At 69.9% G+C, this 45,794-nt stretch carries 40 protein-coding genes and 1 riboswitch; of the genes, 11 read left to right on the top strand and 29 right to left on the bottom strand.

Annotation, left to right across the window (positions count from 1 at the left end; genetic code table 11):
* Positions 1 to 137: 137 nt before the first annotated feature.
* From ilvC to ACIA03_RS29740, 3 genes are read right to left on the bottom strand one after another with little or no spacing between them, the layout of a single operon-like run.
* The gene (gene ilvC, locus ACIA03_RS29750; protein WP_141792541.1) at positions 138 to 1,163 is read right to left on the bottom strand and encodes a ketol-acid reductoisomerase; all 1,026 of its coding nucleotides are present in this window, start codon (positions 1,161 to 1,163) and stop codon (positions 138 to 140) included.
* Between the two features lie 34 nt (positions 1,164 to 1,197).
* Positions 1,198 to 1,761: an acetolactate synthase small subunit gene (gene ilvN, locus ACIA03_RS29745; RefSeq protein ID WP_141792540.1), complete on the bottom strand. Its 564-nt coding sequence runs from the start codon at positions 1,759 to 1,761 to the stop codon at positions 1,198 to 1,200.
* Positions 1,761 to 3,512 (bottom strand): acetolactate synthase large subunit, encoded by a 1,752-nt coding sequence (locus tag ACIA03_RS29740; protein WP_141792539.1) that lies wholly within the window; start codon positions 3,510 to 3,512, stop codon positions 1,761 to 1,763. Before ACIA03_RS29740 ends, ilvN begins: the two co-directional genes overlap by 1 nt.
* 365 nt (positions 3,513 to 3,877) lie before the next feature.
* On the opposite strand from ACIA03_RS29740, the gene ACIA03_RS29735 reads away from it, so the two are divergent.
* Positions 3,878 to 4,402 (top strand): nitroreductase/quinone reductase family protein, encoded by a 525-nt coding sequence (locus tag ACIA03_RS29735; RefSeq protein ID WP_396989114.1) that lies wholly within the window; start codon positions 3,878 to 3,880, stop codon positions 4,400 to 4,402.
* Here the strand turns inward: ACIA03_RS29735 and ACIA03_RS29730 are convergent.
* A complete protein-coding gene (locus ACIA03_RS29730; protein ID WP_396989113.1) occupies positions 4,343 to 6,463 on the bottom strand; it encodes a prolyl oligopeptidase family protein in 2,121 nt (706 codons plus the stop codon). The two genes, ACIA03_RS29735 and ACIA03_RS29730, sit on opposite strands and share 60 nt — an antisense overlap.
* A 54-nt stretch (positions 6,464 to 6,517) precedes the next feature.
* Here ACIA03_RS29730 and ACIA03_RS29725 point away from each other — a divergent pair, with 54 nt between their 5' ends.
* Positions 6,518 to 7,855, top strand: a complete 1,338-nt coding sequence (locus ACIA03_RS29725; protein WP_396989112.1) for an ABC1 kinase family protein — start codon at positions 6,518 to 6,520, stop codon at positions 7,853 to 7,855.
* Between the two features lie 4 nt (positions 7,856 to 7,859).
* Here the strand turns inward: ACIA03_RS29725 and ACIA03_RS29720 are convergent, their stop codons facing one another.
* The 7 genes from ACIA03_RS29720 to ACIA03_RS29690 form a co-directional block, all read right to left on the bottom strand.
* Positions 7,860 to 8,270, bottom strand: a complete 411-nt coding sequence (locus ACIA03_RS29720) for a VOC family protein (protein WP_396989111.1) — start codon at positions 8,268 to 8,270, stop codon at positions 7,860 to 7,862.
* Between the two features lie 46 nt (positions 8,271 to 8,316).
* Positions 8,317 to 8,631 (bottom strand): SHOCT domain-containing protein, encoded by a 315-nt coding sequence (locus ACIA03_RS29715; RefSeq protein ID WP_396989110.1) that lies wholly within the window; start codon positions 8,629 to 8,631, stop codon positions 8,317 to 8,319.
* A gap of 113 nt (positions 8,632 to 8,744) precedes the next feature.
* Positions 8,745 to 9,440 carry a GNAT family N-acetyltransferase gene (locus tag ACIA03_RS29710; RefSeq protein ID WP_396989109.1) on the bottom strand — a complete coding sequence of 232 codons (696 nt, stop codon included), beginning with the start codon at positions 9,438 to 9,440 and terminating at the stop codon, positions 8,745 to 8,747.
* Positions 9,441 to 9,486: 46 nt separating this feature from the next.
* Positions 9,487 to 10,728 (bottom strand): MFS transporter, encoded by a 1,242-nt coding sequence (locus ACIA03_RS29705; RefSeq protein ID WP_396989108.1) that lies wholly within the window; start codon positions 10,726 to 10,728, stop codon positions 9,487 to 9,489.
* A gap of 85 nt (positions 10,729 to 10,813) precedes the next feature.
* Positions 10,814 to 11,365 carry a pyridoxamine 5'-phosphate oxidase family protein gene (locus tag ACIA03_RS29700; protein WP_396989107.1) on the bottom strand — a complete coding sequence of 184 codons (552 nt, stop codon included), beginning with the start codon at positions 11,363 to 11,365 and terminating at the stop codon, positions 10,814 to 10,816.
* A gap of 7 nt (positions 11,366 to 11,372) precedes the next feature.
* Positions 11,373 to 13,220 (bottom strand): dihydroxy-acid dehydratase, encoded by a 1,848-nt coding sequence (gene ilvD, locus ACIA03_RS29695; protein WP_396989106.1) that lies wholly within the window; start codon positions 13,218 to 13,220, stop codon positions 11,373 to 11,375.
* A 69-nt stretch (positions 13,221 to 13,289) separates the two neighbouring features.
* Entirely contained in the window at positions 13,290 to 14,345 is a 1,056-nt protein-coding gene (locus ACIA03_RS29690) for a hypothetical protein (protein ID WP_396989105.1), read from the bottom strand.
* Between the two features lie 83 nt (positions 14,346 to 14,428).
* Here ACIA03_RS29690 and ACIA03_RS29685 point away from each other — a divergent pair, with 83 nt between their 5' ends.
* Positions 14,429 to 14,572, top strand: a complete 144-nt coding sequence (locus ACIA03_RS29685; RefSeq protein WP_396989104.1) for a DUF433 domain-containing protein — start codon at positions 14,429 to 14,431, stop codon at positions 14,570 to 14,572.
* A gap of 186 nt (positions 14,573 to 14,758) precedes the next feature.
* Here ACIA03_RS29685 and ACIA03_RS29680 read toward each other — a convergent pair whose 3' ends face one another.
* A complete protein-coding gene (locus ACIA03_RS29680; RefSeq protein ID WP_396989103.1) occupies positions 14,759 to 15,826 on the bottom strand; it encodes a WD40/YVTN/BNR-like repeat-containing protein in 1,068 nt (355 codons plus the stop codon).
* Between the two features lie 138 nt (positions 15,827 to 15,964).
* Between ACIA03_RS29680 and ACIA03_RS29675 the strand changes: the two genes are divergently transcribed.
* From ACIA03_RS29675 to ACIA03_RS29655, 5 genes are all read left to right on the top strand, one after another.
* The gene (locus ACIA03_RS29675; protein WP_396989102.1) at positions 15,965 to 16,717 is read left to right on the top strand and encodes an HAD family hydrolase; all 753 of its coding nucleotides are present in this window, start codon (positions 15,965 to 15,967) and stop codon (positions 16,715 to 16,717) included.
* Between the two features lie 23 nt (positions 16,718 to 16,740).
* Positions 16,741 to 19,359, top strand: coding sequence for a glycoside hydrolase family 65 protein (locus tag ACIA03_RS29670; protein WP_396989115.1), 2,619 nt, complete (start codon positions 16,741 to 16,743; stop codon positions 19,357 to 19,359).
* Positions 19,360 to 19,389: 30 nt separating this feature from the next.
* A complete protein-coding gene (locus tag ACIA03_RS29665) occupies positions 19,390 to 20,289 on the top strand; it encodes an EamA family transporter (protein ID WP_396989101.1) in 900 nt (299 codons plus the stop codon).
* Between the two features lie 123 nt (positions 20,290 to 20,412).
* Positions 20,413 to 20,670: a hypothetical protein gene (locus ACIA03_RS29660; RefSeq protein WP_396989100.1), complete on the top strand. Its 258-nt coding sequence runs from the start codon at positions 20,413 to 20,415 to the stop codon at positions 20,668 to 20,670.
* Between the two features lie 76 nt (positions 20,671 to 20,746).
* Complete coding sequence (locus ACIA03_RS29655) at positions 20,747 to 21,670, top strand: alpha/beta fold hydrolase (RefSeq protein ID WP_396989099.1); 924 nt, start codon at positions 20,747 to 20,749, stop codon at positions 21,668 to 21,670.
* Here the strand turns inward: ACIA03_RS29655 and ACIA03_RS29650 are convergent.
* The 5 genes from ACIA03_RS29650 to ACIA03_RS29630 are packed head-to-tail and all read right to left on the bottom strand — an operon-like array spanning position 21,667 to position 26,840.
* Positions 21,667 to 22,461, bottom strand: a complete 795-nt coding sequence (locus ACIA03_RS29650) for an ECF transporter S component (protein ID WP_396989098.1) — start codon at positions 22,459 to 22,461, stop codon at positions 21,667 to 21,669. The two genes, ACIA03_RS29655 and ACIA03_RS29650, sit on opposite strands and share 4 nt — an antisense overlap.
* Entirely contained in the window at positions 22,458 to 24,047 is a 1,590-nt protein-coding gene (locus tag ACIA03_RS29645) for an ABC transporter ATP-binding protein (protein ID WP_396989097.1), read from the bottom strand. The genes ACIA03_RS29650 and ACIA03_RS29645 overlap by 4 nt, the downstream gene beginning before the upstream one ends.
* Entirely contained in the window at positions 24,044 to 25,159 is a 1,116-nt protein-coding gene (locus ACIA03_RS29640; RefSeq protein ID WP_396989096.1) for a CbiQ family ECF transporter T component, read from the bottom strand. Before ACIA03_RS29640 ends, ACIA03_RS29645 begins: the two co-directional genes overlap by 4 nt.
* Positions 25,156 to 25,773, bottom strand: coding sequence for a hypothetical protein (locus ACIA03_RS29635; protein ID WP_396989095.1), 618 nt, complete (start codon positions 25,771 to 25,773; stop codon positions 25,156 to 25,158). The genes ACIA03_RS29640 and ACIA03_RS29635 overlap by 4 nt, the downstream gene beginning before the upstream one ends.
* Positions 25,767 to 26,840 (bottom strand): prenyltransferase/squalene oxidase repeat-containing protein, encoded by a 1,074-nt coding sequence (locus ACIA03_RS29630; RefSeq protein WP_396989094.1) that lies wholly within the window; start codon positions 26,838 to 26,840, stop codon positions 25,767 to 25,769. The genes ACIA03_RS29635 and ACIA03_RS29630 overlap by 7 nt, the downstream gene beginning before the upstream one ends.
* Positions 26,841 to 26,905: 65 nt before the next feature.
* Positions 26,906 to 27,055: riboswitch (cobalamin riboswitch) on the bottom strand.
* A gap of 40 nt (positions 27,056 to 27,095) precedes the next feature.
* Here ACIA03_RS29630 and ACIA03_RS29625 point away from each other — a divergent pair.
* Positions 27,096 to 27,743, top strand: coding sequence for a glycoside hydrolase family 19 protein (locus ACIA03_RS29625; RefSeq protein WP_396989093.1), 648 nt, complete (start codon positions 27,096 to 27,098; stop codon positions 27,741 to 27,743).
* A gap of 10 nt (positions 27,744 to 27,753) precedes the next feature.
* Here ACIA03_RS29625 and ACIA03_RS29620 read toward each other — a convergent pair whose 3' ends face one another.
* The 6 genes from ACIA03_RS29620 to ligA form a co-directional block, all read right to left on the bottom strand.
* On the bottom strand, positions 27,754 to 28,512 hold the full coding sequence (locus ACIA03_RS29620; RefSeq protein ID WP_396989092.1) for an NYN domain-containing protein: 759 nt from the start codon (positions 28,510 to 28,512) through the stop codon (positions 27,754 to 27,756).
* Between the two features lie 130 nt (positions 28,513 to 28,642).
* Entirely contained in the window at positions 28,643 to 30,136 is a 1,494-nt protein-coding gene (gene gatB, locus ACIA03_RS29615) for an Asp-tRNA(Asn)/Glu-tRNA(Gln) amidotransferase subunit GatB (protein ID WP_396989091.1), read from the bottom strand.
* Positions 30,133 to 31,626, bottom strand: a complete 1,494-nt coding sequence (gatA, locus tag ACIA03_RS29610) for an Asp-tRNA(Asn)/Glu-tRNA(Gln) amidotransferase subunit GatA (protein WP_396989090.1) — start codon at positions 31,624 to 31,626, stop codon at positions 30,133 to 30,135. The genes gatB and gatA overlap by 4 nt, the downstream gene beginning before the upstream one ends.
* Positions 31,623 to 31,922, bottom strand: a complete 300-nt coding sequence (gene gatC, locus ACIA03_RS29605; RefSeq protein ID WP_091049380.1) for an Asp-tRNA(Asn)/Glu-tRNA(Gln) amidotransferase subunit GatC — start codon at positions 31,920 to 31,922, stop codon at positions 31,623 to 31,625. The genes gatA and gatC overlap by 4 nt, the downstream gene beginning before the upstream one ends.
* A gap of 67 nt (positions 31,923 to 31,989) precedes the next feature.
* On the bottom strand, positions 31,990 to 34,272 hold the full coding sequence (locus tag ACIA03_RS29600; protein ID WP_396989089.1) for a glycosyltransferase family 2 protein: 2,283 nt from the start codon (positions 34,270 to 34,272) through the stop codon (positions 31,990 to 31,992).
* Between the two features lie 152 nt (positions 34,273 to 34,424).
* Positions 34,425 to 36,557 (bottom strand): NAD-dependent DNA ligase LigA, encoded by a 2,133-nt coding sequence (ligA, locus tag ACIA03_RS29595; protein ID WP_396989088.1) that lies wholly within the window; start codon positions 36,555 to 36,557, stop codon positions 34,425 to 34,427.
* Between the two features lie 221 nt (positions 36,558 to 36,778).
* Here ligA and ACIA03_RS29590 point away from each other — a divergent pair, with 221 nt between their 5' ends.
* Entirely contained in the window at positions 36,779 to 38,317 is a 1,539-nt protein-coding gene (locus ACIA03_RS29590; RefSeq protein ID WP_396989087.1) for a hypothetical protein, read from the top strand.
* Positions 38,318 to 38,323: 6 nt separating this feature from the next.
* Here ACIA03_RS29590 and ACIA03_RS29585 read toward each other — a convergent pair whose 3' ends face one another.
* The 4 genes from ACIA03_RS29585 to ACIA03_RS29570 form a co-directional block, all read right to left on the bottom strand.
* Entirely contained in the window at positions 38,324 to 39,436 is a 1,113-nt protein-coding gene (locus ACIA03_RS29585) for a hypothetical protein (protein ID WP_396989086.1), read from the bottom strand.
* A 9-nt stretch (positions 39,437 to 39,445) separates the two neighbouring features.
* Complete coding sequence (locus ACIA03_RS29580) at positions 39,446 to 40,447, bottom strand: methionine synthase (protein ID WP_396989085.1); 1,002 nt, start codon at positions 40,445 to 40,447, stop codon at positions 39,446 to 39,448.
* A gap of 136 nt (positions 40,448 to 40,583) precedes the next feature.
* Positions 40,584 to 41,684, bottom strand: coding sequence for a tRNA 2-thiouridine(34) synthase MnmA (gene mnmA / locus ACIA03_RS29575; RefSeq protein WP_396989084.1), 1,101 nt, complete (start codon positions 41,682 to 41,684; stop codon positions 40,584 to 40,586).
* Between the two features lie 79 nt (positions 41,685 to 41,763).
* On the bottom strand, positions 41,764 to 42,957 hold the full coding sequence (locus ACIA03_RS29570) for a cysteine desulfurase family protein (protein ID WP_396989083.1): 1,194 nt from the start codon (positions 42,955 to 42,957) through the stop codon (positions 41,764 to 41,766).
* Positions 42,958 to 43,038: 81 nt separating this feature from the next.
* Here ACIA03_RS29570 and ppk2 point away from each other — a divergent pair, with 81 nt between their 5' ends.
* Positions 43,039 to 43,929: a polyphosphate kinase 2 gene (gene ppk2, locus ACIA03_RS29565; protein WP_396989082.1), complete on the top strand. Its 891-nt coding sequence runs from the start codon at positions 43,039 to 43,041 to the stop codon at positions 43,927 to 43,929.
* A gap of 12 nt (positions 43,930 to 43,941) precedes the next feature.
* Here ppk2 and ACIA03_RS29560 read toward each other — a convergent pair whose 3' ends face one another.
* Together ACIA03_RS29560 and ACIA03_RS29555 are read right to left on the bottom strand one after the other, a co-directional pair.
* Entirely contained in the window at positions 43,942 to 44,760 is an 819-nt protein-coding gene (locus ACIA03_RS29560) for a phosphotransferase (RefSeq protein WP_396989081.1), read from the bottom strand.
* 801 nt (positions 44,761 to 45,561) lie between these two features.
* A partial coding sequence (locus tag ACIA03_RS29555) for an HNH endonuclease signature motif containing protein (protein ID WP_396989080.1) occupies positions 45,562 to 45,794 on the bottom strand: 233 nt, incomplete at its 5' end.

The raw sequence follows: 45,794 nt of genomic DNA, 5'->3' as shown, positions 1-45,794 counted from the left end.
CCCACAACGGCCGAGTCGGCGCGACTGTCCCACCCACAACGGCCGAGTCGGCGCGTCTGTCCCAAAGTTTTGGGACAGACGCGCCGACTCGGGCTGATATGGCGGGACAGACGCGCCGACTCGGCACTACGTCGTGGTCAGCGGGCGGCGCTGCCCTCGGTGTAGTCGTCGTCGGACTGGCTCCACGAGAAGTGGGCGCGCAGGGCCTTGCCGGTGGCCTCGATCGGGTGACCGGCCTCCTCCTCGCGCAGCTTCTGGAACTCGACCGCACCGTTGTCCTGGTCGGCGATGAACCGGGCGGCGAAGGAGCCGTCCTGGATCTCGGCAAGCACCTGCTGCATGGTCTCCTTGACCTGCGGGCCGATGACGCGCGGGCCGGAGACGTAGTCGCCGTACTCAGCAGTGTCGGAGATCGACCAGCGCTGCTTGGCGATGCCGCCCTCCCACATCAGGTCCACGATGAGCTTGAGCTCGTGGAGCACCTCGAAGTAGGCGATCTCGGGCTGGTAGCCGGCCTCGGTCAGCGTCTCGAACCCGGCCTGGACCAGGTGGGACACGCCGCCGCAGAGAACGGCCTGCTCGCCGAAGAGGTCGGTCTCGGTCTCCTCGGTGAAGGTCGTCTTGATGACACCGGCGCGGGTGCCACCGATGCCCTTGGCGTACGACTTGGCGAGGTCCCACGCGGAGCCGGAGGCGTCCTGCTCGACGGCGATGATGTCCGGGATGCCGCGGCCGGCGACGTACTCACGACGGACGGTGTGACCTGGGGCCTTCGGGGCGACCAGGATCACGTCGACGCCCTCGGGCGCCTTGATGTAGCCGAAGCGCACGTTGAAACCGTGGCCGAAGACCAGGGTCTTGCCGGCGGTCACGTGGGGCGCGAGCTGGTCGTTGTAGAGACCACGCTGGTGCTGGTCGGGGGCGAGGATGACGATCACGTCGGCCTCGGCGGCGGCGTCGGCGGGGCTGAGGACCTTGAAGCCCTCCTCCTCGGCCTTCGGGGTCGACTTCGAGCCGGGCTGCAGGCCGATGCGTACGTCCACACCGGAGTCACGCAGGTTGAGCGCGTGGGCGTGGCCCTGGCTGCCGTAACCGATGACGGCAACCTTCTTCGCCTGGATCAGCGCGAGGTCGGCGTCGTCGTCGTAGAAAATCTCAGCCACGAGGGCTTCTCCTTTAGTTGTGTTTGATAGGGGTTCAGACCGCGGAAGGCGGAGCGGGCACAGCCACGGATCGCAGGCTACGCTCGGAAATCGACCGGGAGCCACGGCCCATGCCGACCATGCCGGACTGGGAGAGCTCACGGATGCCGAAGGGTTCGATGACCCGGAGGAAGTCGTTGAGCTTGCCGGTGTTGCCGGCGAGCTGGACGATGACGGTGTCGGTGGACACGTCGACGACCTTGGCCCGGAAGAGCTGGATGGTGTCGAGCACCTGGCTGCGGGTCTCCGTGGTGGCGGTGATCTTGACCAGCATGAGCGCGCGCTGGACGCGCGTCTCAGGCTCGAGCTCGACGATCTTGATCACCTCGACCAGCTTGTTGAGCTGCTTGGTGACCTGCTCGAGGGGGGTGTTCTCGAGATTGACCACGACCGTCATGCGGGAGAGCTCGTCGTGCTCGGTCGGGCCGACCGCGAGAGACTCGATGTTGAAGCCGCGGCGCGAGAAGAGCGCGGCCACGCGGGCCAGGACGCCGGGCTTGTTCTCGACCAGGACGCTCAGCGTGTGCTTGCCGCCGGTCTTCACGGGCTGGATGCTCATCAGAGGTCGTCCTCGTCGAACTCGGGCGCGAGGTCGCGCGCGTACTGGATCTCGTCGTTGGAGGAGCCGGCGGCGACCATCGGCCACACCATGGCGTCCTTGTTGACCCGGAAGTCCACGACGACGGGCATGTCGTTGATCTCCATGGCCTTCTCGATGGTGGAGTCGACGTCGTCGGCGGAGTCACAGGCCAGGCCGACGCAGCCCATGGCCTCGGCCAGCTTGGGGAAGTCGGGGATGCGCTTGGGCTGGCCGTGGGACTGCAGGTTGGTGTTGGAGTAGCGCTCGCCGTAGAAGAGCGTCTGCCACTGGCGCACCATGCCGAGGTTGTCGTTGTTGATGATGGCGACCTTGATCGGGATGCCCTCGATCGCGCAGGTGGCCAGCTCCTGGTTGGTCATCTGGAAGCAGCCGTCGCCGTCGATCGACCACACCGTGGTGTCGGGGCAGCCGACCTTCGCACCCATCGCGGCGGGGACGGAGTAGCCCATCGTGCCGAGGCCACCGGAGTTGATCCAGGTGTTCGGGTGCTCGTAGCCGATGAACTGCGCGGCCCACATCTGGTGCTGGCCGACGCCGGCGGTGAAGATCGTGTCCTCGCCGGAGATCTTGCCGAGGCGCTCGATGACGTACTGCGGGGAGAGGCCCTCGGCAGGGAGGTCGTAGCCGAGCGGGTAGGACTTCTTGATCCCGGCCACGAAGGCGATCCAGCCCTCGTAGTCCCCCTCCTTGCCGGCCTCCTTCTCGGCAGTGAGGACCGCGATCAGGTCGGTGAGGACCTCGCGCACGTCGCCCACGATCGGGACGTCGGCGTAGCGGTTCTTGCCGATCTCTGCCGGGTCGATGTCGGCGTGGATCACCTTCGCGTTGGGAGCGAAGGAGTCCAGGTTGCCGGTGACGCGGTCGTCGAAGCGGGCGCCGAGGCTGATGATCAGGTCGGACTTCTGCAGGCCGGCGACCGCGGCGACGGTGCCGTGCATGCCCGGCATGCCGAGGTGCTGGGGGTGGGAGTCCGGGAAGGCGCCGCGCGCCATCAGCGTGGTCACGACCGGGATCCCGGTGAGCGTGGCCAGCTGCAGCAGCTCGCGGTGGGCACCGGAGCGGATCGTGCCGCCACCGACGTACAGGACCGGCTTCTTGGCCTCCAGCATCAGGCGCGCCGCCTCGCGGATCTGCTTGGCGTGCGGCCTGGTCACCGGGCGGTAGCCCGGCAGGTGGAGCTCGGTCGGCCACCGGTAGGTGGTGGTGGCCTGCAACGCCGACTTGGTGACGTCGACGAGGACCGGACCCGGCCTCCCGGAGGAGGCGAGGTGGAAGGCCTCAGCGACCCGGAGCGGGATCTCCGCCGGGTCGGTGATGAGGAAGCTGTGCTTGGTGACCGGCATCGTGATGCCGCGGATGTCCGCCTCCTGGAAGGCGTCGGTGCCGATCATCGCCGCGCCGACCTGGCCGGTGATGGCCACCATCGGCACGGAGTCCATGTTGGCGTCGGCGAGCGGGGTGACCAGGTTGGTCGCGCCCGGGCCGGAGGTGGCCATGCAGACGCCGACCTTGCCGGTCGCGGCGGCGTAGCCCTGGGCGGCGTGGCCGGCGCCCTGCTCGTGGCGTACGAGAATGTGGCGGATCTTCGAGTCCATCAGCGGGTCGTAGGCCGGAAGGATCGCTCCCCCCGGAATGCCGAAGATGTTCTCGGCCCCCGCTGCTTCCAGCGACTTGATCAGGCTCTGTGCGCCTGTCATCTGCTCGCTCATGTCCGCCGTCCTACTCATCGGAGCTTCTACTCATGGGATCTCGTGGTGGGCTGCTTGTGCAACAAAAAACCCTCCGGCCCGGCGGGCAACGGAGGGAGACGCGTCGTCTGGAACCAGTGGCTCCTAGGCGACGCGCCTGATAAGTACGAGAATGCTGTTCAGCATGCCCACACGTTAACCCCATGTGTCGCGCCGTGTCACCTCACCCTATCGCGCGTCCCATGATCTGAGATCACCGTCCCAGTATCTGTCAGTCGTTCGGCTGGGGAGGATCTCAGGGTTCTCACCGAGGCGACCGGCCCGCGGCGGTCGATACGCTGGCCGGACAAGTGGATCTCGGGTCTGACTGCCCTGTGGAGGCAACGATGTCGACCGACGAGAAGCACAGATCCGGGTGGCTGCCGCCACGCTGGTTCATCCGCACCGCGTGGTGGTTCCACCGCCGGCTGTACGCCGCTGGCGGAGCCCGCTTCCTGCGCCGCCCACGCTCCGGCCGGGCCGGCATGCTCCGGCTGACCACGGTCGGGCGTCGCACCGGACAGGAGCGCTCGGTGATCGTGTCCTACGTCCCCGACGGGTCGAGCTACGTCACGTTGGCGATGAACGGCTGGGCCGACCCGCCGCCCGCCTGGTGGCTCAACCTGCTGGCGCACCCCGATGCCGTCGTCGAGACCGTCGACGGCCGGCAGCGAGTTCGCGCCCGCGAGGCCACCGGGACCGACCGGGAGCGGCTGTGGGAGGTGCTCGCGGCCTCCGACGACGGGTGGGGTGAGCTGGACGACTTCGCCGCCCGCCGCTCGCACCCCACTCCGGTCGTGGTCCTGGAGCTCTCAGACCAGTCCGAGCCGCTCGCGCAGGAAGGTCCAGGCGAAGGCCGAGAGGTGGGCTGACTGGGCGTTGTTGGCCGCACCACCGTGGCCACCCTCGATGTTCTCGTAGTAGGTGACGTCCTTGCCGGTGGCCGCCAGCAGCGCGGCCATCTTGCGGGCGTGGCCGGGGTGGACGCGGTCGTCCTTGGTGGAGGTGGTGAGCAGGACCGGCGGGTAGGTCCTGGCGGCGTCGAGCAGGTGGTAGGGCGAGAAGGTCCGGATGTAGTCCCACTCCTCAGGGACGTCCGGGTCGCCGTACTCGGCCATCCACGACGCTCCGGCGAGGAGATGCGAGTAGCGCTTCATGTCCAGCAGCGGCACCTGGATCACGACGGCGCCGAACAGGTCCGGGTAGAGGGTGAGCATGTTGCCGGTCAGCAGCCCGCCGTTGGAGCCGCCCTGGATCCCGAGGTGGCTCGCGTCGGTCACCCCGGTCTCGACCAGGTGGCGGGCGACGGCGGCGAAGTCCTCGTAGGCCTTGTGCCGGTTCTCCTTGAGCGCCGCCTGGTGCCACGCCGGGCCGTACTCCCCTCCCCCGCGGATGTTGGCGACGACGTAGACGCCGCCCTCGCTGAGCCAGGACCGGCCGACACCGGCGGAGTAGCCCGGCGTCATCGGGATCTCGAAGCCGCCGTAGCCGTAGAGCAGCGTCGGGGCCGGGCCGGCGCTGCCGTCGAGCGCGGCATCCGAGCCGACGATGAAGTAGGGGATCCTGGTGCCGTCGGCCGAGGTGGCGAACCGCTGCTCGGCGCGGATCCCCTCGGTGTCGAACCAGGCCGGGGCAGACTTGAGCGGCTCGATCGTCTCGGCGCCGATGGTGGTCAGGCCGTACGTCGTCGGGGTGAGGTAGCCGCTGGTGACGACCCAGACCTCGTCGGACTCGACGGCGTCGACGGCACGGGTGCCGACCGCGGCCACCGGATCGGTCGCCGGGAAGTCCGACCGCACCCACTCCCCCGACGCCGACGGGGTCAGCACGTGGAGCTTGTTCTTGACGTCCTCGAACACGTTGAGGATCAGGTGGTTGCGGGTCCAGGTCGCCCCGGCGAGCGAGGTCTTCGCGGTGGGCTCGAAGAGCACGGTGAGGTCGCGCTCACCGGCCAGGAACCGCTCCGCGTCGGCGGCGAGCAGCGAGCCCGCGGCGTAGGTCCGGCCCGCGACGCTCCACTCGTCGCGCAGCTCGATGACCAGCCACTCCCGGTGGAAGCCGGCCTCGGCGGAGTCGGGGATGTCCAGCTTGGTGAGGGTCTGCTCGGGGGTGCCGGGGTGGGTGGCGACGTACGTCTCGGACCGGTAGAACGCGATCGAGCGGCTGACCAGGTCGCGCTCGAAACCGGGGGTGTGGATGTGGCGGGCGGAGATGTACATGTCCTCGTCGGTGCCCTCGTAGACCACCGCCGCGTCCTCGAACGGGGTGCCGCGGCGCCACAGCTTCACGATCCGCGGGTAGCCGCTCGGGGTGAGCGAGCCCTCGCCGAAGTCGGTGAAGACATAGACCGCGTCGGGGCCGCACCAGGAGAGGCCGCCCTTGGCGCCGCCCTGCTCGACGGCACGGGTGAAGCCACCGTCCGCGGGTGCGACGAACGCCTTCTCGACGAGGTCGAACTCCCGGGTCACGTCGGCGTCCGAGCCGCCCGGGGAGAGGTCGACGAGCACCTTGCGCCACGGCTCACCGGGCTCGGGCCGGAGCACCGAGGCGCCGTGCCAGACCCAGCTCTCGCCCTCCTCGGCGGCCAGCGCGTCGAGGTCGAGCAGGATCTCCCACTCCGGCTCGTCGGTGCGGTAGGACTCCGGTGTGGTGCGTCGCCAGATGCCGCGCTCGTGGTCGGCGTCGCGCCAGAAGTTGTAGAGATGCTCGCCGAGGCGCGAGACCTCGGGCACCCGGTCGTCGGAGTCGAGCACCTCGAGGATCTGCGCCTCGATCTTGGCGAAGACGGGATCGGCACCGACACTCGCGTGCGCTTCCTCGTTGCGCGCCCGGACCCAGGCCAGCGCCTCGACGCCCTCGACCTCCTCCAGCCAGCCGAACGGGTCCTCCCCGGCCGGGTCGAGCGGGGTCACGATCGTCAGCTCAGAGGTCATGCGGGAAGGCTACTTCGCGGTGTGCAAGTTGCAGCCGACAGGCACACTAGCCTCATGAGTGAGGCGGAGGGGTCGTCGAAGGGTCTGCCGCGGCGAGCGGCGACACGGACGGCGAAGCTGGCCGCGCTGCCGATGGGCTACGCCGGGCGCAAGGCGCTCGGGCTCGGGAAGCGGATCGGGGGCAAGCCGGCCGAGGCCGTGCTGGCCGATGTCCACCAGCGTACGGCGGACCAGCTGTTCCGCACCCTGGGTGAGCTCAAGGGCGGCGCGATGAAGTTCGGGCAGATGCTCTCGATCATGGAGGCGGCGCTGCCGGAGTCGCAGGCGGCCCACTACCGCGCCCAGCTCACCCGGCTCCAGGACTCCGCTCCCCCGATGCCGACCGGGATCGTACGTGGCCTGCTGGCCCGCGACCTCGGCCCGGACTGGTCCGAGCAGGTGGTCGAGCTCTCCGAGGAGCCGGCGGCATCCGCCTCGATCGGGCAGGTGCACCGGGGCCGGTGGGCCGACGGTCGCGAGGTCGCGGTGAAGGTGCAGTATCCGGGCGCCGACGAGGCGCTGCGCGCCGACCTGCGCCAGATCGGCCGGGTCGCGGCCATCGGCAACGCGGTCGTGCCCGGGATGGACATCAAGGCCCTGGTCGCCGAGCTGCAGGCGCGGGTCGTCGAGGAGCTCGACTACCCGAAGGAGGCCGAGGCCCAGCACGTCTTCGCCGAGGCCTACGCCGACCATCCGCTGATCGACGTCCCGGACGTGGTCGCGGTGGGGCCGAGCGTGCTCGTCACCGAGTGGGTGGAGTCGGAGGGCTCGATCGCGAAGATCATCGCCGAGGGCACCCCCGAGGAGCGCGACCACTACGGCGAGCTGCTCGCCCGGTTCTGGTTCTCCGCACCGGGGCTGACCGGGATGCTCCATGCCGACCCGCACCCGGGCAACTTCCGGGTCCTGCCCGACGGACGGCTGGCCGTGCTCGACTTCGGGCTGGCCGCACGGCTGCCGGAGCGGGGTTTCCCGGAAGCGATGGGCCGGCTGATCCGGATCGCCGCGACCGGTGACGCCGACGCGCTCGTCGCCGGCCTGCGCCACGAGGGCTTCATCCGCGAAGGCATCAAGGTCGAGCCGCAGCACGTGCTCGACTACCTGGCCCCGTTCGTCACCCCGGCGCTGGAGGAGCGCTTCCGGTTCACCCGGGCGTGGATGCGGGAGGAGTTCAAACGGATCAACGATCCCAAGGATCCCGCTTACACGGTCGGGCTCAAGCTCAACCTGCCGCCGTCCTATCTGCTCATCCACCGGGTCTGGCTCGGCGGACTCGGGGTGCTGGCGCAGCTCAACGCGGAGGCACCGTTCCGGGAGATCCTCGAGGAGTATCTGCCGGGCTTCGCGGACTGACCCGTCAGGGCAGCAGGCTCTGTCCCACCGGGCCGGGGTTGTAGGCGATCTCCCAGCGGACACCGTCGGGGTCGGCGAAGTAGCCGGTGTAGCCGCCCCAGACCCGTTCCTCGGCGGCCGAGGCGTCCCGCCCGAGCGAGCGGGCGAGCTCCAGGACGCCGTCGACCTCCTCGCGGGTGGCGACGTTGTGGGCGAGGGTGAACGGCGCCACGCCGTCGGCGACGGCGATCCGGCCGACCTCCTCCTCGAACTCGGCCCGGTCCCACAGCGAGAGGATGACGTGCTCGCCGACGCGGATCATGAGCACCCCGTCGGCCTCGAGCTCGGGGGTCCAGCCGAGACCGTCGACGTAGAACGACCGGCTCGCGGCCACGTCTGCGACCGCGAGGGTGATGAAGCTGATGCGCTGGTCCATGGCAGCCACACTGCCACGGACCAGCGGGGGTGTCAGCGCGCCTTCATCAGGTCTGCTTGGCCGGGCCCGGCTTCTCGCGCAGGACGTCGCGACGAGCGCGGTACTCGTTCTCGTCGATCTCGCCGGCGGCGTACCTCTCGGCCAGCCGTGCCTCACCCGCGCGCCGCGGCGCCTCGGTGGCGCGCTTGCGGTTGTAGAGGACGACCGCGGTGATGATCGCCGCGATCACCAGGAACCACAGGATCGGGAAGATCGGCCAGAACGCCGGCGGCCCTCCCCCGTCCTGCCACGGTCCGCCGTCTCGCCACGGACCCCAGTGGTCGTCGGCGACCACGGTCGCCACCGTCTCGTTGATGCTCATTGCTCGTGTCCAATCTGTCGGGCTTGCCTATGCCCTCCAGAGTGCTGCGCACGAGCCGCCGGCACATCGGCTCAGGAGCGGGGGCGGCGTACGCAATCGTGCGTACGCCGCCCCTACCCGGCCCGCAGCCGGCTGCGCTGACGCCCCTGCTCGTCGAAGTTCGCGGGGTCGAGCCAGCGCTCGTGGCTCTCCCGGACCTTCGGCCACTCCTCCGCGGTCACCGAGAACCAGTCGGTGTCCCGGTTGCGGCCCTTGACCACCATGTGGTTGCGGAACCGGCCCTCGTAGCTGAATCCCAGCCGCTCCGCGGCCCGACGGGACGGCTCGTTGAGGGAGTCGAGCTTCCACTCGAACCGCCGGTAGCCCAGCGTGTCGAACGCGTGCCGCATGAGCAGGTGGATCGCCTCGGTCGCGGCCCTCGTGCGGGCCAGGGCAGGCCCGAAGAGAACGCCGCCGACCTCGATGGTCCCATTCCTGGTGTTGATCGCGTGGTAGGCCGCAACCCCGCTCGACCGGCCTTCCCGGTCGCCCTCCAACGGGACGAACGCGAACGGCACAGCGTCGTCCGCGTCGACGAGCCCGGCCAGGTGCATCCACAGGTCCTGCAGCGAGGTCGGCATCGCGATCGGCCGGTAGGTCCACAGGTCCGCGTCGTCGGGGCCGCAGACCGCGGCGTAGAGGTCCGAGTACTGCGCCGACGAGAGCGGCGCGACCCGGACGTAGCGCCCCTCGAGGGTCACCGGATCGGGCCACGGCCGCGTCTCCCAGCTCTCGACGGCGACACCCACGGGATAGGAGAAGTCGGTCACGGCGGTCATTGTCTCCGACCGCCGTGACCGTTGCTCAGGAGGCCGCTCAGGAGGCCGCGGTGTCTGCCGTGCCGAGCGAGCGCCGGGCGGCACCGAGGGCGAGCATGCCGCCCAGGCTCCCCAGGAGCAGCACCCCGGCCAGGACCATCACCGACTCCACCGCGAACCGGTCGGCGAGCGGACCGAAGACGATCATCGAGACCGGCATCGCCACCGACATCACGATCCCGTAGAACCCGAAGACCCGGCCGCGCATCGAGTCCTCGACCTGCTCCTGCAGGACCGTCGCGGCGGGCACCAGCAGCGTCTGGAAGAGGATGCAGATCACCAGGCCGGCGACCGAGAACATCCAGAAGTCGGTCGAGACGCCCAGCCCGACGACCAGGATCCCGACACCGACCGAGGCCGCCACCATCAGTCGCACCCGGCGCTTCACCTTGGGCCCGAAGACGGCCATCATCGCACCGCCGAGGACCATCCCGACGCTCCAGAACAGCTCGTTGACGCTCAGCATCCAGACCTCGTCGCCGAAGCTGCGCGTGATCATCAGCGGTGTCAGGTGCGCCGGCGCTCCGGCCATGAACATGACGACGGCCACGAGACCCATCACCCATCGCACCGAGGCGTTCCCCTTGACGTACCGCACGCCGGCGAGGAGGTCGCCGAAGTAGCTGATCGGTCCCGCCGAGTCCGTCGAGCGAACCGTGCGCGCCACCGGCACCAGGAGCAGCAGGAGTACGCCGGCCACGGCCGTCACCACGTCGATGAAGAAGACCGCGACGATGCCGGTGCTCGCGTAGACCGCGGCGGCCACCGCAGGCGCGAACAGCATCATCCCCGACTGGATCGTCTGCTGGACGCCGTTGACCCGCATCAGGTGCTCAGCCGGCACGATCTGCGGGAGCATGGCGTTGACCGCAGGCCCCTGGACCCCGGCCAGCGCCGAGCGGACCGCCATCGCGACGAAGATCATCCACAGGTCACCGACCCCGCTCAGCATCAGCAGGGCGAGCACCAGGGTCGCCACCGCGATCATCGAGTCGGCCCCGATGATCAGCAGCTTGCGCGAGTGCCGGTCGGCCCAGACTCCGCCGAAGACCGACACCACCGCCTGCGGCAGCATCCCCGCCGCGACGCTCAGGGTCAGCACCGCGGCTGAACCGGTCTCGACGGTGAGGTGCCACATCACCGCGTACCCGACGATCATCGAGCCCAAGGACGACACCGTCTGGCCGCCCAGGAAGACCAGCAGATTCCGCTTCCACCGGTCCGACTTCTGTTCCGACATCGCAACCACTCCCGCATCCGGTGGGCCGCCGTGTCGGCCCCTCGCTCATGCCACGAAGAGCGACGGTCCGTTTCGACAGAGTTGTCTAGTCGAAGTCGAAGGCCGGCAGACCGTCGAGGCTGGTCGGGTTCTTGGTGCGCCGGTATTCGGCGGACCCCTCGACCCCCTTGCGCTCGAAGTACGCCGGGAGCAGGTCGCGCTCGCCGACGTACGTCATCAGCGGGACGGCGTAGCCGCAGGAGTCGGAGACCCGCTCGATGTCCACGACGACGACCGCGCGAGCGCCGGGGAGATCGGTGAACCGGCCGGCCAGGTCGGCGTACTCCGCGTCGTAGCGGGTCACGACCCGGCCGCTGCCGTGGAAGCGGACGATGTTCGGCGCCCCGTCGAAGGCGCAGAACATCACCGTGATCCGGCCGTTCTCGCGCAGGTGCGCGATCGTCTCGCTGCCGCTCCCGGTGCCGTCGACCCACGCGAAGGTGAGCTCGTCGAGCATCCCGAAGGTGCCCGGGATGCCCCGCGGCGACAGGTTGACGTGACCCTCACCCGAGAGCGGCGCGGTGGCGACGAAGAAGACGACCTGACGATCGACGAACTCCCGCAGGCGGCCTTCCACCCGCGCATGAACCTTCCCCATGTGCCGGTTACTCCGGCACGTTGCGGTAGGCGCCGTCGGAGGCCGAGGTGGCCATCGAGGCGTACGCCCGCAGGGCCGCGGAGACCTTGCGGTCGCGGTTGGCCGGGGTGTAGGGCTTGTCCCGCTTCTCCTGGCCGGCGCGACGCTGGTCGAGGACGAGGTCGTCGACGTCGAGGGAGATCGAGCGGTTCGGGATGTCGATGGAGATCTGGTCGCCGTCCTCGACGAGCGCGATCAGGCCGCCGCCGGCCGCCTCCGGCGAGACGTGGCCGATGGAGAGCCCCGAGGTGCCGCCGGAGAAGCGTCCGTCGGTGATCAGCGCGCACTTCTGGCCCAGGCCGCGACCCTTGAGGAACGAGGTCGGGTAGAGCATCTCCTGCATGCCTGGCCCACCCTTCGGGCCCTCGTAGCGGATCACCACCACGTGGCCGGCCTCGACCTTCTTGGCGAGGATGCCCTCGACCGCGGCGTCCTGGGACTCGAAGACGATCGCGGTGCCGGTGAAGGTCAGGCACTCATCGGGCACGCCCGCGGTCTTCACGACGCAGCCGTCAGGCGCGATGTTGCCGGACAGGATCGCCAGGCCGCCGTCGGCGGAGTAGGCGTGCTCGAAGTCGCGGATGCAGCCCTCCGCGGCGTCGGTGTCGAGGCTGGCCCAGAGGTTCTCGGTGGAGAACGCCTCGGTCGTACGCACCCCGCCCGGCGCGGCGAGGAAGAGGTCGAGCGCCTCCTGGCTGGGGTTCTCGGCGCGGATGTCCCAGTTGTCCAGCCACTCCTCGACGGTGGCGGAGTGGACGGTGTGGACGTCCTCCTTCAGCGCGCCGCCGCGGCGCAGCTCACCGAGCAGGGCGGGGATGCCACCGGCGCGGTGGACGTCCTCCATGTGGTACTTCGGGCTGTTGGGGGCGACCTTGCTCAGGCAGGGCACCCGCCGGGAGATCGCGTCGATGTCGTGCACGTTGAAGTCGAGCTCGGCCTCACGGGCGGCCGCCAGCAGGTGCAGCACGGTGTTGGTCGAGCCGCCCATGGCGACGTCGAGGGCGACCGCGTTCTCGAAGGCGGACCGGTTGGCGATGCTCCGCGGCAGGACGGACTCGTCGCCCTCCTGGTAATAGCGGCGGCACAGCTCGACGATGGTACGACCCGCCTCCTCGAACAGCGCGCGGCGCTTGGCGTGGGTGGCCAGGGTCGACCCGTTGCCGGGCAGGCTCAGGCCGATGGCCTCGGTGAGGCAGTTCATCGAGTTGGCGGTGAACATGCCGCTGCAGGAGCCGCAGGTCGGACAGGCGGAGCGCTCGATGACGTCGAGCTGCTCGTCGCTGACCGCCTCGTTGACCGAGAGCACCATCGCGTCGACCAGGTCGAGCTTGTCGTGGACGATCCCCTCGATGGCGGTCGTCTTGCCGGCCTCCATCGGACCACCGGAGACAAAGACGACCGGGATGTTGAGGCGCAGGCTGGCCAGCAGCATGCCGGGGGTGATCTTGTCGCAGTTGGAGATGCACACGATCGCGTCGGCGCGGTGCGCCTCGACCATGTATTCGACCGCGTCCGCGATCAGCTCGCGGCTCGGCAGCGAGTAGAGCATCCCGGCGTGGCCCATCGCGATCCCGTCGTCGACGGCGATCGTGTTGAACTCCTTCGCTACTCCCCCGGCCTCCTGGATCTTCTCGGCGACGATCTTGCCGAGGTCGCGGAGGTGGACGTGGCCGGGCACGAACTCGGTGAACGAGTTGGCGATCGCGATGATCGGCTTGCCGAAGTCGTCATCAGTCATGCCGGTCGCGCGCCACAGCGCGCGGGCACCCGCCATGTTGCGGCCCGAGGTCGAGGTTGCGGAGCGAAGAGTGGGCATGCGCGCCAGATTACGCCGGTCCGCGTGCGTCCCCGAACACTGCGACACACGCTGGACGGCCCTGGCAGCTCAGCGGAAGGCCGGCGCCATCCTGAGGGGCCTGTCCTGCCAGCGCGCGGCCAGCTCCTTGCGTACGTCCGCCGCCCAGGTCAGCAGCGGCTCGGGTCCCGCGGTGCGGGTGACGAGGTCGAGGCGGGAGAGGACGATGGTCCGGCGGCCCGGCATCCGGTCATCGTCGAGGTTGTACTCCAAGCCGTCCTGAAGAGCACCAACGAGGAACCAGGTCGTGCTCTGGATACACCACAGGAGAGTCGCCAGGTCGAGGTCGCGCTCGAAGGTCGAGGGTGGACCAGCGGACCCGTAGGTCGCGTCGACATAAGTGCCCAGCGCCTTGCCGGCCCAGCCGTCGGGCACCTGCCAACAGCACCAGCAGGAAGGCCACGGTACGTGGAGGTAGGCGCCCTCCCACGCACGGTGACGGATCTCGGCGAACTCGAAGTCCAACAGGGTCAGCCCGTCAGGACCCACCAGATTGTTGTCCGGGCACGGATCGCCCGGGGTGAGAGCCTGATCGGTCTCTGCCAGCAGCGGCTCCATCGCCTCAGTCAGAGCGTCCGGCACCGACTCCGACCACGGCAGGTCCGACTTCGCGGCACGTTCACGAAGGTGCCTCGCGATCGTCTCGATCTCGGCGGCGGTCGCATCCGCACGGATCCCGTCGCCCAGCGCCTCCCTGAAGACGTCCAGCCGACCTGTCGTATGCCTCTGCATCTCGCCGATCGCCTCCGCCCAGGCCACCATGCCGGCTCCAGCGGCCTGCGCATCAGCACTCAGGAGCAGGTCCGCGACGTTCGAGCCGGTTCCGAGATCGGACATCACCACGATCGTCGGGTCCTCGCTGACCCCGAGCAGCCTCGGCGCGCGTACGCCGTCTGCTGCCTCCAGCCCCGCCGCCTCGCGTCGCCAGGTCATGTCCTCGGGGGTGAGGTACTCCTTGACGATGTAGGTCTCAGCGCCTGCGCGCACCCTACGTACGACGCTTCGACGGCTCCCGCCGAGCTCGGCCACCTGCTCGACCTGGTCCACCTCAAGAATCTCGGCAGCAACTGCGAGCGCGTCAGACATGGCGTCGACCGTATCGGGAACCGTGCACCTTCCCGCGGCTTATCCGCACTGCAGCAGCCGTTCCAGCGACGTATCATCGAGGCTTGACCAATCAGCGCATCACCGTCGACCCTGACCGCATGGGCGGCCTCCCGACGGTTCGGGACACCCGAGTCACCGTCACCGCGGTCCTCGGGCAACTCGCCGCTGGTCAGTCGGTGGACCAGATCCTCGATGACTACCCCTAACTCGAACGAGACGACATCCTGGCAGCACTGGCGCATTGCAACGCGAAGCCTACGAAGGGCGAGCAGACGGTGAACCAAATGCGGGGCACCGCTTCTACCTCTCAGTCAACCGACGAACTGATGGATCAGCTCCGCAGCGAGTGACCGGCGTGCCGGAACCATGCACATGCACGATTCCGGCAGCGCTCAGACCTTCGCCGCCCTGACCACCAACACGTCGGGGATGTCGCGGAGAACCTCGCGCCAGGTCTCGCCTGCGTCGCCGGAGGCCCAGACGGAGCCGTTGCGGGCGCCGAAGTAGACGCCGGTGGTCTCGTGGTCGTCGGCGCACATCGCGTCCCGCATGACGCCGACGTAGAAGTGGTCGGGCAGGCCCTTGTCGAGCGCCTCCCAGTGGTCGCCGGCGTCGCGGGAGCGCCACACGATCGGCTTGGCCTCCGGCGGGTAGCGGGACTCGCCGGCGCCGATCGGGAAGGTGAAGATCGTGTCGGGCTCCTGCGGGTGGACGACCATCGCGAAGCCGAAGTCGGTGGGCAGGCCGTCGGCGATGGACTTCCAGGACTCGCCTTCGTCGTCGGAGCGGTAGACGCCGCCGTGGTTCTGCAGGTAGAGCCGCTCGGGACGGGAGGCGTGGCGAGCGACCTTGTGGACGCACTGGCCGAACTCGGGATACTGCTGCCCCTCGGGAAGGAAGACCGCGATGATGCCGTTGTTGCGCGCCTCCCACGTCTCGCCGCCGTCGCGGGTCTGGTAGACGCCGCCGGTCGAGATCGCCGCGGTCACCGAGTCGGGGTCGGTGGGGTGCGGCAGGATCGTGTGGAACGCCTGGCCGCCGAACCCCTCGTTCCACTCGGTGCGGTGCGGGTGGTCCCACAGCCCTCGCACCAGCTCGAAGCTCGCCCCGCCGTCACGGGACCGGAAGATCGCGCCGGGCTCGACGCCGGCCCAGATCGTCCCTTCCGGGAGCCCCGGCTGGAGCTGCCAGACGCGCGCCAGGCTGGCGTCGACGTCCTCGGGGAATGACATCGAGGTCTCGGTCCAGGTCTCGCCGCCGTCGGCGGAGGTACGCACCAGCGCACCCAGCCACAACGAGGAGCATCCGGCAAGGATCCGCCCGGTCCCGGGCTCGATCATGGCGGAGTAGATCTCCTCCATGTCATGGTGCGGACCGGTGAACTCCCAGTCCTGCCGGGCGTCGTCAGAGCGCCCTATCCACAGACCCTTGCGGGTCCCGACAAGCAGCTGCGTACCCATGCCTTCCAGCATCCACCCGGTCGCCGTCTGTGGCCAGAAGATTTCGGCGGAAGAACGGCGAGGGAAAACATCCCGCTTCGACGGTAAGGGGAGGTCCGGATTCTTCGGCATGGGCGGCCCAGCCCCTAGCCTGAAGCCATGACCAGACCTGTTGCCTGGGAAACCTTCACCGCGATCCTCTTCGACCTCGACGGCGTGATCACGCCGACCGCGGTCGTGCACATGCGCGCGTGGGAGGAGATGTTCAACGCCTACCTGCAGGAGAAGACCCCGAAGGCACCGGCCTACACCGACCAGGACTACTTCGCGTACGTCGACGGCAAGCCGCGCTACGACGGCGTGCGTGACTTCCTCGCCTCCCGCGACATCCGGCTTCCCGAGGGCACCCCGGACGACGCCCCGGAGCTGGAGACCGTCTGTGGCCTCGGCAACCGGAAGAACAACGCCTTCAACATGGTGCTCGAGCGCGACGGCGTGGAGGCCTACCCCGGTTCGGTGGACTTCCTGGACTATCTCGCCACGCTCGACGTCCGGCTGGGCGTGGTCTCCTCGTCGGTCAACGCGCCGACCGTGCTGAAGGCGGCCGGGCTGCTGGACCGGTTCGAGACCGTCGTGTCGGGAGCGGTCGCAGACGAGCAGGGCCTGCCCGGCAAGCCTGCGCCGGACACGTTTGTCTACGCCGGTAAGGTCCTCGGAGCCACTCCGAGCGAAGCCGTCGTCCTCGAGGACGCCGTCTCCGGGGTGCGCGCCGGCAAGGCAGGAGATTTCGCACTCGTCGTCGGGGTGGATCGTGGCGCCGGTCACGACACCCTCACGGCCGCAGGCGCCGGTCTTGTCGTCTCCGACCTCGCTGAACTCATCCCAGACCCTGCTCGAGGAGCACAGCAGTGAAGACCAACGTCGGCCCGAACCCCATGGACCGGGCCCGTTACCCCATCGACCCGTGGCGGCTGGTGGAGACCAGCTACTCCCCCGACGACCTCGGCCTGACCGAGACGATCTTCAGTGTCGCCAACGGCTATCTCGGCATGCGCGGCACCCCGGAGGAGGGCCGCCCGACCTACGCGCACGGCACCTTCATCAACGGGTTCCACGAGACCTGGCCGATCCGCCACGCCGAGAACGCCTACGGCTTCGCCAAGACCGGCCAGACCATCGTCAACGCCCCCGACGCGAAGATCATGAAGATCTACGTCGACGACGAGCCGCTGACCTTCGGCACCTCCGACCTGGAGGAGTACGAGCGGGTGCTCGACTTCCGTGAGGGTGTGCTGCGGCGGCATCTGGTGTGGCGTACGCCCTCTGGCAAGCGGGTCGCGATCAAGTCGACCCGGATGGTGTCGATGACCCAGCGCCACCTCTCGATCCATACGCTGGAGATCACGATGCTGAGCGGCGCCGCGCCGATCGTGATCTCGTCCCAGCTGCTCAACCGGCAGGACGGCAAGGACGAGTACCACGTGCCGTCGGCGGCCCTCGGCGAGGGCATGGACCCGCGCAAGGCCTCCGCCTTCGACACCCGGGTGCTGCTCCCCCAGATGTCGGTCGCCGACGAGGAGCAGATGACCCTCGGCTACCGGTGCGCCAACTCGGGGATGACGATCGCGGTCAGCGCCGCCCACCAGATCGACACCCCCGACCCGGTCGAGACCGTCGTCCGGGCCGAGAACGACCTGGCCAAGACCGTCTTCCGTGTCGACGCCACCGAGGGCAGCACGCTGCGGATGCAGAAGACCGTGGCGTACCACACCTCGCGGGGCGTGCCGGTGCGCGAGCTGGCCGACCGCTGCGGACGTACGCTCGACCGGGCGATCCGTCTGGGCGTCGGCCACTTCGAGCGCGACCAGCGCAACTGGTACGACGAGTTCTGGTCGGCCGCCGACGTCGAGATCACGGCGGCCGGCGAGGACGACGCCGAGGACATCGCGGCGGCCCAGCAGGCGATCCGGTTCAACCTGTTCTCGCTCGCCCAGGCGACCGCCCGCACCGACGGTCTCGGCGTCCCCGCGAAGGGGGTCACCGGCTCCGGCTACGAGGGCCACTACTTCTGGGACACGGAGTGCTATGTCATCCCGTTCCTCTGCTACACCCAGCCCGAGGTCGCCCGCAACGTGATGCATGCCCGCTCGGTGATGCTTCCCGCGGCCCGGCAGCGGGCCTCGGAGATGGCCGCCAAGGGGGCGCTGTTCGCATGGCGGACGATCAACGGGCAGGAGGCCTCGGCCTACTACGCCGCCGGCACCGCTCAGGTGCACATCGACGCGGACATCGCCTTCGCGCTGATGAAGTACGTCTACGCCACCGGTGACACCGGCTACCTGATCCGCGAGGGCGTCGACATCCTGGTCGAGACCGCGCGGATGTGGGCCGACCTCGGCTTCTGGCGCCAGAACGGCGAGCCGTCCTTCCACATCCACGGCGTGACCGGGCCGGACGAATACACCACGGTGGTCAACAACAACCTGTTCACCAACGTGATGGCCCGCTACAACCTGGAGAAGGCCGTCGAGACCATGCAGATGCTCCGCACCGAGTATCCGCGCGAGTACGGGCAGGTCATGGGCCGGCTCGACGTCTCCCCCGACGAGGTCGAGGAGTGGGGTCGCTGCGCTGCCGCGATGCACATCCCCTACGACGAGGGCCTGGGGATCCACCCGCAGGACGACAACTTCCTCGACCGCGAGGTGTGGGACCTGCCCAACACCCCCGACGAGGTACGTCCCCTGCTGCTCCACTACCACCCGCTGGTGATCTACCGGTTCCAGGTGCTCAAGCAGACCGACGTGGTACTCGCCCTCTTCCAGCAGGGCAATCGGTTCACTGCCGAGGAGAAGCGGGCCGACTTCGAGTACTACGACCCGATCACCACCGGTGACTCCACGCTGTCGGCGGTCGTGCAGTCGATCATGGCGGCCGAGGTGGGCTACCAGGACGACGCGCTGCGCTACTTCTACGACGCGCTGTACGTCGACCTGCACAACATGCACGGCAACACCGTCGACGGGATGCACATCGCCTCCACCGGCGGCGTGTGGGGCGGGCTAGCGTTCGGCTTCGGTGGGATGCGCGACTACGACGGCAGGCTCTCCTTCGACCCGCGGCTGCCGGTCGAGTGGGGCTCGCTGATCTTCCGCGTCCAGTGGCACTCGACCCGGATGCAGGTCGCGGTGACCCGCGACCAGATCGTGTTCACCGTCGTGGACACCCCGGGTGAGGAGTTCGACATCCCGGTCAGCGTCCGTGGCGAGGAGTTCGTGGTCTCGAAGGGCTCGCCGGTGATCGTGCCCCTGGCCGACCAGGGCCCGCGGATCGGCACGCACCTCGACGAGGAGCCTCACGGCGGCATCCGGCAGGACGGTTCGAGGATCACGGCCACGGTGCCGACGCCGATCCCGCCGGAGGTCTACGAGCAGGACCACATCGAGCACCCGATGGTTCCGCACGACGGGGTGCGCGGCTCCGAGCGGCTCGCCGAGGAGGCCAACACGGCCGCCAACCTGTCCAACATCTCGCAGACGGACTCCGCGCAGTAGCCGGTCTTTACATAGCCCTAGACTGACCGGGTGGTTCAGCGCTTCTCAAACGGTGGAGACTCTCTCCGGGCGAGGCTGGCCCACCCGGTCGTCCTGGTCCTGATCGGGATCGCGTCGGTGCAGGTCGGTGCGACCTTCGCCAAGTCGCTCTTCGACGAGGTCACCCCGACGGCCATGGTGTGGCTGCGACTGTCGATGTCCGCGCTGATCCTGCTGGCGATCACCCGGCCCCGGATCCGCGGCCTGTCGCGGCGCGACTGGCTGGTGGTGGTCGCCTTCGGGGCCTCTCTCGGCTTGATGAACTGGGCGATCTACCAGTCCTTCGCCCGGCTCCCGATCGGGATCGCGGTCACCATCGAGTTCATCGGCCCGCTCACGATCGCGCTGGTCACCTCACGGCGGGCGCGCGACCTGGTCTGGGTCGCGCTGGCGGCCGCAGGGGTGGTGCTGCTCGGTCTCGAGCCCGGCCGGATCTCGGTCGTGGGTGTGCTGTTCGCGCTGCTCGCGGGGGCGTGCTGGGCGGCGTACATCGTGCTGTCGAAGGCGACCGGAGCGCGCTGGGAGGGGCTCGACGGGCTCGCCTTGGCCTCCACCGTCGCGGCGGTGGCGCTGACGCCTGCGGCGATGGCGTACGCCGACGGGCTCGGGTCTCCGCACGTGTGGCTGGTCGGGCTGATGGTGGGCCTGATGTCGTCGGTGGTCCCCTACTCCCTCGACCTCGTCGCCCTGCGTTCGATCAAGCCGGGGCTCTACGCGATCCTCATGTCGCTGGAGCCGGCCGCCGGTGCGCTGGCCGCGATCCTCGTCCTGCACGAGGGGCTCTCGGTCCTGCAGTGGCTGGCCATCGCGTGCGTCGTGGTCGCGTCCGCCGGGGCGACCCGCACCGGGAAGCCGGTGCATCACGTGGCTGCGGAGTCGACTCCGGCGTAGTAGCGTGTTTCACACAAGCGACATCCGAACGTCACCGACCCCGAACGTTGAGGTCACTACAGTTCGGTGACAACTCCCCCTCTTTCCACTCGGTTCCCCTGCCTGTCTCTGGAGTTGCTTCCCTTGTCGACCATCACCGTCCCCGTACCCACCGCCGCCGTCGCCCAGGTGACCGCGATCCTCGCCGCACGCACCGCGGGCCGAATGGTCGGCCCGTTCCTACGACCGATCCAGCTGCTGCTCGCCTGGCCGGTCGCCTCCCATCTCGTCGCTCGCCACAACGCCAAGGCCGCCGAGGAGGCGCTCCTGCTGCGGCGTGCGGAGCGTGAGGATGTCCAGCACTATCTCCAGCTGCTCGCCTTGGAGAGAATGTCTGCATGAGCGAGCGCCAGCGAGCGACCACCAGATTCATGCCGCCGCATCCGTACTCTTTGCTCTGCCCTACGGAGGCGGCGGCATGAAGGTTCCCCGGGCGATGGCCGAGTCGACGGTCGCGTTCCGTGACGTGCTCTCCGACGACGGCACGCTGATCCGCGCCTGGACCAACGACCCGGAGGGCGTGATCGACGGCCCGACGGTGCTGCTCTGCAACGGCCTCGGCACCAGCCCGTGGAACTGGCCGGCGCTGCTGCACACCTCGTGCGGCGTACGCGTGGTGTCCTGGCAGCACCGCGGCACCTCCGGCTCGGCGCGGCCGAAGGACCTGGAGCAGACCACCTCGAGACACTTCGCCGAGGACGCGCTGTCGGTGATGGACGCCTTCGCGCTCTCCCGGCCGGTGGTGATGGGCTGGTCGATCGGCGTGAACACGGCGTTCGAGCTGGCCGCGGACCACCCCGAGCGGGTCTCCGGCATCTTCGGTGTCGCCGGGGTCCCCGGGGACACCTTCAAGTCGATGCTGGGACCGCTGCCGCTGCCCGCCCCGGCGGCCGCGATCGTGACCCGCACCGCCGCGAAGGTGCTGCGCCGTACCGGCTCCCTCATCACTCCCGTGGCGACCCGCCTCGAGCTCGGCCCCCGGGCGATCGAGATGTTCTCGAAGGCCGGCCTGATCGGCAAGGTCCCCGACCCCGAGCTCGCCGCGGCCGCGCTCGCCGAGTTCCTGACCACCCCGGTCGAGTGGTACTTCCACCTCGCGCTGCGCACCTCCCAGCGCCGCTCGGTCTCACCGCGCCGGATCAAGGTTCCGGTCGTGCTGGTCGCCGGCACCCGAGACCTCATCGCCGGCGCGCGCCACATGTCCCGGGTCGCCGCCGACCTCAGGAACGGCACCTTCGTCGAGCTCGACGGCACCCACTTCGTGCAGATGGAGCAGCCCGACCGCGTGCATCATCTGCTGGTCGGCTTCCTTGCCCGGGTCGCCGAGCACCAGCGCGCCTAGACCGTCGGCGCGACCACCCCGGTGACCGTCGCCCGGCGGGCGACCCGGCGCAGGGTGGCGAGGACAGCGGGACCGAGGAGCGCGATGGCGATGGCCGTCGTGATCGCGCGCATCGTGTCCCAGCTGCTGGTCGAGGTGACCAGGGTGTAGCGCAGGAACGTCGCCAGGTTCTCGCCGAACGCCGCGCCGGGCTCGTAGGAGAGGTTGCCGCTCGCACCCGGCACCGTGACCCCGGTGAGCAGCGGCCAGCCCTGCAGGTTGAGCAGGAGGCCGTAGGCGTAGGAGGCGAAGATCCCGTACGCCGCGAGCATCGCGACCTCCCAGCGGCCGCTCGCGCGCGGAAGGCGCGGCAGGAGGCCGGCACCCATCGCCACCCAGGCGGCGCCGAGCATCTGATAGGGCAGCCACGGCCCGACCCCGGCGGTGACGAGCGCGGCCACGAACAGGCTCGTGCAGCCGAGGACGAACCCGAAGGCGGGGCCGAAGACCCGGCCGCCCAGGATGAGCATGAAGAAGACCAGCTCTACGCCACCGGTGCCGGCGGAGATGGCGCGCAGTACGGCCTCGATCGCGCTGAGGACACCGAGCAGCGCGATCATCCGGGTGTCGATCCCACCCGCGGCCAGTTCGCTCAGCAGCACCACCAGCATCAGCGGAAGCAGCGCGAGGAAGACGAACGGCGGCTGCACCCGCTCGTAGCCGTGGAGCAGCAGCGGCCAGGCGAACATCATCAGCCCGGCGACCGAGATGATCGCGAGCAGCACGGCCGTGCGGGGCGAGAACCTGATCATCCCTCGCCCACCGCCTCGACGATCTCGCGTACGTTGAGCCAGCCCGGACCGAAGACCTTGCTCACCTGCGGCGCGAACGCGGGCGACTCGGCGGTCACGCTGCGTACGTCTCCGGCGGAGACCACCTCGCCGTCGGCGAGCACCACCACGTCGTCGGCCGCCTCGGCGACGAACTCCACGTCGTGGGTCGCCACCAGGACCGTCTTGCCCGCTCCGGTGAGATCGCGAAGGATCTCGGCCAGGGCGTGCTTGGCGGCGTAGTCGAGGCCGCGGGTGGGCTCGTCGAGGAGCACGACCGGCGGGTCGGCGCTCAGGATCAGCGACAGCGCCAGCGCGAGCCGCTGGCCTTCAGAGAGGTCGCGCGGGTGCTGGTCGTCGGGGATGCCCGGGACGAGGCTGTCCAGGATCTCCCTGGTCCGCGGGCCGCCCGCGTCGCACTCCTCGGCCACCGTCTCCAGGTAGAGCAGATCCGCCGCGGTCTGCGGCAGCAGCCCGACAAGGCTGCGGCGCGCTTCGGGGTCGAGGGTCGCCGGGTCCTTGCCGCCGACGTCCACCGACCCGGCCAGCCGCTTCTGGGTCCCCTGCAGCGTCCACAGCAGCGTCGACTTGCCCGAGCCGTTGCGCCCCATCAGTGCCGTCACCCGTCCCGCGGGCAGGTCGATCGAGACGTCGTGCAGGACCGGCGTACGGCCCCGGGTGACGGTGAGGCCGGAACTTCTCAGGCTTTTCCTGCACTTCTCTGGCGTTGCACTGCCTGAGAAGTGCCGGGATACCCGATTGACCGGGGATTCCAACCCCCGCGCCCGCCGCTTCGCATCCCGCACGGTCAGCGGCAGCGGCGACCAGCCGAGCTCGCGACCGAGCTCGACCAGCGGCGGCACGATGGGCGAGGTCTCCAGGATCTCGGCGGGGTCGCCGACCGCGATCGAGCCGTCGCCGACGAGGAGCGCGATCCGGTCGGCGAACGGGATCACCCGCTCGAGGCGGTGCTCGGCGAGGACGACGGAGGTGCCGAGGTCGTGCACCAGCCGGGTGATGGTGGCGAGCACGTCCTCGGCGGCGGTGGGGTCGAGTGCGGAGGTCGGCTCGTCGAGCACGACGACCCGCGGGTGGGTGGTGAGCACCGAGCCGATCGCGACGCGCTGCTGCTGCCCGCCCGAGAGCGTACGCAGCGACCGCTGCCGCAGCTCGGCGATGCCGAGCAGGTCGAGGGTCTCCTCGACCCGGCGCCGCATGGTCGCCGGCGGGAGGCCGAGCTGCTCCATGCCGTAGGCGAGCTCCTCCTCGACCGTATCGGTGACGAACCCGGCCACCGGGTCCTGCCCGACGTAGCCGATGATCCCCGCGCGCTCGCGCGGCGGCGTACGGATGATCGAGGTGCCGTCCAGCAGCAGATCACCGTCCAGCACACCGCCGGAGAAGCGCGGCACCAGGCCGGCGATGACGCCGAGCAGTGTCGACTTCCCGGAGCCGGTCGGACCGGAGACGAGCAGCAGCTCGCCCTCCTCGACGGTGAGGTCGACGTCCTTGAGCACGTGCTCGGAGGAGTCGGGCGGCGTGAACGTGATCCCTCGCAGCTCGATCATGCGACTGCCTCCTCGTGGACGGATGATGATGCCGGCACCGGCGCAGCAAGGGCCGGAACCAGCCCGACCAGCACTCCTGCCAGGGCGGTCACGGTGACCGCCGGAACGGTGCTCACGCCCGGAAAGGCGACCGGCACCTGGGAGCGGGCGATCCACCAGCCCACCGCCACGACGAGCACGCCGCTCAGCGCCACCACGACCTCCGGCCAGCGCCACCGGTCGGCCCGGTAGACGGTCCGCGTCACCCGCCGGCCGGCGAGCGCCAGCCCACCGGCCGCTGCCGCGACGCCGAGCACGAGCATGGCCCCCGCCAGCCAGCCGGGAGTGGTGCCGTCCAGCACCGCGTAGACGCCGACGCAGAGCCCGACGAGCGAGACCAGCATGAGCACCGAGGTGATGCGCCGGGTGGCGACCGGGACCCCGGCCGTACGCCCGTAGCCGCGCGTGTCCATCCCCGCGGCCAGCGCCATCGACCGCTCGAGCGCGTCCTCGAGCACCGGGACCAGGAAACGCCGCAACCGCTTCACGCGACCGGTCGCCCCGGCGCGAAGCCGCTGCGCGGCCCGGACGCGCTGCACCGACTCGGCCAGCTGCGGCAGCACCGTCACCGCGACCACGACCGCGGTGCCGATCTCGTAGAGCGCCGGCGGCAGCGACCGCAACAGCCGCTTCGGGTTCGCCAGCGCGTTGGCCGCGCCGACGCAGATCACGATCACGCCCAGTCGCATTCCGTCGTAGAGACCGGCGAGCAGCGCCTCGCGGGTGAGCGGCCCGAGCAGCCTGATCCCCAGCACCCAGTCCGGAAGCGGGACCTCGGGCAGATCGATGAGCACGTGGCCGGGCACCGCTCCGAGGAGCACCCGGAAGAGCACCCGGGTCGCGACGATGAACAGCGCGAGGCCGACGTAGAGCCGGAACGCCTTCGCCCACGGCTGCTCGCCGCGGCGGGCGGCGACCACGACCGACACCACCCCCACCAGGAGCAGGAGCAGCAGCGGGTTGGTGGTGAAGGACGCGTACGCAGCCAGCCCGATCGCCCACACCCACCAGGCGACGGGGTGCAGATCACGGGGCAGGCGAGCGACCGCGGCCCTGCGGATCAGCGCGCTCATCGCCGACGCCACCAGACGACACCGGCGACGGAGAAGAGTGCGAGGATCCCGGCCGGAGCGACCCAGACGGGCAGATGCTCGGGCTCGGAGGCCGAGCTGGAGGGTGAGTCCTCCGGAAATAACTCCGGCGACGGGCTTGAGGGCGCCCCCACAGCATCCCCAAGCTCCGTCGCCGGAGCGGTAACGACATCGTCGTCTATCCACGTGAACGCAACACCCTGCCCGGAGGTCACGCTGATTTCGGTAACATTTCTGGAGGCATAGCTCCAGGCCCCCGAATCGTCGGTGACCCACAGCGACCAGTAGGCGTCGGCAGGCGGCATCTGGGCGCAGCCGGCCGCCTCCGGCCGGCCGTCGATGCGGCACACGACGCTGGGCATCGAGGTCACATAGGTCAGCGGATGTCCGGCCTTCTCGAACAGATCGGCGCCGGTGTCGCCCTCGGCGGGCTGGACGCAGACGACCTCCGGCTCGCCGCCCAGGGCGTTGGGTTCGACCACGACGGTGACGCCGCCGCACGCCTCGGCGGCGGACCCGGAGGCCGGGGTGACGACGGGGGCGGTGGCCCCGGCGAGCATCGCCAGGGCCACCAGCGCGAACCGTGGGCTCAGCACGAGCTCTTCGTGGTCGTGTCCTTGGGCAGGAAGACGAGGGACGGGAGCGCCTGGGCAGCCGCGAGGCGGTACATCCCCTCGGACTCCTTGGTCAGGCCCTTGGTGTTGCCGTCGGTCAGGGCGGCGTCGTCGTAGGCCACCGCGCCGACGTCGTCGCCGCAGGTCACGACGTGCTCGGCGACCCAGGTCGCCGCCTTCTCCGCGGACTCGGTCTCACCCGCGCGCCCGAAGGCCCATCCGGCCAGGCCGGTGGTGTTGGAGTTGGCGATGTTGCCGGTGGCCGCCTTGAAGGACCCGTCCTCGGCCTGAGTCTCCTTCAGCCACTCCACGCCGGCCTTGACGGCCTTCTCCGCCTCCGGGGACGCCACGCCCGAGAGCGCGATCAGGGCGAACGCGGTGGCGTCCGCGTCCGGCACGGCCTTGGGGTCGGCGTCGCAGGTCTGGTCGGCGGCCGTGGGGTCAGCCGCGAAGGTGACCCGGAACCAGCCCTCCTCGCACTGCTGCCCGGCCAAGAACTCCGTCGCGGCCGCGGCCTTCGTGCTCTCGGCGTTGTTGAGGGCCCACACGGCGTACGACTGGCCGATGGTGTTGGAGTAGTCGGCCGCCTTCTTGTTCTTGGGGTCGAGCTTGTCGGCGATGCGGCCGTTCGCGGCCACGGTGCCCTCGAGCTGCTTCAGCAGGGCGGGGTCGGAGGCGTCGATGTTCTGCTGGAGGACGAGCGCCTTCGCGGTGGCGCCGGCCGAGGTGATGGTGCCGAACCCGGGCGAGGTGTAGGCCTTCTTGTTCTTCATGACCGCGGCGGTGATCGTGGCGATCTCCTCGTCGTAGCCACCGACCTCGGCCAGCGCGATCCCGATGTCGGCGCTGAGCCCGAAGTCGTCGGTGCCGTACTGCGCGTTGCGGGCCACACCCTTCGGTGCCTGGGCGACGAGCCAGTCGGCCACGGAGGTCGACACCTTCGCGTCGTAGGTGGGCTTCTCCCCCTCCTCGACGGTCTTCTCGCCACAGCCGGCGAGCGAGGTGAGGGCAAGGGCGGCGACGATGCCGCCGAGGACGGTCTTCTTCATGGTTCCTTCCGCGCTGTTCGTCGGGAAGGCCCAGGGCCGACCCGCTGCTTTCCACGACAGCGTCAGGTCAGTACGCGTCCGTCGGCAGGTGCTCCGGCTCGCTCAGGGCACCGTCGGTGTCCTGGGCCTACGGTTGCGGGTCAGCGCCGGGATTCGACCGGCTTCCCCCACCACGGCGTGTGTTGATAGAGGGGGCCATCTTATGCCGGGCCGGCCGTGCTTGCGGGATCGCCGCAGAGCAGTCACTCTGTCCCCATGCGCCACAGGATTCTCGGCCTTGTCGCAGCGTCGATCTCGGCCACCCTTCTCGCCCTCTGCCCGACCACGACAGCGGTCGCGGAGCCGGACCGGACATCGGTCACGTACGCCGATCTGGTCGCCATGTTCGGCGACAAGGTCGGTGACCGGAAGACCGTCGAGACCGGGCTCCCGACCCTCAACCGGGCCATGGCCGACGCCGGGATCACCACCGCCTACCGGCAGTCGGCCTATCTGGCCACGCTCGTCAACGAGAGCTCCCTCCACCACGACGCCAAGGGTCGCGACAAGCGGAAGTTCACCGGCCGCGGCTACATCCAGCTGACCGGGAAGGCCAATTACACCGACGCCGGCGCCTACTTCGGGATCGACCTGCGCCGCCGCCCCGAGCTGGCCAGGTCGCTGGACTACAGCGCGCCGATCTCGCGGTGGTACTGGACCGTCGCCCGCGACATCAACCCGCTCGCCGACGCCCTCGAGATGGGCAAGGTCAACGCGGCGATCGGCTACCCCCACGACAAGGAGGAGGACGCCGAGCGCTGCCGCGACTTCAAGGCCGCACTGAAGCACCTCAACGGGTCGGTGCCCAAGGGGATCAAGTGCGCCCGCCCGAAAGCAGCCCAGGACTCTGCGGCCAGGCCCTAGAAGAGGTACGTCATTTCTTCGTGCGCTTGTCGCTGACCGCGATCGCCGAGGTGCCTTCGTCCTTGAGCTCGAAGAGGTCGATCGCCTTGATCAGCTTGGTCCAGGTGGCGTACCCGTAGTTGCGCGGATCCTCGGAGGACTGGTTGCGGATGCGGGAGACGACCGTGCCGACCAGGGCCCAGCCGTCGTCGTCTGCGGCCGCGGCGATCGAGTTGCGCAGCAGCTGGATCAGCCGGGCGTTGCGCTTCAGCAGCTGTCCGTTGGTCGCCGACGACGACGGCTTGCGGGTGCGCGGGGTCCCGGGCTCGGTGTCGACCTCGGTCTCCTCCTCGGTGTCACCGAGCTTCTCCACGACGGTGAACCGGGTGCAGGCGCTCTTGAACGGCGCCGGCGTCTTCTCCCGGCCATAGCCGTAGACCGCCCGGCCCTTCTCCCGCAGGTAGTGGACCAGCGGCGTGAAGTCGGAGTCGGAGGAGACCAGCGCGAACGCGTCCGGGACGGCAGCGTGCAGCAGCTCGACCGCGTCGATGGCGAGCGCCATGTCGGAGGCGTTCTTGTGGGCGGTCAGGTCGAACTGCTGCATCGGCCGGATCGCTGCTTCGTGCAGCTCGCCGATCCACCCCTTGAGCTCGTGCTTGGTCCAGTTGCCGTAGGCCCGGCGGATCGTCACCTCGCCGTATTCGGCGAGGTCGTTCAGGATCGCGTCGATCTTGGTCGCGGGTGCATTGTCGGCGTCGATGAGCAGGGCAATGCGGAAGGGCTCGGTCACGCCGGACAGTCTGCCAGTGCCACCCACCGCCGAGTCGGCTCATCCTGACCAAAACCAACGCCGAGTCGGCGCGTCATGACGCGCCGACTCGGCGGAGTTTGATGTCAGAACGAGCCGACTCGGCGTGGGTTCAGGCGAGCTTCTCCAGGATCAGCTCGCGGACACGCTTGGCGTCCGCCTTGCCACCGGTCGCCTTCATGACCGCACCGATGAGCGCACCGGCCGCGGCCTGGTTGCCGCCGCGGATCTTCTCCGCGACCGCGGGCTGGGCGGCGATGGCCTCGTCGACGGCGGCACCGAGGGCGCCGTCGTCGGAGACCACGGCGAGGCCGCGGGCCTCGATGATCTCGGCGACGCTGCCCTCACCGGCCAGCAGGCCCTCGAAGACCTGGCGGGCCAGCTTGTCGGTGAGCGTCTTGGCGTCGACCAGCTTCTGCACCTCGGCGACCTGAGCCGGGGTGACCCCGACCTCGGCGAGCTCGACGCCACGGTCGTTGGCGCTGCGGGAGAGCTCGGCCATCCACCACTTGCGGGCCGCCTGCGGGGAGGTTCCTTCGGCGACCGTCGCCTCGATCAGCGACAGAGCGCCGGCTGCCCAGACGTCGCGCATCTCCAGCTCGGAGTAGCCCCACTCGACCTGCAGGCGGGCCCGCTTGTCAGCGGTGCGCTCCGGCAGGCTCGCCCGCAGCTCCTCGACCCATTCGCGGCTCGGCGCGACCGGGACGAGATCCGGCTCGGGGAAGTAGCGGTAGTCGTCGGCGTCCGACTTCGGGCGCCCGGCCGAGGTGGTGCCGGTGTCCTCGTGGAAGTGGCGGGTCTCCTGGAAGATCGCCTCCCCCGCGTCGAGGATCCCGGCGTGACGCGACATCTCGAAACGTACGGCCCGCTCGACCGAGCGCAGCGAGTTCACGTTCTTCGTCTCGGTGCGCGTCCCCAGCTTGTCGGAGCCCTTCGGGGACAGCGACAGGTTGACGTCGCAGCGCATCGAGCCCTGGTCCATGCGTACGTCGGAGACACCCAGACCCAGCAGGATCTCGCGCAGCGCGGCGACATAGGCCTTGGCCACGAGCGGCGCCTTGGCACCGGTGCCGAGGATCGGGCGGGTGACGATCTCGATCAGCGGGATCCCGGCCCGGTTGTAGTCGACCAGCGAGTAGTCGGCGCCGTGGATGCGACCGGTCGCGCCACCGATGTGGGTGGTCTTGCCGGTGTCCTCCTCCATGTGGGCACGCTCGATCTCGACCCGGAAGGTCTCCCCCTCGACCTCGACGTCGAGATAGCCGTCGTAGACGATCGGCTCGTCGTACTGCGAGGTCTGGAAGTTCTTCGGCATGTCCGGGTAGAAGTAGTTCTTCCGGGCGAACCGGCACCACTCCGCGATCGACCCGTTGAGCGCGAGCCCGATCCGGATCGCCGACTCCACGGCCTTGGCGTTCACGACCGGCATCGAGCCGGGCAGGCCGAGGCAGGTCGGGCAGACCTGGGAGTTGGGCTCGCCGCCGAAGGTCGCCGGGCAGCCGCAGAACATCTTGGTGTTGGTGTTGAGCTCGACGTGCACCTCGAGCCCGAAGGCCGGGTCGTAGCGCTCCAGCACCTCGTCGAACGGGACAAGAGTCTCCGTCATCGGGCCACCTCCAGCTTGTCGATCGAGAGCACCGGACCGATGGCACCCTCGAGCGCGGCACCGACGCGGTAGAGACGGGCGTCCTCCAGGACCGGAGCCAGGAGCTGTACGCCGACGGGCAGCCCGTCCACGTCGGAGACCCCGGCCGGGATGGAGATGCCGGGCGTGCCGGCCAGGTTGGCCGGGATGGTGGCCAGGTCCTGCGCGTACATGGCGAGCGGGTCGTCGAGCTTCGCGCCCAGCGGGAACGCGGTCGACGGAGAGGTCGGCGAGACCAGCACGTCGACCTGCTCGAAGGCCTTCTTGAAGTCCTCGATGATCAGCGTGCGGATCTTCTGCGCCTGACCGTAGTAGGCGTCGTAGTAGCCGCTGCTCAGCGCGTAGGTGCCGAGGATGATGCGGCGCTTGACCTCGTCGCCGAAGCCGGCGTCACGGGACGCCTTCATGACGTCCTCGGCGGACGGGTCGCCGTCGGGCGTGACCCGAAGGCCGTAACGCATGGCGTCGAACTTGGCCAGGTTGGAGGAGCACTCCGCCGGCAGGATCAGGTAGTAGGCCGCCATCGCGTGCTGGAAGCTCGGCGTGGAGACCTCCACGACGTCGGCGCCCATCTTGGTGAGCAGGTCGACCGACTCGTTGAACTTGGCCATCACGTCGGGCGCCCAGCCCTCGCCGGCCAGCTCCTTGATGACACCGACCTTGAGGCCCTTCAGGTCGCCGGTCGCGCCCGCACGGGCGGCGTCGACGAGCCCGGTCACCGGGGTCGTGGTGGAGGTCGAGTCGAGCGGGTCGTGACCGCCGATCAGCTCGTGCAGGAGCGCCGAGTCGAGCACGGTGCGGGTCACCGGGCCGACCTGGTCCAGCGAGTTGGCCAGCGCGACCAGACCGTAGCGGGAGACCGAGCCGTAGGTCGGCTTCACGCCGACGGTGCCCGTGACGGCACCCGGCTGGCGGATCGAGCCACCGGTGTCGGTGCCGAGCGCCAGCGGCGCCTCGAAGGCCGCGACGGCGGCGGCCGAGCCACCACCGGAGCCGCCGGGGATCCGGTCGAGCTTCCACGGGTTCTTCGTCGGGCCGTAGGCCGAGTGCTCGGTGGAGGAGCCCATCGCGAACTCGTCCATGTTGGTCTTGCCCAGGATCGGCAGACCGGCGTTCTTGATCTTCTTGACCACGGTCGCGTCGTAGGGCGGGACCCAGCCCTCGAGGATCTTGGAACCGCAGGTCGTCGGCAGGCCGGTGGTGGTCAGCACGTCCTTGACCGCGATCGGTACGCCGTCGAGAGCATGCAGCGCGTCACCGTTGGCCCGGCGCGCGTCGGAGGCGGCGGCCTGGGACAGCGCGCCCTCGGCGTCGATGTGCAGGAAGGCGTGGACGTCACCGTCGACCGCGGCGATGCGGTCGAGGTGGGCCTGGGTCAGCTCCACGGAGGTGGTCTCGCCGGCGGCGAGGGCGTCGATCAGCTCGGCGGCGGTCTTCTCGATGAGAGTCACTGCTCGTCCCCCAAGATCCGCGGCACCGAGAATCGCTGCTCCTCGACGGCGGGCGCACCGGAGAGCGCCTGCTCCGGCGTCAGGCCGGGCACGACGACGTCCTCGCGGAAGACGTTGGTCATCGGAAGCGGGTGGGAGGTGGCAGGCACGTCGTCGCCGGCAAGCCCCTGGATCGAGGCGACGGACTCGAGGATCACCTGCAGCTGCGGGGCAAGGTGATCGAGCTCGGCGTCGCTGAGGTCGATGCGGGCGAGGTCGGCCAGGTGCGCGACCTCGTCGCGGGTGATTTCTGGCATGCCGCACATCCTAGGCGGCAGAACGCCCAACTCTCACCTCGGTAACGCCGAGGTGAGCAGATGAGGCCTACTGCGTCTTGTTCGGCCCGCCGCCGTTGGACGGCTTGCCGGTCGGCCTCCCTCCCGTGCCGGGCTGGGTGGTCGGCGCCTGGGTCGGGTCGGAGCCGAGCGTGGAACCGGTGGACGGGGTCGGATCGGTGGCCTGCGTCGGCCGGGTGCTCGCCGTGGCGCCGGCCCGGGTCGGGGTGGGATCGGGTGCCGTTGTCCGATCCGGTGTCGTCGGGTCCGCCGTCGGCGTCTGGCTGGGTGTCGGGCGCGAGGAGGGCGACGGCTCGTGCTTCTCGGCGCTCGGCTTCTTCTCCAGCGCCCCGTGGACGTCGCCGACCTCGGGTACGTCCGGGCTGCCCACCGGCGCCGCGAGCGCGACGAGCCCGGCGAGCATCACCGCGGAGAAGGCCAGCACCAGTCCCCCACGCCGGGCGGCCGGAGCGGCCGCGCTCCAGGCCCAGATCCGCTCGCGGCGGCGACGCAGGTCGGCGGGCAGGTCGCTACGGATCGCCGCCCAGCTGTTGATCGGCGCCAACGCGTACCCGATCCCCTGGAAGGCGAGGAGCGCCGCGACGGCGACCCCGGTCGCCCCACCGCTCACCCCGACCACGAGCGCCATGACCAGACAGACCACGGCCGCGACGGTCTCGACCAGGTTGCCCCGGACCACGTCACGCACCCGCGGCTGCCCCTTGATCTTCGGCGTACGCAGGAACGTGCCCTCACGCGAGACCAGACCGAGCCAGGAGGCCCGTGCGACCGTCACCCCGAGCGCCAGCCACAGCCCGAAGGCGCCGAGCGCGTCACCCCAGGAGGCTCCGCCACGGAGCCTGACCAGCGCGATCGAGCGGGCAGCGCCGAAGAGCACCAGGGCGACGGTGGCGAACAGGAGGAGCCCGGAGACGCGGCGTACGACCAGACCCCCACCCAGCATCAGGTCGAGGGCGCCGGAGATCAGGAAGAAGGTGAACAGCGCTCCGGCGAGGTCACCGAACCACTGCAGCCCGCCGACGAGGTAGGCCCACCGCTGCGCCAGGTTCATCTGGTTGTCCTCGGTGCGACGTCCGGGCAGCAGCGAGCGCCAGTGCATGCGGAGGATCTGGATGCCGCCGAAGCACCACCGGAACCGCTGCTTCTTGAGCGTCTCGAAGGTCAGCGGCATCACGCCGTGACCGTAGGAGCGGTCGACGTGCATGCCGTTGTAGCCCATCTTCAGCAACCGCAGCGACAGCTCGGCGTCCTCGGTGATGCACCACTCGTCCCAGCCGCCGGACCGGATCAGGGCGGACGCCCGGATCAGCCCCATGGTGCCGCCGAAGATGGCGCCGTTGCGCTCGTTGCGCGAGACCTGGCTGACGTCGAAGAAGTAGCCGTAGGAGTGGTAGAGACGGCGGAAGTAGGGCGAGACGTCCCAGTCCCGGTAGTCCTGGGGCGTCTGCACGAAGGCCACCGACTCGTCGGTGAACAGCGGGGCGTTGTGGGCCAGGAAGTCCGGGGCGACGTGGTAGTCGGCGTCGACGATCCCGACGACCTCGGTGAGCGGGTTCATCCTCGTCAGCGCGTAGTTGAGCGCTCCGGACTTGAACCCCGGCCAGTTGGCCAGATGGATGAAGGTGAGCCCGTCGTACTGCTCGCAGAAGTCCTGCACCGGCCGCCACAGGGCGGGGTCGTCGGTGTTGTTGTCGATGACCAGGATCTCGTAGGCGTCGTAGTCCAGCTCGAGCATCCGCTGGAGCGTCTCGATGACCATCTCGGGCGGCTCGTTGTGGGTCGGGACGTGCAGGCTCACGAACGGCCGGCGCCAGCCCGGGTGGTACTCACCGCGGGTCGGCCACCCGCGCCAGCGGCGCCGGGCGAGCACGTCGACCATCTCCCACAGATAGCCCACGCCGATCAGGAAGACGAAGACCTCCAGCAGCCACAGCAGGCCGGACAGGGTCGTCGTCCACGCGCCGGGGTGGACCGTGACCGTCCACAGGCCCACGTAGGTCAGGTAGAGCAGACCCACGTCGATGGTGAGCGCCCAGGCCACCAGACCGCGTACGTCCCAGTCCCGCGCCGCGGGCAGCCAGGCCAGCAGCGAGACACCGAGGACGGCGCCCCCGATCGCGGCCCGGGTCGCGTCCTGGCCGAGCAGCAGGCCGACCCCGAGGGCAACCAGTGCGGTGAGGACCGCCGCGAGGATCGCGGTGACCGGGGAGAGCGACCCGGCACGCGGCGTACGGATCGTGAACAGCAGCACGGTCGCCGGGACCAGCAGGACCGCGGCGACCGTGAGGAGTGGGGGAAGGACGTCGAGCACGGCCCCACACTATGGGGGGTATCGGTCACCAAGTCCAGACAGCCCCGACCGCGAGAAGTCGATCTCTGGCGCCGAGACGTCGATTTCTAACAACGAGAGGTCGATTTCTGAACCCGCGGTTCAGGAATCGACCTCTCGGCGTCGATAACTGACTACTCGGCGTCAGAAACTGGCGTCTCGGCGGGGCCGTTTTCGAGGAGTGCCTTGAAACCATCCTCGGTCAGGATCGGGACGCCTAGCTCCTCGGCCTTGGCTGCCTTCGAACCGGCGCTCTCACCGACCACGACGTAGTCGGTCTTCTTGGAGACCGAGCCCGCAGCCTTGCCGCCCCGGCTGATGATCGCCTCCTTGGCGCCGTCGCGGGAGAAGTCCTCCAGCGACCCGGTGACGACGATGGTCAGGCCCTCGAGCGTGCGGACCACCGACTCGTCGCGCTCGTCGGCGAGGGAGACCCCGGCCGCGCGCCACTTGTCGACGATCTCCTGGTGCCAGTCGACCTGACGCCACTCGACGATGGCCTCGGCGATGATCCCGCCGACGCCCTCGGTGGCGGCGAGCTCCTCCTGGGAGGCCGCCCAGATCGCGTCGAGGGAGCCGAACTCGGTGGCCAGCGCACGCGCCGCGGACGGGCCGACGTGGCGGATGGACAGCGCGACCAGCACCCGCCACAGCGGGACCTGCTTGCGCTCCTCCAGGTTGCGCAGCAGACCGAGGGCGTTGGCGTTGAGGACCCGGTCGCCGGCGCCGGCCTCCTTCTCGGCCTTCTTCGCCGCGCGGGTGAAGAACGTCGTCGTGGCCAGGCTGGCCTCGTCGAGCGCGAAGATGTCGCCCTCGTTGGTGATCACCTCGGCGGCGAGCAGCGCGTCGGCCGCCTCGTAGCCCATCCCCTCGATGTCGAAGGCGCCCCGCCCGGAGGCGAAGAAGACCCGCTCCCGCACCTGCGCGGGGCAGCCGCGGTGGTTGGGGCAGCGCAGGTCCTTGTCGCCCTCCTTCTGCTCGGCGAGCGTGGTGCCGCAGGCGGGGCACTCGGTGGGCATCACCCACTCGGGCAGTCCCTCGGGCCGCAGCGGCAGCACCGGGCCGAGGATCTCGGGGATCACGTCGCCGGCCTTGCGCAGGATGACGGTGTCGCCGGGGCGTACGTCCTTCCGCTTCACCTCGTGGGCGTTGTGCAGCGTCGCCCGCTCGACGGTCGAGCCGGCGACCTTGGTCGGCTCCATGACGCCGAAGGGCGTGACCCGGCCCGTGCGGCCGACGCCGACGTCGATCGCGAGCAGCTTGGCGTTGACCTCCTCCGGTGGGTATTTGTAGGCGATCGCCCACCGCGGCGCGCGGCTGGTCGAGCCGAGACGTCGCTGCAGCGAGATGTCGTCGACCTTGATCACGACACCGTCGATCTCGTGCTCGGTGACGTCGTGGCGGTGCTCGCCGAAGTAGCTGATGAACTCCTCGACCTCCTCGAGGGTCTTGAGGACCTTGACCCGCTTCGAGGTGGGCAGCCCCCAGGCCTTCAGAGCGTCGTACGCATGCGACTGGGCGACCGGCTGGAAGCCCTCCCGGGCGCCGATGCCGTGGCAGACCATCCCGAGCTCGCGGGTCGCGGTCACCCGCGGGTCCTTCTGGCGCAGCGAGCCGGCGGCGGAGTTGCGTGGGTTGGCGAACATCGGCTTGCCGGCGTCGACCAGGGAGGCGTTGAGCTTGTCGAAGGCCTCGATGGACAGGAAGACCTCGCCGCGCACCTCGACCAGGTCGGGCACCGGAAACTCCGCGGTGCCGCTGAGCCGGTGCGGGATCGACTTGATGGTGCGTACGTTCGGGGTGACGTCCTCGCCCGTGCGTCCGTCGCCGCGGGTCAGTGCCCGGACCAGACGGCCCTTCTCGTAGAGCAGGTTGATCGCCAGGCCGTCGACCTTGAGCTCGCACAGCAGCTCGGCCTGCCCGGCGCCGTCCTTGGCGATCCGGGCATGCCAGGCGGCCAGCTCGTCGAACGAGAAGGCATTGTCGAGCGACTCCATCCGCTGCAGGTGGTCGACCGCGGTGAACTCCGTCGAGAACGTGCCGCCGACCTTCTGGGTCGGTGAGTCGGGTGTGCGCAGCTCGGGGAACTGCTCCTCGAGCTCGTTGATCCGGCGCCACTTCTGGTCGAAGTCGGCATCGGAGAGCGTCGGGTCGTCCAGCACGTAGTAGCGGTAGCGAGCGTCCTCGATCTGCTCGGCGAGCTCCTGGTGCTCGGTCTTCTGCTCAGGGCCCGCGTCGGCGGTCACGTCATCGTTCACGGGCACCATCTTGCCCGGTCCCGCCGACAATTTCTGACGGCATACCCACCCGGGCGTTTTCGGCGTTTCATCGGCTCAAACGACACTCAACGCCCTCAATATCGACGCAACCGATCAACACCTGGGTGACGGGACTCACCACAAGACGGTAAAGCGGGCTAACTTCCTCCCGCGTCGGGCAAGGCGGGCCGACACCAATCCCCCATATGACCGCCGTGTGAGGTCTTGCAGTGGTTTCTCGGCTCGTGATGACGCTGGCGGCGGCGCTCGTCCTCTTGCTGGCTACGGTCGGCGCTACCCACGCGCTCGGACTGGGGAGCGCCTTCTCCGACGCCGAGGTCGAGGTCTCGATCGTCGAGCAGTCCAAGGACGGCGTGGTCCTCAGCGTCCACGGCACCGACTACAACGGGAACGACCCTGGCATCGAGGTCGCCCTCAACCCGGTCGGCTACTACGGCTCGGGCACCCGGGACACGTTCATCAAGTCGGTGCTGATCAACCCCGACAACCCCGACGACTGGACCATCCGGTTCACCCTCGACGCCGCCCAGGTCGCGGAGCTCGACCCCGACACGAGCTACCAGATCATGACCATGCGCGGCGGGGGGCGCGACGTCTACGACTCCTCCGAGTCGAGGCACGCGGACGTACCCTTCGACTTCGCCGCGCTCGCCGAGCCCAGCAGCTCGCCGACACCGGACGAGCCCTCGACCGGCACCGGGACCTCGGACGGATCCGGCTCGGGCTCGGGCTCCGGCTCCGGCTCGGGCGGCGGTACGTCCTCGGGCCGAGCCACCGGCGACGGCTCCGGCGACGGCGACGGTGCCGGCTCCCGGGAGAGGCCGAAGGCGAAGGCGTCCAGGAAGCCGTGGTCCGCGCCGGAGGAGCCGCCGACGGCCAAGGGCATCACCCTCACCGGCCTCGACAACGTCTCCGTGGACGCCGAGGACGTGATCCACGCGCAAGCCTCCGGCTTCAGGCCCCACGAGACCGGCATCAGGGTCGTCGTCTACTCGACCCCGCTGGTCCTCTCGACCAGCGTGAAGGCCAACGGTCGCGGTGTCGCGAAGTGGTCCGGCCGGCTTCCCAAGGACATCGGCCTCGGCAAGCACACCCTCACCTTCCAGGGTTCGGTGAACCGCGGGATCACGTTCCTCGTGACCGGCACCCCGAGCGACGGCGAGTGCGTCCAGAGCGGCTGCGCCCCGCCGACGCAGGCCGTCAAGAAGGCGGCAGCTGCCGACGAGGGCGGCGTCGGGCCGCTCACCTGGATCATCGTCGCCACGTTGATCATCCTCGCCCTCGTCGCCGGTGCCGTCGCCATGCTCTCCGGGCGCCGCAAGCGCGGCACCGAGTGGGACGAGCCGAGCTACGCCCAGGCCCCGCCGCGCTATCCGTCGGACCCGCGGCATGCCTCCGGGCCCCATCCGGCCCACCCTCGCCAGCCGCAGCTCCAGCTCCCGCCCCAGCGTCAGGGCCAGCACCAGGGCCCGCCCCGTCACGAGACGCCGCTCCCGCGCCGGCTCCCCGCGGACCAGCAGCCGGGACCGCGGCAACCAGGACCGCGTCAGCCGGGCCCGCGGCAACCGGTTCCGCGGCAGCCGAGCCACCGTCAACCGGCTCCCCAGCACCTGGATCCTCAGCACGTCGAGCCGCAGCATGCGGCCCCCGTGCAGCCGACCCACCGTCAGCCGCGCCCGCCGGAGTCGTTCGCTCCGCCGAGCGAGCGTGGCCAGGCCTACGAGGGCCAGCGGGTCGCCGGGCGCTGACGTCGGTCAGTCGACCAGCGACTCACCCCGGCGGGCGGTCGCGGCAGGAACCGTCGGCCACAGCGTCTCCAGGGCCGACTCGAAGCCGGAGAGGACCGGGTCGAGGTCGTCCCCGGGGAACGGGGCGGGCGCCTGCTGGCGTACGACCGCACAGAACGCGCGACGATCCCCCTCCGCCTCGTAGCAGCGCACGGTCTCGGCCGACCCTTCGGTCCAGCCGTCGTAGCCGTCGGTGTCACCCTTCGAGCAGGTGAGCGTCTTGGGGCACTTCCGCTTCTCGGCGGGCAGATCGGGAGCGTGGACGGCGGTGACGGTGCTGCCGTCGGGGCGGGTCCCGACGACGCCGAAGGCGCCCTTGCCGTAGCCCGAGACATCGGCCTTCTCGAAGGAGTCGATGTCGGCGTACTCCTTGGTCTCGAGCAGCCCTGCCGCGATCGCCCCGGCGGTCAGCGCGACCTCGCCGGCACCGTTGGCGCCTTCCGAGGGGAAGCCGCTGACCTGCGCCTTCGTCATCTTCAGGGTCGTCTTGGTGCCGAGGCGTGGGTCGGTGACCAGGGCGACGAGGTCGTCCACGCTCACCTCGAGGTCGAGCTTGCGGGGATCCTCGGTGATCTTCTCGCCGACGTAGGCGGCCCGGCGCTCCTCTCCCCCGGACCGGTGGGAGACCATCAGCTGGCCGGGGGTGCCGTCGTCGGTGGCGAGGTCCCAGCCGACCGTGGCGGTGTCGGTCTCGCCCTTCACCTCGACGCACCCGGACATGCCGTCGTGGCACCAGGTCGAGAGCAGGTCGTCGTCGACCGCGCCGGCCTTCACCTCCAGCGAGTGGTCGGCTCCCCACAAGAGCACGGTGCCGACCTCGTCTCGCTCGAAGTAGAGGTCGCCGCCGTCGAACTCCTCCGGCACGACGCGTACGTGCTGGAGCGTGATCGCCGCGAGCGCCTCGGGGGTCGCGGGCCGGTTGCCGGGCTTCAGATCGGCCGGGTCGATGCTCACCGAGGGTGCGACCGTGGGCTCGTCGCTGGTCCTGTCGTCCGCCTCGGTCGCGCTGCTACCGCAGCCGGCCAGAGCCCCGGCCAGCAGCAGAGTCGCAGCCGGCAGTGCCATCCCCCGTCGTCGCATGAGGGGAATCTACGCCAGGTGACGGGCGCTTTCGGTGAGGATTCGCAGCACGGTGCGGGCCCATCGCCAGTCGGCACCGGCGAGACCGCACGCGGGCGTCAGGACGATGTCGTACGCAGCATCGAGCCCGAGCATGTCGAGCCAGCGTTCCACGGTCTCGGTGACCGTCTTGTCGGTCGGCGCGGTGCCGACCGGCGCGAGGGAGGGGACCACACCGAGCGCGACCGTGTCACCCGCCTCCAGCGCGGTGGCCAGCTCGTCGTGGTCGGCCGCGGCGAGCTGGGTCAGATCGACGCTGACCCCCTTCGCCCCGGCCCTGCGGAGCAGGCCGAGCGGGGTCCCGGGCGCGCACGAGTGCACCCACGGGGTCGCGCCCTCGTCGGTGATCGCGCCGAGCACCCACTCCAGCGACTGGGAGGCCTCGGGCAGGTCGACGCTGCGGTGCTTGCCGAACCCCGAGGCGGTCGGCACCTGGGCGTTGAGCACGGCGCTCAGCGCGGGCTCGTCGACCTGGACGACAAGGGTGTCGGCGCCGGGGAGGCGGCGGCGTACGTCGCGGATGTGGGTGCGTACGCCTTCGGCCAGCGCCTGCGCCAGATCCCGCCGGGCGCCGTGGTCGGCGAGCAGCTTGTCGCCGCGCGGCCGCTCGACAGTTGCGGCGAGGGTCCAGGGTCCGGCGACCTGGATCTTGAACGCACCGCCCCCGGCGGTCAGCGGAGAGTCCTGGACCAGCTCCTCGAGAGTGTCGAGATCCTGGGCGAGCAGGCTGCGGGCGCGCCGGTGGTCGACCCCGGCGGACCCCGAGGTGCCGGTCAGCCGCCAGCCCGCGGGCTGGAGGTCGGCGTCGAGCCCGTCGAGGACGGCCAGCCCCCGACCGGTCATGTCGGCGATCGCGCCGCGCGCAGGCAGCTCGGGCAGGTGCGGCAGGTCGGTGAGCTCGCCGAGCACGATCCGGCAGGCCTCTGCGAAGTTCTCTCCCGGCAGCGACCCGACTCCGGTGGCGCCCCTCATCCGCGTCCCTGACATCCTGGCGCGCGACACGCGGTCTTGTGGTCCGGGATGTCAGGGGCGCGGAGCCCGGGCGCGGCGCCCCTGACGTCCTGCCGCACGACACGCCGCGAAACGCTACGAGATGTCAGGGGCGCCCTCACGCGACAGCCACCCGCCGCGTAGCCGAGATGGTCGCCGAGCCCACGACCCGGCTGCCGTCGTAGATCACCGCGGCCTGCCCCGGCGCGATGCCGTAGGCCGGGTCGAGCAGGTCGATCTCGACGCCCTCGGGAGTCACGGTCACCCGGGCCCGGTGCTCGTCGCCGTGCGCGCGCAGCTGGACGGTGCCCTCCAGGACGCCCTCCGGCACCCGCCCGGCCCAACGCGGCCGGATCCCGGAGAGGCCGTCGACGGCAAGATGCTCGCGCGGCCCCACCGTGACGGTCGCGGAGACCGGCTCGATGTCGAGCACGAAGCGGGGCTTCCCGTCGGGCGCCGGCTTCCCGAGGCGGAGGCCCTTGCGCTGCCCGATCGTGTAGGCGTACGTCCCCTGGTGCTCGCCCACGACCTCACCGGTCTCGTCGACGATCGGCCCGGACTCGTTGGGCGCCCGGTCGCCCAGCTTCTCGCGCAGCCAGCCGGCGTTGTCGCCGTCGGCGACGAAGCAGATGTCGTGGGAGTCGGGCTTGTCCGCGACGAGCAGGCCTCGGCGCGCCGCCTCCTCGCGCACCAGCGGCTTGGGGGTGTCGCCGAGTGGGAACAGCGAGTGGCGCAGCTGGGCCTGGTCGAGCACCCCGAGAACGTAGGACTGGTCCTTGCCGCCATCGACCGCGCGGTGCAGCTCGACCAACCCGTCGGCGTCCTCACGAAGCGTCGCGTAGTGACCGGTCGCGACGGCGTCGAAGCCGAGCGCGAGCGCCCGGTCCAGGACGGCGGCGAACTTGATCTTCTCGTTGCAGCGCAGGCACGGGTTGGGCGTGCGGCCCTCGGCGTACTCCGACATGAAGTCCTCGACCACGTCCTCATGGAAGCGGTCGGAGAGGTCCCAGACGTAGAACGGGATGCCGATCACGTCGGCGGCGCGACGGGCGTCGTTGGAGTCCTCGATCGTGCAGCACCCGCGGGCGCCGGAGCGGTAGGACGCCGGGTTGCGCGAGAGCGCCAGATGGACGCCGGTGACGTCGTGGCCGGCCTCCTTCGCGCGGGCGGCGGCGACGGCGGAGTCCACTCCGCCGGACATCGCGGCTACCACTCTCATCGGGCCACCTCCGTAGCGCAAGCGCCATGATACGGACGCGGCCCGATGAAGGATCCGATGTTCGCTCGCTGACGCTCGCTCATCGCTGCAACCCCGCAGCCCGGCCGCGCTCGACGGCCGGACCGATCGCCGCGACGAGCCGGTCCACGTCCTCGGCCGACGTGGTGTGGCCGAGCGAGAAGCGGAGCGAGGAGCGCGCCTGCTCGTCGGACTGTCCCATGGCGAGCAGCACGTGAGAGGCCTGAGGTACGCCGGCCGAGCACGCCGCACCGGTCGAGCACTCGACCCCGGCGGCGTCGAGCAGCATCAGCAGCGAGTCTCCCTCGCAGCCGGGGAACGCGATCTGGGCGTTGTTGGGCAGCCGGTGACGACCCAGCGGCTCCAGCGGCGGACCGTTGAGGTGGGAGTCCGACACGACCGCCAGCACCTGCTCGACCAGCCGGTCGCGCAGCGCGCCGACCCTGGTCGCGTACGCCTCCTGCTCCTTGATCGCGAGCTCGACGGCCGCCGCGAAACCGGCGATGGCGGCGGTCGCATGGGTGCCGCTGCGTACGTCCCTCTCCTGGCCGCCGCCGTGGACGAGCGCGGTCAGCTCGAGCTCGCGGCGCACGACGAGCGCTCCGGCGCCCACCGGGCCGCCGAGCTTGTGGCCGGTCAGGGAGAGCGCGTCGACACCGCTGGTCGCGAAGTCGACCGGCACCGCGCCGACCGCCTGGACGGCGTCGGTGTGGACCGGGATCCCGTGTTCGGAGGCGATCGCGGCGATCTCGGCGACGGGCTGCAGCGTGCCGACCTCGTTGTTGGCCCACATCACCGAGACGACCGCGACCGAGGCCGGGTCACGCTCGATGGCGTCCTTCATGGCAGCGAGGTCGACGCGGCCGGTCGCGTCGCACGGGATCAGCTCGACCTGGGCGCCCTCGGTGGTCTCCAGCCAGTGCAGCGGGTCCAGCACCGCGTGGTGCTCGACGGTGGTCGACAGGATCCGGGTGCGCGCCGGGTCCTGGCCGTGCCTGGTCCAGAAGGCACCCTTGAGAGCGAGGTTGTCGGCCTCGGTGCCACCGGAGGTGAAGACGACCTCACCGGGCCGGGACCCGAGCACCGCGGCGATCCGTTCTCGGGACTCCTCCAGCACTCGGCGGGCGCGGCGCCCTGATGCGTGCAGCGAGCTCGCGTTGCCGACCTGCGCCAGCTCCGCGGTCATGGCCTCGATCGCCGCCGGAGCCATGGGCGTGGTGGCGGCGTGATCCAGATAGACGGTCCGGGGGTTCATCGTCTACCAAGGTTACGGCCCGATGGGCATGCTTGCTGAAACGTCGCCGCACGTTCACCTCGCCTCCCTATGGTCTTGCGCATGTCCCAGGGATTCCGCGAATACATCGACAACCTGATCACCGAGGGTCACACGATCGGCGAGGACCATGACGATGACCCGGTGCTTCTGGATCCGGCGGGCAGGGCCGTCGACACCTGGCGCGAGAACTATCCCTACACGGAGCGGATCGCCCGTGAGGTCTACGACGAGCAGAAATACCTCCTGCAGGTCGAGCTGCTGAAGTTCCAGCGCTGGAACGACCGCGTCGGCGGGAAGCACGTGCTGATCTTCGAGGGCCGCGACGCGGCCGGCAAGGGCGGCACGATCAAGCGGTTCATGGAGCACCTCAACCCCCGCTACGCCCGCACCGTGGCGCTGTCGAAGCCCTCGGACCGCGAGTCGCAGCAGTGGTTCTTCCAGCGGTACGTCCAGCACCTGCCGACAGCCGGGGAGATGGTCCTCTTCGACCGCTCCTGGTACAACCGCGCCGGCGTCGAGCGGGTCATGGGTTTTGCCTCCGACGACCAGTACGAGCAGTTCATGCACCAGGTGCCGCTCTTCGAGCAGATGCTCGTCGACTCCGGGATCACGCTCACGAAGTTCTGGTTCTCGGTGGGTCGCTCGGAGCAGCGGACCCGCTTCATCATCCGCCAGATCGACCCGGTGCGGCAGTGGAAGCTCTCCCCCATCGACGTGCAGTCGCTGGACAAGTGGGACTCCTACACCGCCGCCAAGGAGGAGATGTTCCGCCGCACCGACACCGACTGGGCGCCATGGACGACCATCCGCTCGAACGACAAGAAGCGCGCCCGCCTCAACGCGATGCGCTACTTCCTCGCCGACCACGACTACGACGAGAAGGACACCGACGTCGTCGGCACCCCCGACCCGCTCGTCGTCCAGCGCGGCATCGACGCCGTCGGCGACTGACTCCGGGCAGCGTCACCCCGGCCACGGGATACGGGTCAGGTGCGCCTCGATGCTGTCGTCGAGCGCCCCGGCCTCATCCTCGTCCAGCGGAAGAACCGAGGCGTACGCCGCGACGAACGCCCCGCGCACCTCGGCCGACGTCGGGCGCCAGTCGTGATAGCGCGTCCCGAGCAGGACGGCCGCCTGGGCGAGGTCGTCCACCCGGCGACGGTACGTGGCCTCCTCGAGATCCAGGACCGCCGCGATCCTCCCCTCCGCCCAGAGGATGTTGGCCGCCCTGAAGTCGTTGCCGACCAGCTGGGCGCCCGGCGCCGCTGGCTCGTCGGTAGGGATCGTCCCCGGGTAGTCGGCCATCGCAGCATGCATCCGCGCGAGCACCTCGCCCGCCGCCCGCACCTGGTCGGCGTCGGTGATGTCCAACAGCTCGCCGTCGATCACCTGCTGGAGCCCGAGCGAGACCCCGTCGACCTCCACCTGGACCCTGCCGTCCCGAGCCGCCCGCGGCACCGAGACAGGTATCCCTCGCTCCCCCAGCCACACCGTCAGCCCTGCGATCGCCGCCAGGCGCCCGAAGACACGTGGCCGCATCGACCACTTCGCGACCATCCGGCACCCGTCGACGACGATCCAGGCCAAGCAGTTGGCGTCGCTGATCACCAGCCGCTCGCAGCCCTCCACCCGCAGTCCCCAGTGCTTGATCAGTACGCCCCCGAGCCAGTCGATCGCGTCGCCGGTGGACGCGAACCCGAACCGCTCGGTCAGTGCCGTGCGTTCATCCGTCGACTCCCAGAGCATGCTGATCGGCGTGGTCACGTCGTCGGCCGCGGTCATGGGTCGCAGTCAAGCAGGCGGGTGGGCGGGTGGGCGCCAAACGTGAGTGTCGCGTGCTTGACGTTGCTTCTTGGGGCTGGTCGCCGCGGATTCCTTGGGTTGGGTACGTGCGTGAGATCCATGGCCTGCGGAGTCCTCGCGGCCGGAGCGTTCGGGGGGACTTCTACAAGACGATGACGCCTTGTGAATCCTTCACAAGGCCCCGCTTCCGGCCCCGCCTGGACCCCTGATGGCGCCCAACCATCATCGCATCCTCAACGGGCTCCGACCACCCCGCCGCCGAGCCCCTCGACCCGCGAACTCCCTGGCATCACAGCGCCCGTCTGCGCGGAGCTCGCCTGACCTGCCGAGACGTCACCCGCGTCGGCCGAGTGGGCACCTGACTGCCAACTCGCCCGACAAACGTGACGCCTCGTCCGACGTACCTGACACCTCGCCCGACGCACCTGACCTTTCGGCCGGCGTGCCTGACCTTTCGGCGAGGGGTCGTTGGCTGGCTGGCAGTTCGCTGACAAGGCCGGCGGTGGCGACGACGTGTCGCGGAACGACGTGGGGTACGGCGCAATGACCGCACCACACTCGGCATCGCATGGTCGCCCCTAGGCGTCGCCTGGTCGAGCTGGCTGGAGCAGTGGTCCGAGAAGGAGTCGCGCGAGCGGGCGGGCCGCCAGAAATCAGCGCACCGGGGCTCTGGTGCGATACGAGGATGTCGGATCGGTCCGGGGTGGGCCAACATCTCGGCCGCGTCAGCGACACCAGCGACATCCGCAACGTCAGCAGCATCAGAGGAATCGTTGTGGATCAGCCCGTGCGGGCAGCCCTGGTGAACCGGATCCGCCCGTCCGGGAGCCGCTCATAGGCGTAGTTCGGGTCGTGGATGCGGCGATGGTCACTCGCACACAACAAGACCATGTTCGCCAGGTTGGTGAGGCCGCCGTCGGACCAGGGTTTCAGGTGATGGGCCTCGGTCCACGTGGCTGTCGCGATTTGAAAATCGCCGAGTCGGGTCCGTGATGGTTGGCGTGTGCTGCGAA

It is taken from the genome of Nocardioides sp. NPDC051685 (genome assembly GCF_044453405.1).
Classification (GTDB): domain Bacteria; phylum Actinomycetota; class Actinomycetes; order Propionibacteriales; family Nocardioidaceae; genus Nocardioides.
This window is presented reverse-complemented; position numbering and strand designations above follow the sequence as displayed.

What these genes read in the sequence shown, in the direction of transcription:
- ilvN (WP_141792540.1), bottom strand. Translation starts at nt 1,761, where the DNA reads ATGAGCATCCAGCCCGTGAAGACCGGCGGCAAGCACACGCTGAGCGTC.
- ACIA03_RS29740 (WP_141792539.1), bottom strand. Translation starts at nt 3,512, where the DNA reads ATGAGCGAGCAGATGACAGGCGCACAGAGCCTGATCAAGTCGCTGGAA.
- ACIA03_RS29735 (WP_396989114.1), top strand. Translation starts at nt 3,878, where the DNA reads ATGTCGACCGACGAGAAGCACAGATCCGGGTGGCTGCCGCCACGCTGG.
- ACIA03_RS29730 (WP_396989113.1), bottom strand. Translation starts at nt 6,463, where the DNA reads ATGACCTCTGAGCTGACGATCGTGACCCCGCTCGACCCGGCCGGGGAG.
- ACIA03_RS29725 (WP_396989112.1), top strand. Translation starts at nt 6,518, where the DNA reads ATGAGTGAGGCGGAGGGGTCGTCGAAGGGTCTGCCGCGGCGAGCGGCG.
- ACIA03_RS29720 (WP_396989111.1), bottom strand. Translation starts at nt 8,270, where the DNA reads ATGGACCAGCGCATCAGCTTCATCACCCTCGCGGTCGCAGACGTGGCC.
- ACIA03_RS29715 (WP_396989110.1), bottom strand. Translation starts at nt 8,631, where the DNA reads ATGAGCATCAACGAGACGGTGGCGACCGTGGTCGCCGACGACCACTGG.
- ACIA03_RS29705 (WP_396989108.1), bottom strand. Translation starts at nt 10,728, where the DNA reads ATGTCGGAACAGAAGTCGGACCGGTGGAAGCGGAATCTGCTGGTCTTC.
- ACIA03_RS29700 (WP_396989107.1), bottom strand. Translation starts at nt 11,365, where the DNA reads ATGGGGAAGGTTCATGCGCGGGTGGAAGGCCGCCTGCGGGAGTTCGTC.
- ilvD (WP_396989106.1), bottom strand. Translation starts at nt 13,220, where the DNA reads ATGCCCACTCTTCGCTCCGCAACCTCGACCTCGGGCCGCAACATGGCG.
- ACIA03_RS29690 (WP_396989105.1), bottom strand. Translation starts at nt 14,345, where the DNA reads ATGTCTGACGCGCTCGCAGTTGCTGCCGAGATTCTTGAGGTGGACCAG.
- ACIA03_RS29680 (WP_396989103.1), bottom strand. Translation starts at nt 15,826, where the DNA reads ATGGGTACGCAGCTGCTTGTCGGGACCCGCAAGGGTCTGTGGATAGGG.
- ACIA03_RS29675 (WP_396989102.1), top strand. Translation starts at nt 15,965, where the DNA reads ATGACCAGACCTGTTGCCTGGGAAACCTTCACCGCGATCCTCTTCGAC.
- ACIA03_RS29670 (WP_396989115.1), top strand. Translation starts at nt 16,741, where the DNA reads ATGGACCGGGCCCGTTACCCCATCGACCCGTGGCGGCTGGTGGAGACC.
- ACIA03_RS29655 (WP_396989099.1), top strand. Translation starts at nt 20,747, where the DNA reads ATGAAGGTTCCCCGGGCGATGGCCGAGTCGACGGTCGCGTTCCGTGAC.
- ACIA03_RS29650 (WP_396989098.1), bottom strand. Translation starts at nt 22,461, where the DNA reads ATGATCAGGTTCTCGCCCCGCACGGCCGTGCTGCTCGCGATCATCTCG.
- ACIA03_RS29645 (WP_396989097.1), bottom strand. Translation starts at nt 24,047, where the DNA reads ATGATCGAGCTGCGAGGGATCACGTTCACGCCGCCCGACTCCTCCGAG.
- ACIA03_RS29640 (WP_396989096.1), bottom strand. Translation starts at nt 25,159, where the DNA reads ATGAGCGCGCTGATCCGCAGGGCCGCGGTCGCTCGCCTGCCCCGTGAT.
- ACIA03_RS29630 (WP_396989094.1), bottom strand. Translation starts at nt 26,840, where the DNA reads ATGAAGAAGACCGTCCTCGGCGGCATCGTCGCCGCCCTTGCCCTCACC.
- ACIA03_RS29625 (WP_396989093.1), top strand. Translation starts at nt 27,096, where the DNA reads ATGCGCCACAGGATTCTCGGCCTTGTCGCAGCGTCGATCTCGGCCACC.
- gatB (WP_396989091.1), bottom strand. Translation starts at nt 30,136, where the DNA reads ATGACGGAGACTCTTGTCCCGTTCGACGAGGTGCTGGAGCGCTACGAC.
- gatC (WP_091049380.1), bottom strand. Translation starts at nt 31,922, where the DNA reads ATGCCAGAAATCACCCGCGACGAGGTCGCGCACCTGGCCGACCTCGCC.
- ligA (WP_396989088.1), bottom strand. Translation starts at nt 36,557, where the DNA reads ATGGTGCCCGTGAACGATGACGTGACCGCCGACGCGGGCCCTGAGCAG.
- ACIA03_RS29585 (WP_396989086.1), bottom strand. Translation starts at nt 39,436, where the DNA reads ATGCGACGACGGGGGATGGCACTGCCGGCTGCGACTCTGCTGCTGGCC.
- ACIA03_RS29580 (WP_396989085.1), bottom strand. Translation starts at nt 40,447, where the DNA reads ATGAGGGGCGCCACCGGAGTCGGGTCGCTGCCGGGAGAGAACTTCGCA.
- mnmA (WP_396989084.1), bottom strand. Translation starts at nt 41,684, where the DNA reads ATGAGAGTGGTAGCCGCGATGTCCGGCGGAGTGGACTCCGCCGTCGCC.
- ACIA03_RS29570 (WP_396989083.1), bottom strand. Translation starts at nt 42,957, where the DNA reads ATGAACCCCCGGACCGTCTATCTGGATCACGCCGCCACCACGCCCATG.
- ppk2 (WP_396989082.1), top strand. Translation starts at nt 43,039, where the DNA reads ATGTCCCAGGGATTCCGCGAATACATCGACAACCTGATCACCGAGGGT.
- ACIA03_RS29560 (WP_396989081.1), bottom strand. Translation starts at nt 44,760, where the DNA reads ATGACCGCGGCCGACGACGTGACCACGCCGATCAGCATGCTCTGGGAG.